The sequence below is a fragment of the Planktothricoides sp. SR001 genome (assembly GCF_001276715.1).
In the GTDB taxonomy this organism is placed as follows: Bacteria; Cyanobacteriota; Cyanobacteriia; order Cyanobacteriales; family Laspinemataceae; genus Planktothricoides; species Planktothricoides raciborskii.
Genome location: NZ_LIUQ01000050.1, coordinates 1 through 47,426, shown reverse-complemented (window position 1 = coordinate 47,426; position 47,426 = coordinate 1). Strand labels below are relative to the sequence as shown.

Here is a 47,426-nt window from a genome sequence, read left to right as displayed (position 1 = left end):
TTGCCGCGATTGCGCTGGATATCTCCCAAGACTCCCCAAGAGGATGCCATCCCCGCGCGATCGCCCAATTCGGTTTCAATTGCCAAACATTGCTGATACAGACGCTCCGCCTCATCCCAGTTGCCGCGAAATCGCTGGATATCTCCCAACACTCCCCAAACGGCTGCCATCCCGGAGCGATCGCCCAATTCGGTTCTCAAAGCCAAAGATTGCTGATACAGACGCTCCGCCTCATCCCAGTTGCCGCGATTTCGCTGGATATCTCCCAACACTCCCCAAACGGCTGCCATACCGGAGCGATCGCCCAATTCGGTTCTCAATGCCAAAGATTGCTGATACAGACGCTCCGCCTCATCCCAGTTGCCGCGATTTCGCTGGATATCTCCCAACTGTCCCCAAGAGGTTGCCATCCCGGAGCGATCGCCCAATTCGGTTCTCAATGCCAAAGATTGCTGATACAGACGCTCCGCCTCATCCCAGTTGCCCCGTTTTCGCTGGATATCTCCCAACACTCCCCAAGATTCTGCCATACCGGAGCGATCGCCCAATTCGGTTCTCAATGCCAAAGATTGCTGAAACAGACGCTCCCTCCGCCTCATCCCAGTTGCCGCGATTTCGCTGAACAGAACCTAAATATTCCCAACATAAAGCGATGTTAGCCTTATCCCCGATTGCCTCATACAATGCGAGAGACTGTTGCAAAGATTCCCAGGCTTGGGAATATTCAGAATGTTGATACTGTTGAAATCCCTGCTGCAATAGAGCATCTGCTGTCAGTTTTATTTCTAGCCGTGGCAACTCATAGTTAGCAGTTTCTATTTTTTGGGCAAAATTCCACAACCAACCGGCATTCTCGTCTAATGCACGCATCACCTGCACCAACCCCGCATCAACGAGTTCGGGGTTGGCTTGTAGGATGTCCATTTCCTCGCCACTGGGACAGCCGAGGATTGCTTGAATCAGTTGGATATAGGCGTTGAGTCGTTGTTCGTCCATATTGCCTACCGGGGGGTTGGGGGATGATGACTTATTTTAACCCGAAATCCTGTAGGGGCCAAGCATTCGCGCCGACATTTTCAGGAAAAATCGACCATCTTTGCCGCGAATGCTTTGCCCTAATTTGTGCCCCGAACCCCAGAAACCCGATTTTTTATGTAGGGGCCAAGCATTCGCGCCGACATTTTCAGGAAAAATCGACCATCTTTGCCGCGAATGCTTTGCCCTAATTTGTGCCCCGAACCCCAGAAACCCGATTTTTTATGTAGGGGCCAAGCATATAGCCTACCCTACGGGAAGCCGCTTCGCGTCTACGGCATGGCGAAAGCTTACCGCGCCGACATCTTCAGGAAAAATCGACCATCTTTGCCGCGAATGCAACGCCGCCCTGATGGGGGTTGGGGGTTTCAGAAACCGGGTTTCTGGGTTGGTGGCGGGGGCTTGAGAAACCGGGTTTCTTAATTAAGGTTATGCTTGGATACAGAGGTTAACCCAGAAACCCGGTTTCTGGCTTGGATACAAAGGTTAACCCAGAAATAGGCGGCTGTGGTTTACTCAGTAAAAAAGCGCTGTATGGGATTACTTAAGCGGATGTCAAGCATAATTATGTTAAGAAATATGTTGTTATGTTGTTAAGAAATATGTGGTTAAGAAATATGTGAGTCAACATAAGTTTCATCAAGGGGACTTAAGAATCTGTTGCACAATTAAATGAAATTGGTATAAATCAAAGATCGTGTCATTATGGATCGATGGAAGAATTCACCTTCTTTGCCGTCACAGGAAAGCTCAAGATCCCCTTATGACTTTGTATCTTTACAATACCCTGACTCGTCGCCAAGAACCTTTTGAACCCCTGGAACCGCCAAAGGTGCGGATGTATTGCTGTGGTGTCACCGTTTACGATTATTGTCACCTCGGTCATGCGCGATCTTACATTGCTTGGGACACGGTTCGCCGCTATCTGATTTGGCGCGGCTATGAGGTGCGATATGTGCAGAATTTTACCGATATTGACGATAAAATTCTGAATCGGGCTAGACAAGAGGGTTCCACAATGGAGGAAGTGGCCGATCGCTACACTCAAGCCTATTTTGAAGATATGGCCCGGTTGAATATCCTCGAAGCGGACGAATATCCCCGCGCTACTCATACCCTGGACGGGATTAAGCGCTTGATTCACGAGTTAGAACATCGCGGCTATGCTTATGCTGCCGGGGGCGATGTCTATTATAAAGTCCGCAAGTTTCAGGACTATGGTCAGTTGTCGGGTCGCAAGTTAGAAGAGATGAAGGCAGGGGCCAGCGGTCGGGTGGAGGATGACCCGGAGGCCCAAAAGAAAGAAGACCCGTTTGATTTTGCGTTGTGGAAAGAGGCAAAACCGGGCGAACCTGCTTGGGAGTCGCCGTGGGGTTCCGGTCGTCCCGGTTGGCATATCGAATGTTCGGCAATGGTGCGCGATCGCCTGGGAGAAACTATTGATATTCATGCGGGTGGGGCGGATTTGGTATTTCCCCACCATGAAAATGAGATCGCCCAATCCCAAGCGGTGACGGGTAAGCCCTTGGCGAAATATTGGATGCACAATGGGTTTGTGACTATTAATGGGGAAAAAATGTCCAAGTCTTTGGGCAATTTTACCACGATTCGCCAGTTATTAGATGAGGGAAATGTGCCGCCGATGGTGGTGCGATTGTTTGTCCTGCAAGCCCAATATCGCAAGCCGATTGATTTTACCGATGAGGCGATCGCTTCTGCTACCCAAGGGTGGAATACCCTGAAAGAAGCACTATTATTTGCCAATCAATATGGGGAAAAATTAGGCTGGGATAAAATAGAAGTCTCAGCGGCACCTTTAGCCGAATTTGTGGAACGGTTCCAAGCCGCAATGGATGATGATTTTAATACTTCCAGTGCCTTAGCAGTCTTATTTGAAATTGCCAAAGAAATTCGGCGCGATCGCAACCTTTTAGTCCATGAAGGTAAAACCGACACTGCCCCAGAATTGCTCAAACAACGGTGGCAAACCTTAGTTACTTTAGCCAATGTTCTCGGATTAGAAGCGGATGCGGATGCGGAAACCACCGAAGAACAATCTAATGGTCTGAGTGATGCAGAAATTGAAGCCTTAATCGAACAACGAAAAGCAGCCCGAAAAGCGAAAAACTTTGCGGAAGGCGATCGGATTCGTGACGAATTGCAATCCCAAGGAATTACCCTAATTGATAAACCCGGTGGCGTCACTCAATGGCATCGTAATTAATTTTGTTGGTTGTTGGTTTTTGGTTGTTCTTTGTTGTTTGTTGTTGGTTGTTGTTTGTGAAAATTCAACAATCAACCATAAACCATAGAATCCCTACCCACCAACCATCAACAATCAACCATCAACCATCAACCACAAAATAATTGACAATTGACAATGGACAATTAAATAAAATTATCAATTATCAATTATCAATTACTGCCAACCAACAACAAACAACCACCAACAAAAATATATGTCCACCCAACGTATTACAATTTCGGTTACTAACTTACTCCTGGTATTAGCTACAGCATTTCTATTAGTTTTACTCTGGCAACTGCGGAGTTTACTCATTACTGTGATGATTTCTGTTGTCCTTGCCGCATCAATTTCTCCTGCTATTGAATGGGCAGAAAAACGCCACATTCCCCGGTGGTTAGCCGCTATTTTAACCTATTTGCTTTTGATTGGCGGTTTGACTGGAGTTATGCTATTAATTGGCCCAACAGTTTTTGACCAAATTGAACTGATTATTAGTCAGTTACCTCTTTATTTAGAAACCTTACAAGATATTGCCGAACAGTTAGTTAGCCGACTGAGTGATAATAGTTCCGAGTTGGTCAGTGAATATTTTAATACTCAAGCCATCACCGGCTGGGTATTTCGTTCTAGTCAACAAGTGATTATCCGTTCTTATAGCATTACACGAGGAATTATTGGGGCAATTTTTACCCTAATATTATGTTTGTTTATTTCCGGCTATATGTTAGCGGATAGCCAGACATTAATTAAAAGTTTGGTGCAGTTATTTCCTGCCCCGTGGAATGATCGCCTAGAAGCCCAAGTTCATACGGTGACTACCCGGATGGGGGGTTATATTCGGGGACGTTTTTTGGTTTCCGCTATTTTAGGAATTGCCACTGCTGCCGGGTTATCTTTTTTAGGATTAGCAGATTTTGCCCTAGGTTTAGGGGCGATCGCTGGGGTGACGAATTTAATCCCCTTTATTGGCCCTATTCTTGGCTCTGTCCCCGCTTTAATTGTGGCGATCGTCAAAGGGAGTTGGGTCTTTCTCTGGGTTTTAATCCTGTTTGTGATTATTCAAAATATTGAAACCTATGTGTTAGACCCATTATTAGTAGGGAGTTCCGTTGGTATTCATCCTTTATATCAGTTATTAGCGGTATTAGGAGGAGTTCAACTATTGGGAATATTCGGGGCAATTTTAATTCCACCCTGGTTTGCCGGAACCGCTGCCTTAGTCGAAAATCTCTATCTCAAACCAAAGTTAGAAGCGGAGAAAAAATTGGCCAAAGAATTGGCACAAGAATAACCACTCGGATGGAATTACAGAAATCGGGTTGTCGGAAAAACGTGGGAAAACAACTAACAGGTTAATTACCCAGCCCGGTTTCTGTGCGATCGCCCGAAGACTATTGCTGAAAAATGCCGAACAACTATGATTAAATTATTTACTATGGCATCATTGTGCGAGAGAATGTGATAAAATATATGGCTATTTGCTCGCCCTCTGATATTTGATAGTTTTTGGCCATTAAAATAGGATATTTGTTGACGAAAAAAATTTATAATAAAAAATACTCATAGGAAAAAAATGTTAAATTTATAGCGGGATTTTTGACAATTTGTTGAATTAACTCATTCATGGTGAATCTCGTTGAATCAAAACGCTTGATAACTCAAGCTGAATATGCAAAGAAACTACGTCCGTTAATTCCCCCGGAAGCCTTTCTGTCTGACCAAAACTATATATGTATTTTACCGATCAATCTCAGCATACTGATTCTAGGTTGGGTAATGGCTGACTATCTCGATCGCTGGAATAGATATTTATTATGGTTGTATTTACCATTCGCATTAGTGATGGGCAATAGTGTGATTGTCTCACTTTTTAGCACTCACAATATTATGCACAGTGCGGTCCTTAAAAATCCCCGGTTAAAACAGGCGATCGGCTTATTAAGACTAACCATGTTAGGGATGCCCCAACATTATGGAAAGCCGTTCATCATCGAGAACATCGTAATAAAACTAACTCTTTACAAGACCCCGATCGCAACTACTTAGTGGAACAGCCAAACACCTAGGGCAAATGCTATCAAAACCTGTTTGTTTCTTCGGAGGAAGTTAACCCAGTATTATTGATCTTTTGCCTGGCTGACTCTTGGGGATTTCACGCTTTTCGGAATCTTAGTTCACTGTTATTGTTTAATAACGGAAAGACCAAATATCCGGTGGCTTCATTCACCGTGAGTGAATCAGACCGCAAAGCCATTGGGGTTGAACTGCTGATATTATTACCCGATGGTGCAAGAACTACTAAAAAGAACTGCTAAAAACTCACTATGGCGATCGCTTTAATTTATTAGATGCGGGGAAAGTTTGACAATTGATGTTACAAACTCCCCGGCATTACTTTGATGAAAATACTTTCACCGACAAGCGATCGCCGGGACAAGAAACCGGGTTTCTTCAGTTAACCTCTGCCTCCCCACCGGCCCCTACATAGAAACCCGGTTTCTAACCGCCCCAGGTTTCTGACCCCAGGGACAAGAAACCGGGTTTCTTCAGTTAACCTCTGCCTCCCCACCGGCCCCTACATAGAAACCCGGTTTCTAACCGCCCCAGGTTTCTGACCCCAGGGACAAGAAACCGGGTTTCTTCCGTCAACCTCTGCCTCCCCACCGGCCCCTACATAGAAACCCGGTTTCTCACCGCCCCAGGTTTCTGACCCCAGGGACAAGAAACCGGGTTTCTTCAGTTAACCTCTGCCTCCCCACCGGCCCCTACATAGAAACCCGGTTTCTAACCGCCCCAGGTTTCTCAAATTAAACCTTCTCCATGCCCAAAACTCTAATTAAAAACGCCCATTTATCTGCCACCTCTTCAATAATTTTCGTCGTCGGTTTATCAGCCCCATGTCCGGCTTTAGTTTCAATGCGAATTAATACCGGCGCCTCCCCAGCATGGGCAGCTTGCAACCCAGCAGCAAATTTAAAACTATGGGCAGGAACCACACGGTCGTCATGGTCAGCGGTGGTAATTAAAGTGGCGGGATAATGAGTCCCTGGTTTCAAATTATGTAACGGAGAATAAGCATAAAGGGCTTTAAATTCTTCGGGATTTTCTGGAGAACCGTAGTCAGAACACCAAGCCCAACCGATAGTAAACTTGTGGAAACGTAGCATATCCAAAACCCCGACCGCAGGCAAGACTGCCGCAAATAAATCCGGGCGCTGCGTCTGGCAAGCTGCTACTAATAAACCGCCATTACTACCGCCCCCGATCGCCAATTTTTCCCGGCAAGTATATTGGTTGGCAATCAACCATTCCGCTGCGGCCATGAAATCATCAAAAACATTTTGTTTGTTCAATTTTGTTCCCGCTTGATGCCATTCTTCCCCGTATTCACCGCCGCCGCGTAAGTTAGGAATGGCCAAAATTCCTCCATATTCCATCCAGACCAACTGAGACACAGAAAAACTGGGAGTTAGGGAAATATTAAAGCCCCCATAGCCATATAAATAAGTGGGGTTATTCCCATCGAGTTTAATCCCTTTTTTATGGGTGATGAACATGGGGACGCGGGTGCCGTCTTTGCTGTGGTAAAATACTTGGTGACTTTCATAGTCTCCGGGATTAAAGTCTACCTGGGGCTGCCGAAATACGCTGCTTTCTCCGGTCAGCATATTGTAACGATAAATGGTGGTGGGAGTGGTAAAACTGGTGAAGCTGTAAAAGGTTTCCGTATCGGTGCGATCGCCATCAAAACCCCCCGCCGAACCGAGTCCGGGTAAGACCATATCCCGCACCCAGGAACCATCGAAGTTAAAGACTTTAATCAGACTATGAGCATCTTTTAAATAAGATGCCACAAACTGATGATTTAGAACATTAACCCCTTGTAAAGTTTCCGCTCGTTCCGGGATAATTTCGGTTTGATTTTCATTACTAATATCAATAGCGATCGCCCGACCGCGAGGAGCATCTAAATCCGTTTCAAACCAGAAAACCGAACCATCATTATCAATAAAACTATATTGGGCTTTAAATTCGCTAATCAGTTCTACAACTTCGGCATATGGATCGGTTAAATCCTTGTAAAATAGCAAATTTTTCGGGTCAGTTCCTAGCCAAACCGAGATAATTAAATATTGGCCATCTTCACTCACAACCCCACTAAAGCCCCATTCTTTTTGATCCGGGCGGTGATAGACTAAAATATCTTGGGATTGGTCGGTGCCAATTTTGTGATAGAATAGCTTTTGATAATAGTTAACATCTTCATGCTTGGTTTGTTCGTTGGGTTCATCATAACGACTGTAGAAAAAACCTTGATGGTCGTGAGTCCAGGATGCCCCAGAAAATTTACTCCATTTAATAAGATCCGGTAAATCTTCCCCCGTTTCAATATTGCGGACGTGCCATTCTTTCCAATCAGAACCGGAATAAGACAGGGCATAAGCCATCAAATTGCCATCTTTACTAATGGCTAAACCGCTGAGAGATACGGTGCCATCTGCTGACAAAAGATTGGGGTCAATTAATACTCTAGGTTCATCGTCTAGGGAGTTGAGAACATATAAAACACTTTGGTTTTGGAGGCCATCATTTTTATAGTAAAAATAGCGATCGCCTCTTTTAAAAGGAATGCCGTATTTTTCATAGTCCCAAACTTGAGTTAAACGGGTCTTAATCTCTTCCCGTTGGGGAATTTGACCCAAGTAGCTAAACGTCACCTTATTTTGGTCTTCCACCCAGGCTTTCGTGTCTGCGGAGTCCGGGTCTTCTAACCAGCGATAAGGGTCAGCAACTTCGACCCCATGATAAATATCAATTTGATTGACTTGTTGAGTTTCTGGGTAGTTGAGAGATGTCATTTTGGGATTCTGAGATTAATGATTAGCTTCTATTGTAGCTTCTATTGTAGCTTTTATTGTAGCTTTTATTAGACAATTCTGGCAAAATTCCAGATCGATTCCCCCAAATCCCCTTACAGCGTTTTTCGTATCCATAGAATCAGTAAGGACGAAGCATGACCGGATTAAATGTCTGCTTTTAACCAGAAATACCTGCGGTCATGCTTCGTCCCTACGAAAATTTGTGGTTTAGTAGATAGGTAGGGTGGGCATTGCCCACCCTACTTTTATCATATATAGCGTTTTATCTCTAAATTATGGTTGCTGTTGGTTACGGTTAAAGATAAAAAAGCTTGTTGGGCAGCCGCTTGTTCGGCAGCTTTTTTCGATCGCCCTTTTCCCGTCCCTTGTCGCTTTCCTTGTATCCAAACTTCGGCGGTAAACCGTTCTTCTGGAAGTAAAATATGACAGTCAACTAGAGGAGTTTCTCGGACGCGATATTCCGGTAAAGATTTATAATGAGTTTGAGTCCAACCTTGCAGCGCGTGTTTATAATTCTGTCGGGCTGGATCTTGGCTAATTTTAACCGCAAATGGTTTAAAATGTGTATCCAACCAAGGACGAATAAATTCTAAAGTATGGGTAGACAAATATAAAGCACCCATGACCGCTTCCAAGGCATCAGCCAACCGGGACTGACGCCCAAGAATATCCCTTTTAGTGCTCGCAGACATGAGTAAATAATCTTCTAATCCATAACAATCCGCAATTTCTGCTAAGGTGCGATCGCTGACTAATTCTGACCGAATAGCGGCAAATTCTCCTACTGCCGAATCTGGATAAGTTTCTAACAGTAATTCCGCCGCAGCCAAACGCACCACCGCATCCCCAACAAACTCTAATTGTTGATAGTTGCGATCGACGGAACTGGTGGGGTGAGTTAAGGCTAAATCTAAAAGTTGCCATTGCAGAGGTAATTCACTAGAAAGCCCTAACTTTTCCACTAAATTTTCTAATTCCCGTTGTCGCGGTGGATATTTAACTTTCAGAGAAACTTTCATAGAAACTTTCATAGAAATCGATGATGTATCGCTATGCATAAACCTTGATAATCAATAATTAACAATTGATAATTAACAATTGATAATTAATATCTAATAATATCTACAATTTATCAACTACAAACTATCAATTATTAATTGTTAACTATCAATCATCAAATATCAATTGTTTCCTCTTCCCTGTTGCCTCTTGCCTCAAAAAAAAGGGGGGGAAAGAGTAAGTCATAAGCCGGGTTCTGTTCTCCAAAAGTGCCAAGCACTTTCGAGGGCGGTTATCTATCTGGGACGCTTGTCACCAAACGCCTCTTGCGGTTCCTCATATCGGAACTGGTAAAAGACCAACCATAGTTCCATCCACCTTGCTCCCAACCGGGGTTTACCTAGCCAGCGCCTCTCGACGCTGCTGGTGCGCTCTTACCGCACCGTTGCACCCTTACCAATTAGTAATCAGTTATCAGCCCAAGGCTAAAAGCTAATTGCTAATTGGCGGTATCTTTCTGTGGCACTATCCTCACGGTCGCCCGCACTGGGCGTTACCCAGCAAGTTTGGTCTTTCGGGAGCCCGGACTTTCCTCAGACAGGAAACCTGTCCGCAACCGCCTACCCTTACTCTTTCCCGGCTTCTATTGTACTCCTAGATGGGAATATCGGGGCAGGTTTTGAGGAGCGGAGGAGCGGAGGGGCCGCCAATCGAGCGGGGGAGCGGGGGAGCGGGGGAGCGGGGGAGCGGGGGAGCAGGGGAGCCGCCAATCGAGCGGGGGAAAGTCGTAGGGGCGAATGGCCATTCGCCCCTACAAAAGTCGTAGGGGCGAATGGCCATTCGCCCGTACAAGTGAAAAGTTAACAGTTAACAGTTAACAGTTAACAAAATATCACTATTCACTATTCACTATTCATTCTCTCCTCTGCACCTCTGCACCTCTGCTCCTCTGCTCCTCCGCTCCCCCACACCTCTTTCCCCTCTGCTCCCCCGCTCCTTATCTCATCTTTTCGCTTCTTGAGCATATTTAAGCAATTCTTGGGCTTCCTTAGAAACCGTGGTTCCGGCGGGAATACTTTGCAATTCATTAATAATTTGCTGTAAAATGCTCGCCACTTCCCCTTGGCTATAGGAACTATCGTCAGTATTTAAGCGCTGCCATTGAGCAATTAAATCTTTGGCTCGTTTCATCGCGTTTACTGACTGTTTTTCCGCATCAATTCTAATTTTAACTGCGGCTAAATTAGCCTGATATTCCGCTAATTTTTGTTGGGCTTCGGGATAAGTCGGTTCATCAACCCGCACTTGTTCTAATTGATCCATCGCTTTTTCCCATAATTGAGCAACTTGTTCCCATTTGGCGGCAGAATGAGGCGGATTTTGACTCATAATCGCCGCTTGCATTCCAAAGGCTTTGGCCGCTTCAATTAAATTACTGCTGCGTTCAAATGTTGCCGAGAACCCAGAAATTTTTTCAAAATCTCTTTGGGCTGCCGTCAGTTTTGGTTCTGCTATTTTCGCCGCTAAAGTATTGGGATAAATTTGCTCCATCAGGTCGATCGCACTTTGCCAAGCCGCGATCGCCTGTTGTTTTTCCTTAGCATTAGCTGTGGCATATTGTTGTTGAGCAGCAGTTAAAGCAACTTCTGCATTAACAAGCTGATTTTGGGCATTTTGTTCTTGAAATATCTGGGCTTCCATCCGACCAATCAACTTTCTAGCTGATTCAAATTCATCATAAGTAAACCGCCAAGTACAGTTAGAAAATCGACAATAAATTTGGGGTTCATAGCCTAAAAACCACACCGGCAATTTGTCTAAATTTGCTTGGGCTTGTTTAACTTTACTCGCTCCTAATTCTATATCTGCCGTACTGGTAGAATTATTAATCAATTGGTCGGCTTGTTCTACATAAGCGATCGCTTCTCGGTAATTGCGATCCATACTCATATAACTAGGCAACAATAAAATCGGGGCAACTTTAGCCACAGGTCGGCGAATCATCGGATAAGGTAAATTAACCAAAGCAACCAAACCAGTCACCCCTAAACCCGCTGCCATCATTAAAAAAATCAGCTTGGTAAAATTAAATAAATTCGCAAATCCCTGAGATGAATTTGATGAATTTGATGAACTGTGATTCGCCTTTGCCGCCTCCTGCAATACCCCTTGACTAAATTGGGGATAAGTAGTAATGACAATCTTTTTTAATTCTGCCAAACTAGCCGGGTTTCCTTCTTGTATTCGCAAATTTTGCAACTGTTCCAAAACCAATTGTTTCTCCAATATTTTCATCGGATCGTTCCCGGTCAACTTTTCAATTTCCCCTTGCAAAATTTGATAAGCGCGTGGATTTAGACGAGCCATAATCTCATTCCTTCTTCCTCGATGAGAGGTGAATTAATTGTTAGGTAGAAGGTGCTCACTTATCCTGGTTGATTTTATTGGTTTTATGAATAAATCAGTCAGGCAAAGTCATCTATATATTTAATATTGGATTTAAGGTTGAACATCCCCAGCGGAAATTTAATCCTGGAGACTATCCCGGAGACTGCGATCGGGCATGATTGCCCCGTGCAGATTAGCCAATTCCCAGTCGATTTCAGTTAATTCTGCATTCCGCAAATCCGACTGACAAAAACTACTGTATGCCACCTTAGTTTCGCGTAAAATTGCTCTTTGTAGATTAGCACTGAGTAGCGACGCATAACGCAAATCCGCTTCCACCAACCCCGACTCACATAAAATTGCCCAACTTAAGCAAGTTTCTCGCAAATCTGCCTCATGCAAATCCGCCTTGCTTAAGTCAGCCCTGGTTAAATCCGCTCGGTAAAAATCCGCCTCTCGAAACGAACCCCCGCTTAAATTCGCGTCCTGAAGATTAGCCCCAGCCAAATTTGCCCGATTCATCTGGGCGCCACTCAAATTAGCGCCGACCAAATTTGCCCCGCGCAGGTCTGCTTCAATTAAATAGCAATCACTTAAATTCGCACCCGTCAAAGAACATCGCGATAAATCAATATCTCCTAAATCCGCACCACTGAGATCCACTTGGTTAAAATTACGTTCCCCTTTTTGGTAGCGGTGTTTGAGTTCAGCAGCTTCCATCAATCTCTCCTCGGATAGCTTTAGGCATGATGAGAATATTGTACCGGGCAGAGAATAAACAAGACAAGAAACCGGGTTTCTTTGTCCCATTCCTCAGTTAACGGCGATCGCCAGAAAAGCCCGGTTTCTGGGTTTTCTACCCAAGACAAGAAACCGGGTTTCTTTCTCCCATTCCTCAGTTAACGGCGATCGCCAGAAAAGAAACCCGGTTTCTGGGTTCTCTATTGCCCCATCTATTAACCCATCCGTTCCCCATCAATTTTGACTAATTCTGCCATCGGGCATAGTCGCACCAGTTAAATTAGCATCAACTAAATTGGTTTCTCGGAAGATAGCAAATTGTAAATTTGCTTCGGTTAAATCCACTTGATTAAAATTAGTTTTGAATAAATTTGTACCCCGCAAATCTGCATAACGCAGGATTGCCCCTTTTAGGTTTGCCCCGCGCAGATCCGCTTCAAATAGGTTGGCAGAATCTAATCGAGTGGGTTTATTATTATTCTGAATTAGAGTTAAATCCGCCCCGCGTAAGCTGCTGCGTTGTAGATTTGCTTCCATTAATGAGGCACCACTCAGGTCAGCAAAACTTAGGTCGGCGCCACTTAAGTCCGATTTGTCAAAGTTCGCGGTACTGAGTTTCGCCCCGCGTAGGTTCGCCCCGACTAAACGCGCCATTCTCACATTAGCTCTGGCTAAATTAGCGTTACTTAAGTTACTGTTACTTAAGTTAGCACCAACTAGGTTCACGCCTGTGAGAATAGCTTGGGAAAGATTAGCCTCGGATAGGTTGGCGTCTCTTAAGTCTCCAGCAGTTAAGTGAGAAACAACTAAAGGCGGGTTGACGTTGGTAATTACATTTATGCCAGCGCTATTGGGATGAGGTTGGGCGAGGTTTGCCTCACTTAAATTAGCCCCAGAAAGGTCAGCCCAGCGAATAATGGCACCAGATAAGTCCGCCTGGGATAGGTTGGCGCCGGTGAGGTTGGCGCCCCGCAAGTCTGCGCCCATGAGTTTTGCTCCCGCTAGGTTCGCCCTAGTGAGGTCTGCCCCCACTAGGTCGCATCCCATGCATTCATTTCTGGTTAGTAATCTGTTTACATGGTCAGCGTTGGCAGCGATCGCACTCTGGCTGAATCCTAGAGGAGTGATTACCGTGGCAGCGATCGCCGCGATCGCCTGCCAGAAATTTGCCCCCGTCCCTGGTAGGCGGTTGTTTTGGCGTAATTTGCCGAAAAAATTCATGGGGATATTCATGGGGATATTCATGGGGATATTCATAGCATTAGGTGAAAATTTTTCTGGAATTAATCACTAGGTTAAAAGATTTCTCGCCGGCGATCGCCAAACCCATCCTACTTGTGGGGCGATCGCCCATCTCCTACCGATCGCCAAAATTTTATACTGGTAAATAACGTGAAATATTTGACTGAGGTCAAGATATGGCTCCCAATCCCACGATTATGCAAGCCGTGGAACAGCTAGATTACCGCGTCACCATTGGGGACGTGGCAGCAAAAGCGGGCTTAGATGTCAAAATCGCCGAACGAGAACTGTTAGTCCTGGCATCCGATGCGGGGGGACATTTACAGGTAGCAGATACGGGGGATTTAGTCTATCTGTTTCCCAAAGATTTTCGGGCGATTTTACGCAATAAGTTCTGGAAACTGCAACTCCAAGAATGGTGGGAAAAAATCTGGCGGGTTTTATTTTACCTAATCCGCATTTCCTTTGGCATTGTTCTAATTGTTTCGATTATCCTGATTTTTGCCGCCATCTTTATTATCGTCACCGCATCCAATCGGGACAACGAAAGTGGTGGAGGACGCAGCCGTTCTGGGGGTGGCGGCATGATTTTTATGCCTAACTTTTGGTATTGGGGGGATTTATTCTGGTTTTTCGACCCAGACTATCGCCGCAGTCACCAACGGCGCCAAGAACGACGCGATCGCCGCGAAGCCGAGAAAGAACCGGGGATGAATTTCCTAGAGGCGGTGTTTTCCTTCTTATTTGGCGATGGCAACCCCAATGCCGACTTAGAAGAAAAACGTTTTTCGGCGATCGCCACAGTGATTCGCAACAATGGCGGCGCCGTGACTGGGGAACAAATCGCCCCATACCTGGACCAAGCGATCGATGACTATGAAGAATATATGCTGCCCGTACTCACCCGGTTTAATGGTCTGCCTCAAGTCAGTCCCGACGGGGAAATTGTCTATCATTTCCCAGAATTACAAATTACGGCGACCAAAACCCACCGGCAATCGGTTCCTGCCTATTTAGAAGAAATCCCCTGGCAGTTTAGTCAAGCCAGCAGCGCCCAAAAAATCCTTTCTGCGGGATTGGGTGGCTTGAACTTGGTCGGGGCGCTGATGCTGGGTTCCCTGCTGCAAGACGACGAAATCGCCGAGGTCGTCAAAGAACTCGGTGGTTTAGTCGCCCTTGTGGATTCGATTTATTGGCTGTTATTGGCTTATGGCGCCGCTTTTTTAATCATTCCTCTGGTGCGTTATTTCTGGATTCAATGGCGCAATGGTAAGATTTTGGCGAACAATCAACAACGCCAAGAACGGGCGATCGCCTTGGAACAAGCGGATGACCAACTCCAGAAAAAACTCGCCTACGCCAGCCAGTTTGCTGCCCAAAATGTCATCAGCACTGCGGACTTAGCCTACACCACGGAAACCGATTTAATCGAACAAGAATTTCAGCGATCGGCCCAACTGGACGCCGAATGGCAGCGTAAATTAGACGGAAATTAACTAATTTTCAAACTTTCGAGACTGCCGGACAATTGGCGATCGGACCTGCCAGCGCCAAGGCAACTCAGTCCCCACAGATAAACCAATGCGGGTGGTTTGCACCAGGGAATCATTATTAAGCTGTTGGGCAAAATCTGCGGTACGATGTTCTAGCCATAAGGAGCCATTGGCATCAAGCAGTTGACCATTTAAACTCAGGTCAATTTGTAAAGCCCGACAGAGTTTACAAATTGACCTGCGGCGAGCCGATGCAGTTTATCTCGGGACTGAAGATGGGCAGGTCTTGACTCCAACTGCAAAGCGCGAATTAAGACCGCACTGGCAGTCGGCACTAACAAGGGCGGCGCGATCGCTGGAAATGTTTAAACAGTGGTACATCCCATAGATTAAATAAACATAGATAGTTCCGGGAGTACCAAACATCGCCGAGTTCCGAGGAGTCCGCTGACGATAACCATGACAAGCCGGATCTTCTGCGGTATAGGCTTCGGTTTTCACAATCATGCCCCGAATCATTTGCCCATCAGCCAGTCGTCTCACCAAATGACAGCCAATCAAATCCCGTGCGACCTCCAGACATGGACGGGTCAGCCATTCAGAATCTACAATATTGGCGGAAAATACATTCATCAAAAACCAAGGGGTATTATGGATATCAAGTTAGTAATTTCGATCTTGACTGTACTTTTCATCGTTTCCTGCCTGTTTTTTGGCACCCAAAACGGATTTTACGATACCGATAATTATCACGGCAACGGTTCAGCCCACTAATTCGCCCATAACTTACCCATAACTTATTTTTATCCCCGGACACCAATAACAGGTGTCTTTTTTTTCTTCACCGGATTTATTAAGTTTTAATTAAATTTAGCCCGAAGCTGATTGACATTTATTCCCATAATTGTAACAATAAATACAGACAAAGCAACGTTCATCTCGGATAAAGACCTCCTGGAGAATTTTCCCGGAGTCATCAGGTAGAGACGGAAGTAGGGATGATCCCGAAGGAACGCGCCTCATTCAAAACGAACAAATTTTAAGAGGCGAAAACTATGAAACTCTGTTATCGCGGCGTTAGTTATGAATATACTCCCCCCACTTTAAAAATCACACTGGGGGAAGTGGTGGGAAAATATCGCGGTCTAGATGTGCGATTCGCGAAAGCGATCCGCTTTGCGGAATCGCGCACTCTAGCCACCATGCCTATGGAGCAACCAAGCTTTGAGTTGCAATATCGGGGAGTTCCCTATACAAGTGGCAGCAAAGTGGCGGCAACACAACCGGCACAGGTTGCCGCATCAGAACCCGTCAGCCTCCCAGCTTTGGATACCACAGAAAAAGCTCGTACCCTCATGGTGAAACAGTCGCGAGGAATTAAAAAGCGTCAACAGGCAATGCTCAGTCGTTTAGCGATGGAAGTCGGTTTAGGTAGTAATGTGGCGGATTATTGGAATCGCATCCAAGGCAAAATTCATCCGACTTTTCGGATCAGCTATGACCGGAGTCATGTTGCTTTTAGTTAAGATTTCTGGCCATGATTTTGCAGATTCATAGGCAATCACCTAGCATTTCTAAACATAAAAACCCTATCTAACCGGGAAGTTTGAAGTTTATTTCCTGGGATTGCTTTTCTGCTATAACAGAGCGCTCTTCTGTGCGCGAATGCGAAAAACGCCTCTCTCATGGGAGGTGTTTTTATTTGCTGATTCTTTGAAGATAAATTTTTTCAGCTATCCGTAGGGTGTGAAAGCGCAAAGCGTAACGCACCAATACCCGATATATAGATTCGTTGCTTAAGTATTACTGAAAATAAATTTTGTCAGGATATTTTTTCAAGATATTGATAGCGGATTGTGGCGATCGCCCCAAAAACAAGCGCCAAAAAGATCGCGGGATTTAATCGGATAAGCTAAAGTTAAAATAATTTACAGAGAGCCTACAGGGAGAGGTTGACTGTGGCTACAATCGCTCAACCGATATCAAAACTTAAAATTACCTGGCCACTGTTGCCAGATGACTTTCTCTTACCCGATGACCCCGTAGAAAATACAGACCAACCTTTAATCGCGGCTGCTTTGCGTGAGCTTTTGTTAGACCAACCGGAATTAATCGAGGATGCACTGGTGGTTTCCAACTTTGCCCTCTGTGCCGGGATGGGCGATCGCATCATATCCAAAGCCCCTGACTGGATGTACCTAAAACCTGTAGAACCCTAGCCCCATCGTTACCCACGCCGCAGCTACACTCCCCACAAAGAAGGCGGAGTGCCCCAAGTAGTGATGGAATTTCTTTCCGCCAACTATGGCGAAGAATACTCCGTGGAATATCGAGAAAGTGTGGGTAAGTGGTTTTTTTACGAGCAGGTGATCCAGGTTCCCTGCTATACGATCTTCCGACCAGAGACAGGACACATAGAAGTCTATGCTCTCGAAGCTGGCAAGTATCAAGAACAAACTGCCGATGCCGCAGGACGTTTTTGGATTCCCGGACTAAACCTATTTCTCGGAGTTTGGCACGGAACCCATTCCGCCCGAAACGGCTATTGGTTACGCTGGTGGAATGCTCAAGGCGAACTTCTGTTATGGCCAGAAGAACGGGCCGAAGCCGAACACCAACGGGCTGAAGCCGAACGCCAACGGGCCGAAGCCGAACGCCAGGAAAAAGAACAATTACAAGCGGCACTCGAACAACAACAACAGCGAATGCAAGAGTTATTAGCTCGATGTGCTGCCTTGGGAATTGATCCCGAAGAGTGGAGCTAAGAAACCGGGTTTCTGCTGTTTGATCCAGAAACCCGGTTTCGGCTATTTGTTGCCAAAATTGTAGGATTTACCAGAAAAGAAACCCGGTTTCTCGTTTCTGCTGTTTGATCCAGAAACCGGGTTTCTGCCGTTTCTTGCCAAAATTGTCTGATTTACCCTCAAAGAAACCCGGTTTCTTTAGAAAAAATCCGGTTTTTCCGTGGTTAAAAACTCAATTTTTGGTAATAACGGGTCTTGGACAATTCCCATGCCATTAAATCCCCAACGATCTAAAAGATTTTTCAGCCCCGACTGAGTAATTGACTCGACAGCAAAGCGATCGCGCATATCCCCCGCATACTTATTCAGATAACTCAGGGCATCAAAATTTTCTGGAAACATCAGTAGATATCCCTTCTGAGCCTTTCCATCGGCATCGTTCACTTTTGGATGCGCCGCTAGATAACTGCCGTCAATTTTAGAACGAATTAAATAATAAATTTGAGTCATTTTTTTTAATCATCAGCCCCCAATTTAATCCGAGGATCGACCGCTTTTAGGAGTAAATCCGCTAACAAATTTCCGAGGATCAACATCACCGCACCCATCATCAAACTGCCCATCACTAAATACAAATCCTGAGACTGGACTGCTTGCAAAATCAGCCGCCCCAACCCAGGCCAATTAAAGAAGGTTTCCGCAATAAAGGCTCCTCCCAATAAACTGGAAAACTCAAACCCTAAAATCGTGATTAATGGGTTGATGGCATTTCGCAAAGCATGAACATAAATCACGCGATTTTCCGGCAAACCCTTGGCGCGAGCGGTTTGGATATAATCTTGCCGCAGGACATCCAATAATTGACCGCGAGTAATCCGTTGTAACCCGGCAAAACTGGTGATACTCAGGGCTAAAGTGGGTAAAATCATATGCCAACCAATATCGATCATTTTGCCAAAGGGGGTGAGTTGATCGTGATAGATACTGGTCATGCCCCCCACCGGGAATACAGGAGAGGTAATTTGGGCGACAAATAATAGCAATAAGGCAGTAATCAGACTGGGAAATCCTTGCCCGGTGTAGCTGATCACTTGTAACACCCGATCCACTGTGCCATTTTGCTTCAGGGCGCCCAAAATCCCCAGGGGAATGGCGATCGCCCAAGTAATCACCAACGAAGCGATCGACAACAACAAAGTATTGGGGATCCTTTCCCACAACAAATCTGCCACTTTTCGGTTGTAAACAAAACTTTGGCCAAAATCCCCCTGGCTTAAAATCTGCCATAACCACCGCGAATATTGTTCAATGGGATGCCGATCCAAACCAAACTGTTGATTATATTGCTCCAGTGTCTCTTGAGAAATGGCGGGATTTTGCCGCAAAGCATCCAGGTAATCCCCTGGGGCAAGTTGAATAATCGCAAAACTAAGCATCGATGCCAATAATAAAGTGAGCACCGCTTGTAAGAGGCGCTTCACCACATAGAAAAACGTATCGCTGGCAAAAAAGGCGATCGCCGCATCCTTCAATGCCGTGATGGGCTGCCCAGAGGAAACCTTAAAAGAAGTCATAGTCAATTGGGGAATGAGAAACCGTGAAACAGACAGGAGAGATCAACCATATTTTAATCATGCAATCAATTAATTACCTTAATCTCTCACCGACAGCCGTACCAAAACTGACCAAGTATTTTTTTTATGAGCTTTACTTAGGCGTGAATGAAACGGCATGAGTTGATTGGAGCCGCTTTCCCGGTTCTCGGAGCCAGGAGACTATCGACTAAATACATCCCACCTCCAGGGTCAACCGGCGATCCCTATCGGCAAAAAACCGGCTTTAGACCAGATTTCAGCCGGATCCTAGCGCCCAGCGATCAATTTATTCGGGGGAAGATCACCCTGAATTTACAACCTCTGGGTAAATTTTAAAAAAAATTTCCAAAATGTTCATAGATTTCAATGATAGAATCACTGATAACTGAACGTGCTTCGAGGCTTTCCTGTGATCCGTTCTGCTGCTTTAACTCTCCCAACTTCTTTGGGTAACATTTCCGATCACAGCCGCCTACGGCTGTTTTCAGGTTCTTCAAATGTCCCTTTATCTCAGGAAGTAGCTCACTACCTGGGAATCGACTTAGGGCCAATGGTACGCAAGCGGTTTGCCGATGGAGAACTGTACATTCAAATTCAGGAATCTATCCGAGGCTGTGATGTTTATCTGATTCAGCCAACCTGCTACCCAGTAAACAATAACCTGATGGAACTGCTGATTATGATTGATGCTTGCCGTCGAGCATCAGCCAGACAAATTACCGCAGTCATTCCTTACTATGGTTATGCTAGGGCAGATCGGAAAACGGCGGGACGTGAGTCGATTACCGCCAAATTGGTTGCCAATTTGATCACCGAAGCGGGAGCAACTCGTATGGTGGCAATGGATTTGCACTCAGGGCAAATCCAGGGCTATTTTGATATCCCGTTTGATCATGTTTACTCTTCGCCGGTTTTGCTAGATTATTTAGCTCACAAAAATCTGCCGGATCTGGTGGTCGTTTCCCCAGATGTCGGCGGGGTGGCAAGAGCGAGAGCTTTTGCGAAAAAACTCAATGATGCGCCCTTAGCCATTATTGATAAACGTCGCCAAGCCCATAATGTGGCGGAAGTGATGAATCTAATTGGTGACGTTAAAGGCAAAACAGCGGTCTTAGTCGATGACATGATTGATACCGCTGGCACGATTACTGAGGGCGCCCGGTTACTGCGTCGTGAAGGAGCCAGACAAGTTTATGCTTGTGCCACCCATGCAGTCTTTTCTCCTCCTGCGGTGGAGCGTTTGTCATCGGGAGTCTTTGAAGAGGTGATTGTAACGAATACTATCCCTGTTGCTGAAGAACTCCGCTTCGATCAGTTACGTATCCTATCAGTGGCCAATTTGCTGGGTGAAACTATCTGGCGTGTCCATGAAGATAGTTCGGTAAGTAGTATGTTCCGCTAAATCTATCGCTATCTCAATCACTATCCCAATATTAATGGTTCTTAGTGGCTGCTGGATTGCCGATGAAAATTTATTGATGCTGTGGTTCCCGCTTGAATCAGTATTTTCTGTGATCTTTTGGGCTACCGATCCAGTTCGGGATATTTTGATTTTCTCTCTATCGTGCCAATGCTCAAACTAAACAGGGTTTTGGCCTGGTAGTCTGCCTCCGTTGATGCGGGGGTTTTTTGTGTTCTGGGGAGAATTCTCCACTACCAGGATTGGGTTATGTTCATTACAAACAGAAATCTTTGACTCTTTGAGCTTATGGTTGTACTGCATGATGCCTGATGAATTCCTCATATTTAGATAATTCCTGTTTGATTCGGCTTTTAGATTTGACCTGGTGAGTGACCTGGTGAGTGGTGTTTGGTGAATATTTCACCCTCTGTCAATCATGTTAATGGATCATGTTAACGGATATGTTTGATTCAATTGGTGATCTAATTAACAAATTAACCTAGTTAAGCTTTTATACTTGGTCAAAAAAACTTAACTTTTCTAAATATTTATTAAATAAAATTCATAATATATATATTGTTCAGATGACTTTTTAGCTAAATGTCAAGCTTTACAGACATAAAGATTTGCCAGTCACTTTGGAGAATTTGGATAATTATCCCTGGTGGGCAAGAGAGAGGCAGGGCTGAGGCTCTAGGCTCAGAAAATCAGCAATTTTACGGATCTCAAGTTACCTAATTATACTGATGGCAACTTTAATCATTTATTGATAAGGTTGAAATTAAGAACTTAAATCATATAAATGAGAGATACTTATGCTAAGTAAATATACGGCAGGCGGTTCGGTGAAGTACCGTGATTTAATTAAAGATATCCGCAGAAAGAGCGATCGCAGTTTAGAAATTCGCCATCAAGAAATGGAGAGTCATCACCAGACCTTAGTCAAGGGGAGAGTAGATGCGGCTGCAACCAACACAGCCCAGACTTTAGCCGCAAAAATAAAAACCTTTTTAGAAGGCAAAAGAAAGTTTATAAATTTTAACGATCCCATTAACGATAGGGAAAATATGAATATTCTGGAGAATAAGGATAGATATTTGGCATTAGAACTCAATGGTTCTCCAGAGCAACATTCAAATTTAATGAATGATGAAAAAGTATTTGTTCTGAACGAAGGATTGTGCAAACAAAAGTCTCCCGGACGCTGGTCAGGCAAAAAAAATGGGCAAAATCCAGAATTTAGGACAAATGCCGAGAGGCAAATTATGACTGAAAAGATAAGGGGAAAAAACCCAAGCCATGATATTTCTATATCGCCGAATATATTCGGCGATCGCCATCTAATTGAGGCGGCTCTCTGGGAGAGTGAAATTAAAAATCGGAGTTTATTAAATGCGATTCCTGACTTGGTGTTTCGGCTAAATCAGCAAGGAATTTTTCTCGATTATTTTCCGGCAAAAGATGATCTGAACGCCCCGGAACCAGAACACTTTATCGGCAAAAGTATTGATGAAGCTCTCTCAGAAGATTTAGCCCTCTGGACTCGCTGTTATTTAGAGAAAACTTTGGCCACGGGACAACCCCAAGTTGGCGAATATAATCTGCGAGAAAATAATACATGGAAACATTATGAAGCGCGATATGTCCCCTTTGGCAGCACTGAGGTAATTGCCATTATCCGGGATATTACCATCCGCAAACAGATGGAAGCAGACTTGCGCTTGTCCCAAGTGCGGGAACGCGATCGCGCTCGACAAGTGGAACAAACTTTACAGCAGTTACAGCAAACTCAATCCCAATTGATTCAAGCGGAAAAAATGTCCGCCCTGGGGAGTATGGTGGCCGGAATTGCCCATGAAATTAACAATCCCATTAGCTTTATCTATGGCAATGTAGCTCCAGCCATTGAATATATTCAAGATTTGCTAGAGTTGGTGATGCTTTATCAGCAACACCATAATCCACCTGATTTGGCAATTCAAAAGCATCTAGAAAATATCGAGCTGGATTTTCTCATTGAAGACCTGCCTAAATTACTTTCCAGTATGAAAATGGGGGCGGAACGGATTAAAGAAATCGTCAAATCTCTCCGCAATTTTTCCCGCTTAGATGAAGGGGAGAAAAAACCCGTCGATATTCACGAAGGCATTGATAATACTCTGCTGATTCTCCAACATCGACTCAAAGCCCAGAGCGCTCGCCAGGCGATTACCGTAGAAAAAAACTATGGTGCAATTCCTAAAATTGAATGTTATGCAGGATTAATGAATCAAGTGTTTATGAACATTCTCAGCAATGCGATCGATGCCTTAGAATATTGTCATATCAACCAAAATTACGACAGCAGTAAAGCACTAGGAATTCAGATTAGCAGCAAAATTTCTCCAGACAATTTTTTGGTAATTAGCATTGCTGATAATGGACCGGGGATTCCCGAAGAAATTAAAACAAGATTGTTCGATCCATTTTTTACCACTAAACCTGTAGGCAAGGGTACGGGCTTGGGGTTGTCAATTTCTTACTCCATTGTTGAAAAGCATGGTGGTCAATTGCAATGTATTTCAGAAGTCGGCAAAGGAACAAAATTTATCATTCAGATTCCTTTACAACTTTCTGATGCTTAATTTGATCTATTAACTTTAAATCAATATAAAATTTTTACAAAAAAATTGCCAAAAAAATTATAAAAATTCAGTTTATTTATAATAAATTTTAATCTGACTGATAATCGTTAGTTAATAGCCAAGGTAAAAAAACGGAAAATTCAGTTTTTTCAAAAAAAAATCTTAATTTAACATTATGAATTAAGCTGAATATTTAAATTTTAGCTTCAGCAAATTTTTTTCAAAAAATAAATCACGTTATTCTGGCCAGCAAAAGTACCTCATAGGGGTTAGTAAAGCCATCGACTCTATCAGCGGCCGTCTGGTCTAAAACTTTACTAACTGCACCTAATACCGTTTCCAATTAAGAATGCAACTTCTTTGGGCGCGGCGGCTTGCGGCCAAATTAACCTAGTAACTGTAGCAAGAATTTTTGAAATTGGTATAAATATCAGGATTTGACAGTGATGGATTGCCAAGTCATGGCAGCAACAGTCCCTTGACAATGGCGAGGGAGATTCCGATTAAAAATTACCCCTGGTAATTTCAACCTAAAGCCGAAAAAAGTCTTAAAGATTAAGCGAGGTCAGTTCGTCTAAACTTAATCACTTTCCGTGAGATGTCCAGTCCTGGATCGCCAGATTTTCCCGAAAAAAAATAGCCGCCACGGCGATCGCCCGTCTGGACAGCCAAAAAATTCTCTGAAGCGATCGCCAAAAGCCCCTCGAACTATTGTAGAATTCTGGCTACTGTGGTGAGTTAAATCTGAATCCCTCACCTTCAGGTAAATTTAATGATTTGTTAATGATTGGAGTTTCACGAGTTTTTGTTAGTAAGATCATGTAGCTTCATTCTCAGTAAGATGTCCATTACTAAAATCCATCCAGCAATGAGGAATTGTTATGCCTGACGAGTATCGTTTTGAAACGCTTCAAATTCATGCCGGTCAAGAACCCGCCCCGGGAACCAATGCCCGGGCAGTGCCGATCTACCAAACCACTTCCTATGTCTTCAATGACGCGGATCACGGGGCGCGATTGTTTGCCCTGCAAGAATTTGGCAACATCTACACCCGACTGATGAATCCCACCACCGATGTCTTTGAAAAGCGAATTGCCGCTTTAGAAGGTGGGGTGGCGGCTTTGGCGACTTCCAGCGGACAAGCAGCCCAATTTATCGCGATCAATAATATTGCGGAAGCCGGAGACAACATTGTCTCTACCAGTTTTCTCTATGGTGGCACCTACAACCAATTCAAGGTCAGCCTACCTCGCATGGGCATTAACGTTAAATTCGTAGACGGAGATAATCCCAAGGATTTTGCTAAAGCCATTGACGATCGCACCAAAGCTTTATATGTAGAAACCATTGGCAATCCTGGGTTTAACATTCCTGACTTTGCCGCCTTAGCGGACGTGGCCCATAAAAATGGCATTCCCCTGATTGTCGATAATACCTTTGGTTGTGGTGGCTATTTATGCCGTCCCATTGAACACGGTGCTGATATTGTGGTGGAATCTGCTACCAAATGGATTGGCGGTCATGGCACTTCCATTGGTGGCGTGATTGTGGATTCCGGTAAATTTAACTGGGGGAATGGTAAATTTCCCGTGTTTACCGACCCAGCCCCCGGTTATCATGGCTTGAAGTTCCAAGAAGTTTTTGGCCCCGATGGTCCGTTTGGTAATATTGCGTTTATTATTCGGGCTCGCGTGGAAGGCTTGCGGGACTTAGGTCCTTGTCTGAGTCCTTTTAATGCATTTTTACTGCTGCAAGGACTGGAAACTTTATCTTTACGGGTCGATCGCCATACCAGTAATGCGTTGGCGTTGGCAAAATGGTTAGAGTCCCATGAGCAAGTCGAATGGGTGAGTTATCCCGGATTATCGAGTCATCCTTCCCACAAGCGGGCCAAGAAATACCTCAAACATGGCTTTGGCTGTGTTTTGACCTTTGGGATTAAAGGCGGACGCGAAGCTGGACGTTCCTTTATCGATCATGTCAAGTTAGCCTCTCACTTAGCCAATGTGGGAGATGCGAAGACTTTGGTGATTCATCCGGCTTCCACCACTCACCAACAATTGACTGACGAGGAACAACTATCCGCTGGTGTCACCCCTTCATCCATTCGCGTGTCCGTCGGTTTGGAACATATCGACGACATTAAAGCAGACTTTGAGCAAGCTTTTGCTCAAGTCAAGACTTAATTTTTTCCGGTCACATCTACTATGAATTACCAGCACTTCGTCTCACCAGATACCGCGTTTCATAGCCTGTCTACCCCCTTCCCCTTAGAGTCTGGGGAGCAATTGTTTGGGGTGCAGGTGGCTTATCGCACTTGGGGAAGTTTAAATGCTGCCCGGGATAACGCGGTTCTGATCTGTCATGCGTTTACGGGTTCTGCCGATGCAGATTACTGGTGGGCGCCCTTATTTGGACCGGGAAAAGCCCTAGACCCTGACCGTGATTTTATTATTTGTAGCAATATCCTCGGTAGTTGTTATGGCACCACCGGGCCGACTTCTATTAATCCCAAAACTGGTGAAATGTATGGCGCCAATTTTCCCCAAATTACGGTGCGGGATATGGTGCATTTACAAGCACGGTTTTTGGAGGAGTTGGGAGTGCAATCGCTCAATTTGGTGATTGGCGGTTCTCTGGGAGGGATGCAAGTGCTGGAATGGGCGGTACTCTACCCAGAACGGGTGAGAGCGATCGCCCCCATTGCCATATCCGGCAGACATTCTGCCTGGTGTATTGCTTGGAGTGAAGCCCAACGGCAAGCGATTTATGCGGATCCCAACTGGAATGGGGGGCATTATTCTGACGACCAACCCCCGATCCAAGGACTCGCGATCGCCCGCATGATTGCCATGAGCACCTACCGTTCTTGGGAAAACTTTGAGCAGCGCTTTGGTCGCCAACTCCAACAGAGCAAAGCCAAAGAACAGTTTGCCATCTCCAGCTATTTGCAATACCAAGGAGAAAAACTGATCGAACGGTTTGATGCCAACACCTACGTTATCCTCACTCATGCAATGGACAGCCACGATCTCAGCCGTCCCGATCGCGATTATGAATCGGTACTCCGCAATATTCCTCATCCCACCTTGGTGGTCGGAATTACTACCGATGTCCTCTATCCTCCTGCTGAACAAGAAGAACTGGCGAATTTAATTCCCCAGGCAAAACTTTTCTGGTTAAACTCTCCCCACGGCCATGATGCTTTTTTAATTGAGATGGACAAGCTCAATGATTTCGTAGTGGAATTTCGCCAGGAATTTAAGTTATAAGTTGTTATTGGTTGGTTGTTGTTGGTTGTTGGTTGTTTGTTGTTTGTTGTTGGTTATTAGAGGGAACGGGCATCAGGGTGTAGGGTAAGAGGTGTAGCCCTTCGGCAGGCTCAGGGTAAGAGGTGTGGGGAAGAGTGAATAGTGAAGAGTGAATAGTGAATAGTGAATAGTGAATAGTGAATAGTGAATAGTGATATTTTTTTGTACGGGTGTCCTTGCGAAGCATAATCCGTCAGGCCTTATGGCCATTCGCCCCTACGACTTTTCAATGCATCACTTTTCACTTTCCCCCCGATGGCGGCCGATGGCGGCCGATGGCAGCCCCACACCCTTTCTTTCCCCCGCACCATCCGCTCCCCCGCACCATCCGCTCCCCCGCTCCCCACACCCCAACCAACAACCATCAATCATTTTCCCGCCACCCAGACAGGGGACAAACCCAATCACTTGGTAAAGTAGAAGGCCAACCTTGGGCTAAGGCTTCGGGACAAATAACGTGCAGAGTCATCTGACAATCCAGCATCTCGTATTTAGAAGCTTGTGCTTGCTTGCGACAAATTTTTAATACCGCTTCATTGGTAAACTCAACGGTTTTATAGCATTGAACACAGACTAGATGGTGATGATGTTGCGGGGCAGGGGGGTTGATTTCATAGTGTTTATGTCCTTCGGCCAGTTCCAGTTCTCGCAAAATTCCCATCCGAGCCATTAACTTCAGGGTGCGGTAAATTGTGGCGAGGCTAATTTTCTCTTGTTTGAGTTCCAGTAATTTTTGTAGTTCTTCCGCACTGAGATGTTTACCCTGGGGAAGAGTTTGAAAAATGTTGAGAATTGTCTGTCGCTGTGGCGTCAGTCTAAATCCCTGCTGTTTGAGTTCAGCTTTGAGTGAGTCGTTTGTGTAAAATGCCATTTGCTGTCATGTCACCAAATAATCATATTAGTTATTAGTTATTGGTTATGGGTTATTTGGTAAAAGCGATGCCATGATTCAAATAACCCATAACCAATAACCTGTGCCGCAAGAAATGTCTCAAACTAATCTAATCTTATTGATAAGACTTGTCAATACGTGCCAGGAATATTTAATCAGAAACCGGGCTGCCTGAAGACATAAACCCGGTTTCTTGAAGAAACCGGGTTTTTATTTCCCCCAGTCGCTCCACCCGAATATCTGGGGTAAATATTTGCCAAATATTGATAAATATAGGTTTTAGCCGTTATTTAGCTCAACGCAGATCCCTGAACCAACGGCGCCACACGGCGACACAATTTTGGTAAACCGGCTAGAGAAATCTAGAGAAATTTACATTATTTCTCAATAATTTCTGAGGATTTGCGGGGAAAAGACAAACCACCCCAGAGGCGATCGCCGATCGCTTCTGGGGTGGTGGTTGTGTTCTCATCAAAAGGAAAAACAGCGGCGGATTAGTCCGCTGTCTATACAGACTTATTCGATACTAGCGTATTCAGTAATCTTTGTGGCGGTTAATTCCCCTTTCTCATTAAATCAGGCTTATTGCATCCGAGATTACCATGATTTTTTGATGAACGATAATAGCTGGGCAACCTCAGAGTAGATTATTAGCGCATCAACGGGGAATACCGCTTAAAAAGCAGATTTTTGCTCGGTTAACCCAGAATTTGCTTAAATATGCCACAAAACCCAGTTGAGCCAATTCTAAAAAAAAATTTTTGGCAATAATCTTGAGAATTCTTCGCACTTAGGGTATGCTCAAACACAGGGGAAAAGTTCCGGTTATTCCGCCGGGAAGCTTAAATTTCCCTCAAGCATGATTAAGAATTACTTGCAATACAGGAGCCTGATGAATCCATCAGAACTAGAATCAGAAGTCAGCCATATCCTACATATCCCAAATAGTCCAACGGAAGCATTACAGATTCATCGTGTCTTGCAGCAATTAAAAGCATCTCGTCCAGACTTGGTGCAATGGTTGAGTCATTGCTGGCATACGGAATAATCATTCATCGGTCAATTTCTTTAAGACAATATTCGCTTCACATCTACCAGCTTCTTACAAAAAATACTGAAAAATTGCAATAAATTAATCTAATCCCAATGAGCAAATCACACAAAATCGTCTCCGAGTTTAATCTAGCCGGTCAGTTCTTCGGTTTTATCCTCAAAGATGGTTATCAACCGAAAATGCTGCGACTGAATACCAACAGTGGGGAATATTGGATTAAAGTTCCGAAAGAATTACGCGGGGATCTGGTGCGGGCTGAACTTTATAATCAGTTAAAACCAGGCGATCGCATCCAAGTGAATGGGCAAAGTATTCGATCGATGAAAAACGGCACTATTAAGTTGGTGGCCGATCGCGTGCAATTGCCGACAAATCATTTTTCTCCCATTTATCCCACCAGTCAGCCCAGCGCACCCCCGACTATGCCTTGCACCGTTGCGGCAACCTGTAACCAACAGAGTCCCCAACAGAAAAAATGCAGTATTTTAGTGTGTGGTAAGTCCGATTGCCGCAAACGTGGGGGGGAAGAAATTGCGATCGCTCTTGAGGAACAATTGCAAGAACTGGGACTGGGCGATCGAGTCCAAATTAAAAAAACCGGCTGTATGAGTCGCTGCAAACAAGCGCCCAATGTGGTGGTGATGCCGGATAAAACTCGCTACAGCGGCCTTGATGTGGCAGAAATTCCCGAATTAATTGAAAAACATTTTCCCGTCACGGCGATGACTTAAATAGTAGGGTGGGCAAAATTTGCCCACCCTACGGGAAACCCTTGTATCACAAGAACTTTGCCGCAAAAATCATTCCTTTGGCTGTGTCAGTAAAAATTTTTAATGAGAATTATTGACAATAAGCCAGAAAACCCCTATAGTCATAAGGCTGTAAATTTTTATTGCAAATATTTATCAAGAAGTATTGGCAGCGATCGCCCACCAGGGAAATAACCCCTAACAACCAATTCTTTCACGCGATCGCTTCTGCGAAAATCCTGCTTCTTCTGTTTGATTTCCCATCACGGAAATGAGCCACCACAGAAACAAACTTGGCATTCTATCAACAACCAATAAAAGAGCAACCAATAAAGGAGCCAATTATGAAAATTAATCGCACATATATCGCCCTCGGTGTTTTAGCATTAGCCGCAAGTATTGGCGTGGCTAAACTGGTCTTTGCCCAACCAAAAACCCTGACCATTTATTCGGGGCGAAATGAACGATTAATCGGGCCTTTAGTAGAAAAGGCTAAACAAGATTTAGGGATCAATATCGAGGTTCGCTATGGGGATACTTCCGAATTGGCGATCGCTATTTTAGAAGAAGGAAACAATAGCCCTGCGGATGTCTATTTTGGTCAAGATGCGGGGGCATTAGGGGCATTAGCGAAAGCGGGCAGAACGGAAGCAATTCCCTCTAACTTATTGGAAAAAGTAGATGGAAAATTTCGCGATCAAAATGGACAATGGGTAGGGATTTCTGGACGGGCTCGTGTCCTAGATTACAACACTAATGAAGTTTCCAGCAATGAATTACCCCGTTCAGTTTGGGAACTAACTCAACCGAAATGGCAGGGAAAAGTTGGCTGGGCTCCTACTAACGGTTCCTTTCAATCATTTGTCACCGCCATGCGTCTGACTGCTGGGAATGAAAAAACCTTAGAATGGCTTAAGGCAATGAAAGCCAATGGCACTAAAGTTTATCCCAAAAATACGGCAATTGTTGAAGCTTTAGGCCGGGGTGAAATTCATTTAGGCTTAGTCAATAACTACTATCTCTATCAGTTTAATGCAGATAATCCTAATTTCCCCGTCAAGCATCACTATATGCCGGGAGATGTAGGCTCAATGGTTAACGTTGCTGGGGTTGCTATTGTGAATACCACTGACCAAAAAGCTGATGCCCAAAAATTCGTTGACTATTTGCTGAAGAATGAGTCCCAAAATTACTTTGCCCAAGAAACTAAGGAATATCCTTTAGTTTCGGGAATTGCCGCACCGAAAGGACAAATCTCGATCGCTCAGATTAACCCGCCCAACATTGATTTAAGCAATTTATCGGATTTGGAAGGGACTTTGGAACTTTTGCAACAAGCGGGATTATTGTAAGTTGATAGTTATTGGTTATTAGTTATTTGTTGTTCGGTCTTCTGACCAATATAGCGGTTATTGTCGTTCGGGAAGTACAGAGGTTTTCTGGATTCCCGCCTGCGCGGGAATGACAAATTTTTTTGTACTTCATAACTATGACAGACAATCGCTATAACAAATAACTAACAACCAATAACGAATAACGAATAACAATATCGATGAAAATCCCCAAGACAGTTCTTAGCCCATTTGCCGGTAGTCTTTCCTTTGTCAGTGGAGCCCGTCCACCGTGGTTTCTGGTGGTGGCTGCCGGAATTACCGCGATCGCCATTTCCTGCCCCCTGATTTATCTATTTGTTCGCGCTGGGGGCGCTGGATTGGATCAAGTGTGGCTGATGCTTTCCCGTCCGCGAACTTTGGCAGTCTTACGAGACAGTGCAGGGTTGGCAGGGGTGGTGACGCTATTTTCTGCATTGATTTCCCTGCCTTTAGCCTTTTTAACGGAAAGAACGGATTTACCAGGCCGAAAATTTTGGGCGATCGCCACCACTTTACCCCTAGCGGTTCCCAGTTATGTGGGCAGTTTTGCCATCATTGCCTCTTTTGGCACTAAAGGCAGTTGGTTGCAACTGCTGCTAGAACCGTTTGGGGTGCAAGAGTTGCCCTCAATTTACGGTTGGCCCGGGGCGATTTTGTCCCTGACCTTATTTACTTATCCTTATTTACTAATTAGCATTCGGTCTGGGTTACAAGGCATTGACCCTTCCTTAGAAGAAGCCTCGCGAAATCTGGGACAGAATAGCTGGTCAACGTTTTGGCGGGTTACATTTCCCCAACTGCGCCCTTCCCTGGTGGCTGGGGGCTTGTTAGTGGCTTTATATTCTTTGCGAGATTTTGGCACCCCAAGCTTGATGCAGTTTGACTCGTTCACCCGCGTCATTTTCATTCAATATAAAAGCAGTTTTAACCGCAACTCTGCCGCTGTCTTGGCTTTAGTCTTGGTGGCTTTGGTGTGGTTAATTTTATGGTTGGAATATCGGGCCAGAACTGGGGCGGCTTATTACAGTAGCCACTCAGGGGTGGGTCGTCCCCAGGGTCAATTCCAGCAAGTGTCTTTGGGTCTGTGGAAATGGCCAGCGATCGCCTTTTGTAGCCTAATTACCTTCCTGGGGTTAGTGCTACCCATTGCCATATCTGGGCTCTGGCTGTGGCGCGGACTCAATGCTGGGAATATGCCTCCCAATTTTTTCCCGGCGGCGGGAAACTCTTTGCTGGCGGCAAGTTTGGCGGCGATCGCTGCCACCTTATTTGCCCTACCCGTAGCTATTTTATCGGTACGGTTTCCAGGGGCTTTGGCAACTTTAATTGAACGTTGTACCTATATTGGCTTTGGCTTACCGGGCATCGTCGTCGCCTTATCCCTAGTCTTTCTCGGTGCCAAATATCTACCGGGTTTATATCAAACTTTGCCTATGTTAATCTTTGCTTACTTAATTTTATTTTTACCGCAATCCGTAGGGACGATTCGCAGCAGCTTATTACAAATTAACCCTGGACTCGAAGAGTCAGCCCGGATTTTGGGGCGCAGTCCTTGGCAGACCATTCAAGAAATTACCATTCCCTTGGTCAGTCCGGGAGTTGTCGGGGGTGGGTTATTAGTTTTTCTCACCGCCATTAAAGAACTGCCCGCCACTATGTTATTAGCGCCGATTGGTTTTCGCACCTTAGCCACAGAAATTTGGAATGCCACCGAGGATGTTGCCTTTGCGGATGCTGCCGCCGCATCCTTAAGTTTGCTAATGGTTTCCACTGTTTCTACTTTGGTACTTTTAAAACAGAAAAAATAAATTTGTTGGTTGTTGGTTGTTGTATTAACTATTAAAAAAATGACTGAATCTACGATTCTTTCCCTAAACGGAATTAAAAAACAATTTCCTAACTCAACTACCGCAGCAGTTGCCGATATTTCTCTGGAGGTAAAACAGGGAGAAATTATCTCTTTACTCGGCCCGTCCGGTTGTGGCAAAACTACTCTATTACGACTGATTGCGGGGTTTGAACGTCCCGATGCCGGGGCGATAGCCATTGCGGGGCAAACCGTCGCCAGTGAATCGGTCTGGGTCAACCCAGAAAATCGTCATTTAGGCATGGTGTTCCAAGAATATGCCTTATTTCCCCATTTAACTGTGGCGGATAATATTGCCTTTGGATTGCAAAAGCGTCGGGGGGAAAAATTCTCTCTTAAAGTTTGGCAAAAATCTGTCACCGATGCCAAAGCTATTCGGAATCGCGTGAAAGAATTACTGGAATTAGTCGGATTACAAGGACTCGATCGCCGTTATCCCCACGAGTTATCGGGAGGACAACGGCAACGGGTGGCTTTAGCGAGGGCATTAGCCCCCAGTCCCGAAATTGTCTTGTTGGATGAACCGTTGAGTAATTTGGATTTGCAAGTGCGTTTATACTTGCGCGAAGAAGTGCGTAAGATTCTGAAAAATACTGGGACGACGGCGATTTTTGTCACCCACGATCGCGAGGAAGCTTTGGTTATTTCTGACCGAGTGGCGGTGATGCGGTCTGGGGCGATCGAACAAATCGGCACCCCAGAAGAAATTTATCAAGCACCGACTTCTCGGTTTGTGGCTGGATTTGTCACCGAAGCCAATTTTTTAACCGCCCGACGGATTGGTCAAAAGTGGGAAACTGAAGTGGGTTGTTTTGAGATTTTAGACTCAGGTTTAGACTCGGCGATAAATTCACAATTACTCCAAGATGGGGATATGGCTGAGTTGATGATTCGGGAAGAAGATATTATGTTGCACCCGAATGAAAAAGCGCCAGTGGTGATTTGCGATCGGCAATTTTTAGGCAGAGAACACCGCTACTGCTTAATCACCCCTTCCGGTAAAGAAATTCATGCCCGGACAACGGTCAATTCCTTATTGCCCGTCGGTACGCGAGTCTCTGTCGGCGCCGTCACGGAAGCCTTACGGATTTATCCTACGCAAAGATAATCGTAACCAATCAGCAATCACTGTCAAGTTATCAAGGGTGAAAATTACACCGCCATCACAAGCGCTATCCATATCGTGGCGATCGCGATGGCGGTGATTGTTATGTGGTGACTTTTTTTGTCTCATCCCTGAGCTAGTTTATACTTAATGGAGAATGCTTTCCGCCGCCATTGTTGGCTTTTTCCCTATACCAGGGACATGATGGAGCGATCGATCTAATCGGATACCACCAAATCTAAGTTAAATTAGATGGCTCAAGCAACTAGGTAAACAAGTACACAGATTCACGTTAATCAGTAAATTATGATCACCTCCTTGGAATATCCTACGGGTCTGGTTGCGATCAAGTAGCCATTTTATGTTCCTCGTCCACCCGTGGAAGAGCAAGCTTATCAAGAAATTACTAAACCGGGCTGCTTAATTAGAATTAAAGCCCGAAAAGAAATGGGAAAATCTTCCTTAATGTTGCGGATTAACCACAATGCCAAAAGCTTGGGCTACTACCCCGCTACGGTAGACTTGCAAAAAATTGATACCGCTGATTTCCAGAATATAGATCGATTTCTGCGAGTGTTTTGCACGCAAATTAGCTATGCCTTAAATCTTAAACCTAATTTAGATGATTATTGGGATGAAGACCTGGGGAGTAAAGTCAATTGCACTCTTTATTTTCAGTGGTACTTGCTGGAAGCAATTCACCGTCCTTTGGTTTTATGTATTAATGAGTTATCGCTGATTTTTGAATATCCCCAATTAGCTCAAGAGTTTTTGCCTTTGTTGCGATCGCGAAGCGTTGCGGATGCAACATCGTGGTTTGAAGAAGCGAAACAGGTGCAGCCTTGGAGTAAACTGCGCTTATTGGTGGTTTACTCGACAGAAGTGTATGTGCCACTGAGAATTAATCAATCTCCTTTTAATATTGGCTTACCCCTGACTTTACCCGAATTTACCCGTGGACAAGTGCAGCAGTTAGCCCGATTACATGACCTCCCTTGGGACGAGAGAAAAACGGATAAATTAATGGCAATGGTGGGGGGACATCCGCTGTTAATTCGGTTGGCATTGTATAATTTATGTCATAATTCAGAATTTAGTTTAGAGCAACTTTTAGCAACAGCGGCAAGGGATACGGGAATTTATCGGGAACATTTGCGGCGTCATTTAGCAACTTTACAAGCTGATGAGCAAATTGCCACGGTTTTTCTGCAAATTATCACTGGAAATTACTCAGGCAATCACTCAGCCAATCACTCATAAAATGTTAATACGATTCTGATTTATAAATTAGAAAGTTTAGGCTTGATCAAATTTGTTCAGGGTGAACTAAGAGTTCGCTGTGATTTATACAGAATCTATTTGGGCAGATTTTTAAATAATAGCAATTTCGTCGATATTGACACGCAAAATAAAATTTTGTGCGATCGCCTCTTGTAATTAGAAAAAGCCAAACAAGAATTGGAAAAACTCTCCCATATCGATCCTCTAACCCAGGTAGCAAATAGGCGATATTTTCAAGAATACTTAGACCAACAATGGCAAAAAATAGCCGCCACGGGAAAGCCATTGTCGATTATTTTCTGTGACTTAGATAATTTCAAATTATATAATGATTTCTCAGGAAATCAATTGGGAGACAATTGCTTAAAGCAAATTGCTAATATTTTAGTAATATTGCCAAAAAAGATCATTTAGTCGCTCGCTATGGAGGAGATGAGTTTGTCATAATTTTACCGGATACTGACGCCAAAGAAGCAGTAAAAATTGCCAAGATTATCAGAAATAATGTGGAAAAATTAAAAATAATCATTTGGCAAACTACCCCAGCAGAAAATATCCCGCGAACTCAAGTAACCGTCAGTTTAGGGGTAGCCACTACCATTCCTGATGCCAGTAAGTTTGCCGAAATTTTAATTGCCGCAGCGGATCAAGCCCTGTATGACTGTAAGAAGGCTGGACGCAATGGGGTTTCCCTCAGTAAAATTCTCAATTTTGGGGCAGAAATGAATGGGGATATTTATAATGAATAGCCCCATTCATTAATGATTCGTTAATTAATCGTCACTAATCGTCACTAAGAATCTTGGGCACTTTGAAAAAGTCCCCATCTACTTCAGGGGCGATCGCTAGAATTGACTCTCGCTCAGAAAAGGGGTGCAATTCATCCAAACGAGTGACATTTGTCACCTCGATCGCCCTGGTGGTGGGTTTGACTTTACTGGTGTCCAGTTCACTCAATTGTTCAAAATAATCTAAGATACTGCCAAGTTGAGTGGTAAACTCGACCTCTTCCTGTTCTGTGAGTTCTAACCGAGCTAAATGAGCTACTTTATGAACTTGTTCGCGGGAAATCATCGTTTCAAGTTAATCTTGGTTTTAGGTTAATCGTTAATTGTTAACGGGAAATTGTCAGCCGTGGATTTGGGCAAAATAGACAAGGATAAATTTCCGGTGATGTCACTCACCCTAAAAAAAGATATCCATCTTAGAACGTCCGGTAATCTTCAGCCAGTTTTGCGCTTCGATGTAGTTATTGGGAGCCATACGAATCGCTTGTTTCCAGTATTCTGCCGCCTTATCATACATGGCTTCGGATTCTTCTTCGTTTCCCGCAGCTTTCGCTTTTTCTCCTTTGTAGTGATAAATCACCGCAATGTTATTTAAGGCTTGGGGCATCCGAGGATTTAGGTCAATCGCTTTTTGATAGTTTTCCAACGCCAGATCGTGTTCCCCATTGCTGGTGTGAATCAAGGCTATATTGTAAAGAATATAGCTGCGATCGTTATCATCCGGTTCCAGCTTGAGGGCTTCATAGTAATTTTCTAAGGCTTCCGCGTATTCGCCATCTGCTTGGGCGGACATTCCGTCGCGGTAATAGGCGAAAGCTTCTTTAGACTCTCTATTGGTCGGCAGAATCTTTAAAATGATATCCGCCATGACCGTGAAGCTTTTATCGATGAAGTTATCGTTGCGTTGAGTTCTTGGCATTTTATGGCTCTTGGAGTTATGACTAACCGGGGCAAAGGTTATTTTAATCTTTTATTGTAGACCTAGATGCGATCGCCTGAATCAAATATTTGTTATTTGTGGTTTGTTATTTGTGGTTTGTTATTTGTGGTTTGTTATTTGTGGTTTGTTGTTGGTTATTTGTTCACTGTTGAAGTTTCACGGTTCATCCACACCTGAGAAAGCGGGGGCAGGCTGCGGACAAACAACAACCACCAACCAACAGAGCGTCTTGTGCGGGGGAGCGGAGGGGCAGAGGATAGAGAGGCATAGAATTTTCCTCTTTCCTATGCATCCTCTTTCCTATGCATCCTCTTTCCCCCAACCAGCAACAAATAACAAAGAACCAAGAACCAAGAACAAATAACAAATAACAACTCTGTATGTGATAATTTCCTTGTAAGATTATTTTGTGTCTTGGATCACAATTAAGCAAACAAACCATCGCTGGGAGGCAGAGTTGATGCAGCAATTGCTGGCGGCGCATCAAATCCCTAGTCGAATTCTGGATTTGGGAATTGCACCCTGTTTGGGGAGTGGTTCTCCAGCCGCTTTACAAGTGCGGTCAGTGGATCGTTGGACGGCATTGCTTTTACTCAGTCCGTTAGAGGACGAGTTGACTGAATCATCGGAGTAACTGAGTCGGGCAGATGTTTTATTGAGGTGGAAATTTCACTATATCTAACAAGATTCGGGAAAATTGATCTAATCAGGGGCGTGAAGCTTGCGCCCCAAAGCGCTACTCGAATCCCTCCTGAATGAATCACCCCGTTAATCATGGCGACATGGCGGAAATGTAGGCCAACACGGAAAGGGTAAAAGAAAAAAGGATTTATTGTTTTTATGTCTTTATTTGACTGGTTTGCGAATCGAAAAAAAACTGGGTCAATGGCCCAAGAACGCCAAGAACGGGATATTGCCGAAGGACTCTGGACAAAATGTCCAGAGTGTGGGGTTTTAACTTATACCAAAGACCTTCTCAGCAACCAACTGGTATGCATCGAATGCGGACATCATATGCGGGTGGATAGTGATGAACGGATCCGTCAACTGATTGATGCCAAAACTTGGATGCCAATGGATGAGCATCTGGCACCCGTGGATGCCCTGAAGTTTCGCGATCGCAAACCATATAGCGATCGCCTGCGTGAATACCAAGAAAAAACCGGGTTTGCCGACGCGGTACAAACAGGACTGGGTAAAATGGATGGGCTGCCCGTCGCATTAGGGGTGATGGACTTTCAGTTCATGGGGGGCAGCATGGGTTCCGTAGTCGGAGAAAAACTCACTCGTTTAGCGGAAAAAGCCACCCGCGAACGCTTACCCTTGGTAATTATCTGTGCCTCTGGGGGCGCCCGGATGCAAGAAGGAATGCTCAGTCTGATGCAAATGGCGAAAATTTCTGGCGCCCTGGAACGCCATCGCCAAGAGAGATTACTATATATTCCCGTATTAACTCATCCCACCACTGGGGGAGTCACCGCCAGTTTCGCCATGCTAGGGGATTTAATTATCTCTGAACCCAACGCCACCATTGGCTTTGCCGGACGGCGAGTCATCGAACAAACCTTGCGGGAAAAATTACCCGAAGAATTCCAAACAGCGGAAGATTTGCAGTCTCATGGTTTTGTCGATTTAATTGTCCCGCGCACCCAACTCAAGAAAACCTTAGCACAACTCATTTGCCTGCATCAGCCTCAGTCTCCCTTATCTCACCGACTCTCATTGCCGCAAATGGAGTTGAGTAATATGGTTTCTCAGTGAGTTACTACTTTTGCGGTGGTGACACTTGAAGCCTAACCCCAGCAACCTCGCTCCCAGGAATAATTCCCCGGAGCGAATTTTACTTGAATTTTACTTTTTTAGCCTTAATTACCCTCTATCCTCTATTCTCTATCCTACGAACCTCTTCCCCTGAGTCAAGGCCACAGATATTCTTGCTAAAGATATTTTGGGAAAAATCCCGTCCAGTGGCATGATATTGATATTGGATGAGAGCAATCACCAATTGCGGAAACCGATTGTTATGGGTTTTGCTTCCTTATCCCTTGCAAAGATTGCCAAGACTATCAAATCCCTGGGGAGCAAGTCTTGAGTCGGTGCGATCGTGGGAAGCGTCAACATTCGTCACCATAAAATGGGGTTCAGACCCGTCTGGGTTGGCAAGATGCTAAGGCAATTATGTCTCAAACCATCCGCCAGAAGGAAGTGGGTTCTCTTCCCAAAGTTGAGTGACTTCGGTTGGTCAAGGGCATTTTTCGGGGAATCTACCCCCTGAATCTGTTTTCTGCCGATAATCCTTTGGCGGCGAATGTTTCCTTGACCAACTTAAACTTAGCCGCACGATTTATGGTTCACTTTGTTAATCCTGCCAAAAACGTTGATCTTGAGGAAAACTATGGTAAAAAGATGTATCATGGTGGCTGTTGCCACGGTATTTTTCGCTTTTCAAGTGTTTGTCAATAGTGCTTCTGCGGTGCAACTGTCCACAGAAGTGCGGACTTTGCCACTGAATGCCACCGGGGATACGGTTGTGGTGACAGAGAAAGAAGTTGAGAAAGGCAAACGTCTATTTATTAATGTCTGCTCTCAATGCCACCTTGAGGGAGTGACTAAGACAGACTTTAACGTGGGTCTCGATCCTGAATCTTTAGCCCTAGCGACCCCCCCTCGCAATAATATTGAATCGTTGATCGATTATATGAAAAATCCCACCAGCTATGATGGGGAGTATGATATTTCTGAAATCCACCCCAGTATGAAGAGTGCGGATATTTTCGCGGAAATGAGAAATCTGACTGAAGATGATCTCTATGCGATCGCCAGTTTCATGCTTGTAGAACCCAAAGTCAACGTCAAGTGGGGCGGTGGTAAAACCGTGCGTTAATTAGGCAGGTTATTCGGAGATTCCGTAACTGGTCATGGGTAATTATTAATGGCCGATGAGAGATTAAAAATTTTTACCTCTGGGGAAAATGTTTGATTCTTTATGGTGGTTAATAATTACCCAATTCACAGATAAAAACTCATTACAGATTTGAAAGTAATAAAAAATGTGGCGGATATATCAGTCTTTCTTCATGCGTAATTTTCTGATCCTTTTGGTAGCAATTTTAGGGGTAATGATCTGGATTCAGCCCGCCGAGGCTGATCCGATTGAACCTTATCTGCGTCGATACTTGCAAGTCACCGAACCTGTACCCTTAAAATTGAATGAAGCAGGGGAAACTCGCTTATTTTCTCCTGACCAAATTTCCGAAGGAAAAAGTCTGTTTTTACAAAATTGTATGAATTGTCACGTGGGTGGTTCTAATTTACCTGTTCCCTCGGTGACATTATCGATGGAAAACCTCAAAGGGGCAACACCTCCACGGGATAATATCAATGCTTTAGTAGCCTATTTACGCCATCCCACCACTTACGATGGTATGGGGGAAAACTTCTGGTGTCGAGAAGTACCGGACACCTGGCTTTCTACAGAAAAGGTGGAAAATTTATCGGCTTTTCTGCTCCGTTCCGCCGAAAAAGCTCCCGGATGGGGTTCTGACACTTTTGGCCTCTAAATTTCCGGTCAATCTAAGATAAATCTGACCAAATCACAATGATTTTAAGTTGACAAAAATCATCGAGCAATAGATTTTCCTAAAGATTCACCAATATGCTTAATTGGTGAATTTTTTTCTGGAGCTAAAAAATTACCGAAAAAATTAAAATATGAGAAAATTAGGATTAGACTGGATTGGTGTTGATTAATAGTTCGGCTTCGGGTGAAAAGCGCAGACAATTCCGACCATTATGTTTGGCTTGATAAAGGGCTAAGTCAGCTTGGTGCAATAAATCGTGAGCTTTAAACGAATGAGTCTCGCTGGCGATCGCCCCTCCCAGACTAATGGTAATCCCAAGCTGTAAATCCCCAGAGACTTTAAACGGATGATCGGCGATCGCCTTGCGTAAAGATTCTCCATAATCTCTCATCTTTTTGGGGTGAATCCCCTGGGTGACACAAACAATTTCTTCTCCACCGTAACGATATACGGAACTATTAGGACGGACATTCGCCTGTAATCGTTGCGCCAAAATTTTTAACACATTGTCGCCAATTTTGTGGCCATAATTGTCATTCACCTGTTTAAAATAATCCACATCAATCATAAAAATACAGAGATATCGATAGTGAATCTCAGTCCCATCTCGTTTGCCCACTTGCGCTAATAAATGAGGTAAACTTTGATCCAAGGCGCGACGGTTGAGTAACCCGGTCATGGCATCAGTCATGGAGAGAGATTCCAAGAGTTCATTTCTAACTTTTAACTGTTTATTCACCTGACTTAATTCTTCGTTGGTTGCTTTTAATTGCTGGTTTAATCGAGAGATTCTTAATCCAGCACGCACCCGGGCTTTGAGTTCATTGAGATCAATGGGTTTACAGAGAAATTCATCGGCTCCGCTGTCCAGTCCTTTGACGCGATCGCTGACTTGCTCTCGTCCGGTTAGCAAAATAAAAAATGTCGCATATAACTGGGTATTTGCCTTGATTTGTTGACAAACCTCTAACCCATCTAACACCGGCATCATCCAGTCACAAATAATCAAATCAGGACAAAACTCTTCGGCAATCATTAAGCCTTCTTTTCCATTGGTGGCGACTTTGACCTGGTATTGTTCATCCTGCAAATTTTTTTGTAAAATTAATCGAGTGGTTAACTCATCATCAATGAGGAGAATTTTGCCGATTGGCTCGGAAGCTTGCTCCGTTAGCATATCAATATTCAGGATTCAATCCAAAAATTAAAGGTAAAAAATAAAAAGAATATGATCAATGATAGAGTTAATCGCTCAATCAACGATGATTTTTCTAGAAATTTTAATGGTTCTCTATCTTTATAACAAATTGACAGAGAAATAAATGTCTAAAGACTGACCAGGGCGATCGCACTGAGCAACCACGGGGGAATTGCCCCTACCATTTGCGCCATGATTTCCCGTCATCAACCATATTGCCGCCGTTCCTGTGGTTGCTGTGTGTTTTGTTTTATGGTAGCCTATTGCCCGTCAGGAACAGAAAATAATTCGCGATCGATCGCGAAATCGCCTACTTGCCAAAAGTCCGATTCTCAAAATCGTGTCCTGGGCAAGAGATGATTCAGCCTTCCAAGGGATTCCAAAGAGTTGCGCCAGAAACTTGCTGGAGATACCCCGAAGATTTTAATCACGGGTCTAAGTTGTTGTCACCCTGACGATATACAATACGATTTGACAGATTTGTCTGTATTTATGAAGAGGAGAGCCACTTTGAAGAAACTATTATCAATTTTCTTGGTTGCGATCGCCGTCCTGACTGTGGCGTTCGTTCCTCCAGCCCAAGCTGGAGATGCTGCCGCTGGCGCCAAAATCTTTACCGCCAACTGCACTGCTTGCCACATGAATGGTAACAATGTGGTCATGGCCCCCAAAACCCTGAAAAAAGATGCTTTAGAAACTTACGGAATGTATTCCAAAGAAGCCATCATTACCCAGGTGACAAAAGGTAAAGGTGCTATGCCCGCATTTGGTGGTCGTTTGAGCGATGCTGATATTGAAAACGTCGCTACCTACGTCCTCGAACAAGCTGATAAAGGCTGGTAAACTAAAAAACTCGGCGTCGCCATCACTCAAATCCTTTGAGCGGCTACTGCCTCAATGAATAAATCTGGAGAACACCTCTAGACTCTTCACCGAGTCTAGAGGTGTTTTTATGACCGCAAATTGCCGATATTCCCCCTACTACAGGAAAGGAATTCACATTAGCGCCAGCAAGACATCCGAGAATCAAATAGGCTATCGTAAACAAAAAGCTTTCAGTAAAGAGGAAAAACCGCCGTGGTTCCCCTAAGAGATGAAAATCCAACAACTATTACACCGTATATAACCTACGCACTAATTATTATTAATATATTGGTGTTTATCTTAGAAGTGAGTTTACAACAACAGGGTCAGTTAGAAGAATTTTTCCAAGCTTGGGCGGTGGTGCCGGAACAGTTGACCGCCAAACCTCAAGGAGAGTGGATTACTTTATTTTCTTCTCAATTTCTCCACGGAGGCTGGCTACACCTCGGCGGAAATATGCTGTTTTTGTGGATTTTTGGCAATAATGTCGAAGATTGTTTGGGTCATATTAAATATTTGCTGTTTTATTTAGTTTGTGGTGCTTTGGCCGCATTAGCCCACTGGTTTTTTTCTATGGATTCTGCGATTCCTTCTTTGGGTGCTTCAGGGGCGATCGCTGGAGTGATGGGTGCTTATATTATCAGATATCCTAAAGCTAAAATAGTCACCTTAATTCCGTTATATTTTATCTTTACAACCGTCAGAATTCCTGCTTTTTTATTCCTGGGACTTTGGTTTATTCAACAAGCTTTTTATAGCATTGCCAGCTTGCCTCAAACCAGTATTAGCGCCCCAGGAGGTGTGGCTTACTGGGCTCATGCCGGTGGCTTTGTTTTTGGGGCTATCTTAGGCCCTTTGATGGGTTTATTCCGCGATGATAAATAAACTAAGCTGAAAGTGAAATCAGTAATCAAATCGGTGAGCAAATAAGCAAAAATTGAGGCTAATCTCTTAATTATTACATAGCTGTAAACGAATGCTGGTGAGAATTGTCTAATCCAAGGTTCTACGGAGCAAAACCGCTTGAATGCCTCTCTGGATGAGGCTGCCAGCTATTTGTTGGTTGGGATATAATCATCAACAAGAATTACCAGAAAGTGGGGAACCGAAAATGTCAGTAGAACTCACTGCCCAGACTTGCCCCGAAACCGTCGTGGAGCCGGACTGGGAACCCCCCATGCCGCCGACGGATTTGATTTTTGATGATGGAGAACCCTTGGAGACTAACCGCCACCGCATTGCCATGAACGTCCTGATTCGGTCATTGCAACAAGCTTGGAGCGATCGCAATGATTTCTATACGGGCGGCAATATGTTTATTTACTACAGCAGCGAACAAGTTAGAAACAAAGATTTTCGCGGCCCTGATTTCTTTGCGGTCTTAGATGTAGATGGCACAAAGGAACGACAGGGTTGGGTGATCTGGTTTGAAGGGGGTCGCTACCCAGATGTAATTGTCGAGTTCATGTCCCCCAGTACCGCGAGAGTAGATAAAGGAATCAAAAAGGATATTTATCAGCAGGTTTTCCGCACCCCTGATTATTTTGTCTTTGACCCGTTTGAGCCAAATTCCTTACAGGGATGGCATTTGCAAGGTTCCCAGGGTTATCAGACCTTGGTGCCAAATGACCGAGGTTGGCTCTGGTGTGAGAGTTTAGGCTTTTGGCTGGGAACTTGGTCGGGTACTATCGACCGAGAGGAGGCCGTTTGGTTACGGTTTTACGATACCGAAGGCAATTTGGTGTTGCTACCGGAAGAGGCAGAACACCTTCATGCTGAGGCAGAACGCCAAAACGCTGAGGCTGAACGCCAAAAGGCTGAGGCAGAACGCCAAAAGGCTGAGGAGGAACGCCAAAAGGCTGAAGCGGAACGCCAACGGGCACAACAAGCTCAACAACTAGCTGAAGCGGAACGCCAAAAGGCGGAACAAGCTCAACAACTAGCTGAAGCGGAACGCCAACGGGCACAACAAGCTCAACAACTAGCTGAAGCGGAACGCCAACGGGCAGAACGTCTCGCCGAACGGTTGCGGGCGATCGGGTTAGATCCCGATAACCTTTAAGGGAATTAGAAACCGGGTTTCCGATCCAAATATGATAGTTAATTTGCCAAAATTCTCGCAGAAACCCGGTTTCTTTTTTGGTTAGAGATAGGGGCGATCGCTTTCCCAAACCGCCGATAAATTGCTTAAAAAAACAGAAACCGGGTTTTTCCAAAAAAACCCGGTTTCTTGTCTGCTCTGCTTGGGCAATTTTTTGTCAGCGATCGCCCGAATTTGAGAATTAAATCAAGAATGCGATCGGTTTGCACATATCCTCAATTCCCTGTCCTCTAACCTATGGCATTGGTGACAAATAAAGTCACGCACAATATCCGCGTTATACACTATTTTTTATTTGTTCATCTAATTCATTCACCGCAGACATCACACCCAATTCACGATCCTTTAAAAGAGTATTTTTGAGTTCATGTATAGATTCAACTAAATCCTCACGCAAACGCGGCTTATTTTGTGCAACTCCATTACGATAATCCCAATAATCCCAGGCAAGTAATCCAAGAGCAACGACAGGATCGATCATACTTGCTATTTTACTAGCAGCCAATGCAGCGATAGCTTCACCACTAGCCATAGCTCCTAATGTAACTACAGCTTTAGTTGTGGCATAACCACCGATAATTTTGAGTGGCAATGATTGCTCTCCTTGTTCATCTGCTAATCTGGCTTTGATTGTCTCTAAATATTGCTGCCAGTCTGCCTCAGCAATTTTATACTTTTTGGGAACATTTTTTAGTTCAGCCGATAGCTTTTCTACATACAACTCAGTGGTATCAATCACGATTGTCTTAAATTTACTTTCGGCAGATTTTGAACTAACAACGCGACGAGCAAATTCTCTTTGAAGATTATCATTTACGCTATTTTTGATTTGTTCGTTAACTCTGGACTGATTGAATCCATTTATAATATTTTGGCCGGCAAATTGAAAAAGAACGTCAAATTCTTGTTTTTTCTGATTAAAGTAACTAAAATACCAGTTCAGAAAATCCGTATCTATGCGGTTAATTAATTCAGTTTCCCATTTATCTAATTCCTGTTTGGCATATTGTTGAGCCTCTTTATAGGCTGTCTGACGAGCTTGATCAAAAACTTTCTTGTCCCCTGACCCCCCAAATGCTACCATATTTTGTGTAATTTCCAAAGAAGGAGGAGGATTTAATTCAGCAGCTAAAGCTTGAGTCATAATCAAGCGTCCCAGTAATGGGATTAACACCAGAAAAATCACCGTAGTCCAAATGATGATACTCGCTATCTTAATCGCTTTGACGACGATGGATGTTTGTTTTAACTCAACCAGACTGAAATCGCGATCGCCCAAAAACTGACTTAATTTTTTATTCAGCTTTTTGGCAACGATCTGCCGTCCTGAAGGAACACCACTGGGCAGATAAATTAAATGGTTATTTTCGTCCAAAAATACGAGGGCTAAAAAAGTGCCTTCGGGATGTTCTTGGCGAACGATCGCTGCTTGTGTTAGATTGGGATTATCGGGGCGATCGCTTTTCAAATAACTCACTACCTTATCAAAGCTGATTTTCTCTAAGATTTCAGGGTTTCCAGGAAGAGATGGTAATGACTTCTTGCACTCCCCAACTATCCGCACCATATCTTCATCGGTAATTGTCTTGGTTTCTTGAAATGTTTTTTTAGCAAACAAGTTAAACAATGGCATAATTGTTCTTGATGATTATACAACTAAACTTCTGTTTTTTTGTGTATTTTTAATAGTTATTTTTAATAATTTTATATATAAAATTATTAGTATAATTAAAATTATGCTCCGATTATGATATAATCAGCATGACAATCGAAGCAAAATTTTAATTTATGGCTAAATACTTAGATTCAAGGGATTAAACTATTCGTCCCAACATCTTTTTTGACCATCAACGTATCGGCAAACCATCTTTTCAACAATTAAATGTTTTTGAATTTGCTCGGACTGTGAATTGGCTGTATATGCCTGACTGATAGAAACATTATCTATTGGGTTAAAAGATGAACTAGCCCATACAGGGACAACATTACTGAAAAACAACACAACCATTAATATTGATGCCGAAAAAAATCTCATCATTTTTTGCATAGTTATTCTCCAATGTAATCAAAAAATTTTTTTCATTATCTAAGATAATTCTGGATTTTACAACCCTCAAAAAGTACGATAAAGTAAGGACTTTTGTAAAGTTTTTTATCAATTTATCTAGGCTCTCCTTGCCAAAGTACGGAAAAGTACGAAAAAGTATGATAAATTAAGAAAAGCTTAAACCAAGACTTCAACCCTAAAGAAATCTATGACTACTGAGGAACTGCTACAGTGGGCAGATGGCATTGTATTTGCGAAAACAGAGAAACACCTCGATTCTGTGCAAACGGCTATCCTAGAAGGGGCTTGGCAAGGGTTAAAATATGAAGACATTGCTAAAAAGTGCCATCGCAGTAAGTCTCATATTAAAAATATTGCTGGGGAATTATGGCAGACTCTATCGGCACTATTGGGAGAAGAGATTCATAAGGCAAATTCTCGCTCTGTTTTAGAACGAAAAGCAGTATCTAGTATTTACAATTATGGTAATTCTTCACAGATTGTTAATAGTAAAATTAATAGAAGTCATATAAATATCTGTGGAGAAAGCAGGCAATATGAAGAAAATCCGAAACAGCGATCGCCCTCCGATCTCTCTTCTTCTCACTCTTCCCCCACCCAAAATTACTCACCCATTATCGACCTAATCGACGCCCCAGACCTCAGCGACTTTTACAACCGCAACACCGAACTAAATACCCTCAAACAGTGGATCTTACAAGACCAGATCCGCTTAATTACCATCTATGGACTCAGTGGCATTGGCAAAAGCGTACTAACCAGGCAACTCATAGAACAAATCAAGCCTGAATTTGACTATATTATTTGGAAAAGTCTCACAGAAACTCCCACCCTTTCCTCTCTAAAAAACCAACTGCAACAAT

At 44.1% G+C, this 47,426-nt stretch carries 41 protein-coding genes, 1 other RNA gene, 5 pseudogenes and 1 riboswitch; of the genes and pseudogenes, 29 read left to right on the top strand and 18 right to left on the bottom strand.

All coding sequences use genetic code 11. The features are described 5' to 3' along the window. A pseudogene (locus tag AM228_RS30140) lies at positions 1-996 on the bottom strand (tetratricopeptide repeat protein); the annotation flags it as partial. A 23-nt stretch (positions 997-1,019) separates the two neighbouring features. On the opposite strand from AM228_RS30140, the gene AM228_RS33355 reads away from it, so the two are divergent. The 5 genes from AM228_RS33355 (at position 1,020) to AM228_RS22735 (ending at position 5,329) form a co-directional block, all read left to right on the top strand. Beyond that, on the top strand, positions 1,020-1,226 hold the full coding sequence (locus tag AM228_RS33355; RefSeq protein ID WP_156331984.1) for a hypothetical protein: 207 nt from the start codon (positions 1,020-1,022) through the stop codon (positions 1,224-1,226). An 88-nt stretch (positions 1,227-1,314) separates the two neighbouring features. Further along, positions 1,315-1,458, top strand: coding sequence for a hypothetical protein (locus AM228_RS35630; protein ID WP_156331983.1), 144 nt, complete (start codon positions 1,315-1,317; stop codon positions 1,456-1,458). A gap of 340 nt (positions 1,459-1,798) precedes the next feature. Next, on the top strand, positions 1,799-3,259 hold the full coding sequence (gene cysS / locus AM228_RS22745) for a cysteine--tRNA ligase (protein WP_054469229.1): 1,461 nt from the start codon (positions 1,799-1,801) through the stop codon (positions 3,257-3,259). Between the two features lie 235 nt (positions 3,260-3,494). Further along, positions 3,495-4,574, top strand: coding sequence for an AI-2E family transporter (locus AM228_RS22740; RefSeq protein ID WP_054469228.1), 1,080 nt, complete (start codon positions 3,495-3,497; stop codon positions 4,572-4,574). Positions 4,575-4,906: 332 nt separating this feature from the next. Further along, positions 4,907-5,329: a hypothetical protein gene (locus AM228_RS22735; RefSeq protein ID WP_054469227.1), complete on the top strand. Its 423-nt coding sequence runs from the start codon at positions 4,907-4,909 to the stop codon at positions 5,327-5,329. A gap of 761 nt (positions 5,330-6,090) precedes the next feature. On the opposite strand, the gene AM228_RS22730 is transcribed toward AM228_RS22735, so the two are convergent. The 7 genes from AM228_RS22730 to AM228_RS22705 all read right to left on the bottom strand — a co-directional run bounded on the left by AM228_RS22730 (position 6,091) and on the right by AM228_RS22705 (position 13,548). Beyond that, on the bottom strand, positions 6,091-8,142 hold the full coding sequence (locus AM228_RS22730) for a prolyl oligopeptidase family protein (protein ID WP_054469226.1): 2,052 nt from the start codon (positions 8,140-8,142) through the stop codon (positions 6,091-6,093). A gap of 269 nt (positions 8,143-8,411) precedes the next feature. Beyond that, positions 8,412-9,194, bottom strand: coding sequence for a ribonuclease III (gene rnc, locus AM228_RS22725; RefSeq protein WP_231636914.1), 783 nt, complete (start codon positions 9,192-9,194; stop codon positions 8,412-8,414). Between the two features lie 198 nt (positions 9,195-9,392). Then, positions 9,393-9,795: RNase P RNA component class A (rnpB, locus tag AM228_RS22760), an RNA gene on the bottom strand. A gap of 369 nt (positions 9,796-10,164) precedes the next feature. Beyond that, positions 10,165-11,529, bottom strand: a complete 1,365-nt coding sequence (locus AM228_RS22715; RefSeq protein ID WP_054469224.1) for a hypothetical protein — start codon at positions 11,527-11,529, stop codon at positions 10,165-10,167. A 159-nt stretch (positions 11,530-11,688) separates the two neighbouring features. After that, entirely contained in the window at positions 11,689-12,270 is a 582-nt protein-coding gene (locus AM228_RS22710) for a pentapeptide repeat-containing protein (protein WP_054469223.1), read from the bottom strand. 20 nt (positions 12,271-12,290) lie between these two features. After that, positions 12,291-12,419, bottom strand: coding sequence for a hypothetical protein (locus tag AM228_RS36385; RefSeq protein WP_255353253.1), 129 nt, complete (start codon positions 12,417-12,419; stop codon positions 12,291-12,293). Between the two features lie 106 nt (positions 12,420-12,525). Next, positions 12,526-13,548 (bottom strand): pentapeptide repeat-containing protein, encoded by a 1,023-nt coding sequence (locus AM228_RS22705; RefSeq protein ID WP_082349018.1) that lies wholly within the window; start codon positions 13,546-13,548, stop codon positions 12,526-12,528. An 8-nt stretch (positions 13,549-13,556) separates the two neighbouring features. On the opposite strand from AM228_RS22705, the gene AM228_RS36380 reads away from it, so the two are divergent. Both AM228_RS36380 and AM228_RS22695 read left to right on the top strand, forming a co-directional pair. After that, positions 13,557-13,682 (top strand): hypothetical protein, encoded by a 126-nt coding sequence (locus AM228_RS36380; protein WP_255353252.1) that lies wholly within the window; start codon positions 13,557-13,559, stop codon positions 13,680-13,682. A gap of 27 nt (positions 13,683-13,709) precedes the next feature. Beyond that, positions 13,710-15,029 (top strand): hypothetical protein, encoded by a 1,320-nt coding sequence (locus AM228_RS22695; RefSeq protein ID WP_054469220.1) that lies wholly within the window; start codon positions 13,710-13,712, stop codon positions 15,027-15,029. Here the strand turns inward: AM228_RS22695 and AM228_RS22690 are convergent. Then, positions 15,030-15,659: pseudogene (locus AM228_RS22690) on the bottom strand (DNA-3-methyladenine glycosylase). A 296-nt stretch (positions 15,660-15,955) separates the two neighbouring features. Beyond that, positions 15,956-16,045, top strand: a riboswitch (Glutamine riboswitch). A 36-nt stretch (positions 16,046-16,081) separates the two neighbouring features. Here AM228_RS22690 and AM228_RS36970 point away from each other — a divergent pair. The 3 genes and pseudogenes from AM228_RS36970 to AM228_RS36960 all read left to right on the top strand — a co-directional run. After that, a complete protein-coding gene (locus tag AM228_RS36970) occupies positions 16,082-16,552 on the top strand; it encodes a DUF4278 domain-containing protein (protein ID WP_054469219.1) in 471 nt (156 codons plus the stop codon). A 432-nt stretch (positions 16,553-16,984) separates the two neighbouring features. Then, positions 16,985-17,245 carry a hypothetical protein gene (locus AM228_RS36965; RefSeq protein ID WP_313890691.1) on the top strand — a complete coding sequence of 87 codons (261 nt, stop codon included), beginning with the start codon at positions 16,985-16,987 and terminating at the stop codon, positions 17,243-17,245. A 30-nt stretch (positions 17,246-17,275) separates the two neighbouring features. Then, a pseudogene (locus tag AM228_RS36960) lies at positions 17,276-17,791 on the top strand (Uma2 family endonuclease); the annotation flags it as partial. A 177-nt stretch (positions 17,792-17,968) separates the two neighbouring features. Here AM228_RS36960 and AM228_RS22675 read toward each other — a convergent pair. Both AM228_RS22675 and AM228_RS22670 read right to left on the bottom strand, forming a co-directional pair. Then, positions 17,969-18,280: a hypothetical protein gene (locus AM228_RS22675; protein WP_054469218.1), complete on the bottom strand. Its 312-nt coding sequence runs from the start codon at positions 18,278-18,280 to the stop codon at positions 17,969-17,971. 5 nt (positions 18,281-18,285) lie between these two features. Beyond that, positions 18,286-19,344, bottom strand: a complete 1,059-nt coding sequence (locus AM228_RS22670) for an ABC transporter permease (RefSeq protein WP_054469217.1) — start codon at positions 19,342-19,344, stop codon at positions 18,286-18,288. 430 nt (positions 19,345-19,774) lie between these two features. Here AM228_RS22670 and AM228_RS22660 point away from each other — a divergent pair, with 430 nt between their 5' ends. Next, a complete protein-coding gene (locus AM228_RS22660) occupies positions 19,775-20,767 on the top strand; it encodes a ribose-phosphate pyrophosphokinase (RefSeq protein WP_197285374.1) in 993 nt (330 codons plus the stop codon). Between the two features lie 815 nt (positions 20,768-21,582). Continuing rightward, positions 21,583-23,391, top strand: a complete 1,809-nt coding sequence (locus AM228_RS22655; protein WP_054469214.1) for an ATP-binding protein — start codon at positions 21,583-21,585, stop codon at positions 23,389-23,391. A 555-nt stretch (positions 23,392-23,946) separates the two neighbouring features. On the opposite strand, the gene AM228_RS33345 is transcribed toward AM228_RS22655, so the two are convergent. Further along, positions 23,947-24,087 (bottom strand): hypothetical protein, encoded by a 141-nt coding sequence (locus AM228_RS33345; protein ID WP_156331982.1) that lies wholly within the window; start codon positions 24,085-24,087, stop codon positions 23,947-23,949. 185 nt (positions 24,088-24,272) lie between these two features. Here AM228_RS33345 and AM228_RS22650 point away from each other — a divergent pair, with 185 nt between their 5' ends. Beyond that, a complete protein-coding gene (locus tag AM228_RS22650) occupies positions 24,273-25,577 on the top strand; it encodes an O-acetylhomoserine aminocarboxypropyltransferase/cysteine synthase family protein (protein ID WP_054469213.1) in 1,305 nt (434 codons plus the stop codon). Positions 25,578-25,598: 21 nt separating this feature from the next. After that, positions 25,599-26,663 (top strand): homoserine O-acetyltransferase, encoded by a 1,065-nt coding sequence (gene metX / locus AM228_RS22645; protein WP_054469212.1) that lies wholly within the window; start codon positions 25,599-25,601, stop codon positions 26,661-26,663. 403 nt (positions 26,664-27,066) lie between these two features. Here the strand turns inward: metX and AM228_RS22640 are convergent, their stop codons facing one another. Further along, entirely contained in the window at positions 27,067-27,573 is a 507-nt protein-coding gene (locus AM228_RS22640; RefSeq protein WP_054469211.1) for a Fur family transcriptional regulator, read from the bottom strand. 913 nt (positions 27,574-28,486) lie between these two features. On the opposite strand from AM228_RS22640, the gene AM228_RS33340 reads away from it, so the two are divergent. The 7 genes and pseudogenes from AM228_RS33340 to AM228_RS36585 form a co-directional block, all read left to right on the top strand. Next, positions 28,487-28,642, top strand: coding sequence for a hypothetical protein (locus AM228_RS33340; protein ID WP_156331981.1), 156 nt, complete (start codon positions 28,487-28,489; stop codon positions 28,640-28,642). 98 nt (positions 28,643-28,740) lie between these two features. Further along, entirely contained in the window at positions 28,741-29,379 is a 639-nt protein-coding gene (locus AM228_RS22635; RefSeq protein ID WP_054469210.1) for a (2Fe-2S) ferredoxin domain-containing protein, read from the top strand. A 362-nt stretch (positions 29,380-29,741) separates the two neighbouring features. Beyond that, on the top strand, positions 29,742-30,749 hold the full coding sequence (locus tag AM228_RS22630; RefSeq protein WP_054469209.1) for an iron ABC transporter substrate-binding protein: 1,008 nt from the start codon (positions 29,742-29,744) through the stop codon (positions 30,747-30,749). A gap of 200 nt (positions 30,750-30,949) precedes the next feature. Further along, positions 30,950-32,578: an iron ABC transporter permease gene (locus AM228_RS22625; RefSeq protein ID WP_082349017.1), complete on the top strand. Its 1,629-nt coding sequence runs from the start codon at positions 30,950-30,952 to the stop codon at positions 32,576-32,578. 39 nt (positions 32,579-32,617) lie between these two features. Next, the gene (locus tag AM228_RS22620; protein WP_054469208.1) at positions 32,618-33,745 is read left to right on the top strand and encodes an ABC transporter ATP-binding protein; all 1,128 of its coding nucleotides are present in this window, start codon (positions 32,618-32,620) and stop codon (positions 33,743-33,745) included. A gap of 363 nt (positions 33,746-34,108) precedes the next feature. Further along, a pseudogene (locus tag AM228_RS22615) lies at positions 34,109-35,002 on the top strand (AAA-like domain-containing protein); the annotation flags it as partial. Positions 35,003-35,199: 197 nt separating this feature from the next. Further along, positions 35,200-35,769: pseudogene (locus AM228_RS36585) on the top strand (diguanylate cyclase domain-containing protein); the annotation flags it as partial. Between the two features lie 37 nt (positions 35,770-35,806). Here the strand turns inward: AM228_RS36585 and gatC are convergent. After that, on the bottom strand, positions 35,807-36,097 hold the full coding sequence (gene gatC, locus AM228_RS22600) for an Asp-tRNA(Asn)/Glu-tRNA(Gln) amidotransferase subunit GatC (protein ID WP_054469204.1): 291 nt from the start codon (positions 36,095-36,097) through the stop codon (positions 35,807-35,809). Positions 36,098-36,208: 111 nt separating this feature from the next. After that, entirely contained in the window at positions 36,209-36,730 is a 522-nt protein-coding gene (locus AM228_RS22595) for a photosystem I assembly protein Ycf3 (protein ID WP_054469203.1), read from the bottom strand. 430 nt (positions 36,731-37,160) lie between these two features. Here AM228_RS22595 and AM228_RS22590 point away from each other — a divergent pair, with 430 nt between their 5' ends. The 4 genes from AM228_RS22590 to psbV2 all read left to right on the top strand — a co-directional run bounded on the left by AM228_RS22590 (position 37,161) and on the right by psbV2 (position 40,311). Beyond that, on the top strand, positions 37,161-37,385 hold the full coding sequence (locus AM228_RS22590; RefSeq protein WP_054469202.1) for a hypothetical protein: 225 nt from the start codon (positions 37,161-37,163) through the stop codon (positions 37,383-37,385). 206 nt (positions 37,386-37,591) lie between these two features. Continuing rightward, positions 37,592-38,512: an acetyl-CoA carboxylase, carboxyltransferase subunit beta gene (gene accD, locus AM228_RS22585; protein WP_054469201.1), complete on the top strand. Its 921-nt coding sequence runs from the start codon at positions 37,592-37,594 to the stop codon at positions 38,510-38,512. A 634-nt stretch (positions 38,513-39,146) separates the two neighbouring features. Further along, complete coding sequence (psbV, locus tag AM228_RS22580; RefSeq protein ID WP_054469200.1) at positions 39,147-39,635, top strand: photosystem II cytochrome c-550; 489 nt, start codon at positions 39,147-39,149, stop codon at positions 39,633-39,635. A gap of 166 nt (positions 39,636-39,801) precedes the next feature. After that, positions 39,802-40,311, top strand: a complete 510-nt coding sequence (psbV2, locus tag AM228_RS22575) for a photosystem II cytochrome PsbV2 (protein ID WP_054469199.1) — start codon at positions 39,802-39,804, stop codon at positions 40,309-40,311. Between the two features lie 166 nt (positions 40,312-40,477). Here the strand turns inward: psbV2 and AM228_RS22570 are convergent, their stop codons facing one another. Then, positions 40,478-41,509, bottom strand: a complete 1,032-nt coding sequence (locus tag AM228_RS22570; protein WP_054469198.1) for a diguanylate cyclase — start codon at positions 41,507-41,509, stop codon at positions 40,478-40,480. A 531-nt stretch (positions 41,510-42,040) separates the two neighbouring features. Here AM228_RS22570 and petJ point away from each other — a divergent pair. The 3 genes from petJ (at position 42,041) to AM228_RS22555 (ending at position 44,456) form a co-directional block, all read left to right on the top strand. Then, positions 42,041-42,373, top strand: coding sequence for a cytochrome c6 PetJ (gene petJ, locus AM228_RS22565; protein WP_054469197.1), 333 nt, complete (start codon positions 42,041-42,043; stop codon positions 42,371-42,373). 234 nt (positions 42,374-42,607) lie between these two features. Next, positions 42,608-43,279 carry a rhomboid family intramembrane serine protease gene (locus AM228_RS22560; RefSeq protein ID WP_054469196.1) on the top strand — a complete coding sequence of 224 codons (672 nt, stop codon included), beginning with the start codon at positions 42,608-42,610 and terminating at the stop codon, positions 43,277-43,279. A 226-nt stretch (positions 43,280-43,505) separates the two neighbouring features. Continuing rightward, on the top strand, positions 43,506-44,456 hold the full coding sequence (locus AM228_RS22555; RefSeq protein ID WP_054469231.1) for a Uma2 family endonuclease: 951 nt from the start codon (positions 43,506-43,508) through the stop codon (positions 44,454-44,456). Between the two features lie 316 nt (positions 44,457-44,772). On the opposite strand, the gene AM228_RS22550 is transcribed toward AM228_RS22555, so the two are convergent. Together AM228_RS22550 and AM228_RS22545 are read right to left on the bottom strand one after the other, a co-directional pair. Then, the gene (locus AM228_RS22550; RefSeq protein WP_054469195.1) at positions 44,773-46,128 is read right to left on the bottom strand and encodes a hypothetical protein; all 1,356 of its coding nucleotides are present in this window, start codon (positions 46,126-46,128) and stop codon (positions 44,773-44,775) included. A gap of 186 nt (positions 46,129-46,314) precedes the next feature. After that, entirely contained in the window at positions 46,315-46,542 is a 228-nt protein-coding gene (locus tag AM228_RS22545; RefSeq protein ID WP_054469194.1) for a hypothetical protein, read from the bottom strand. A gap of 208 nt (positions 46,543-46,750) precedes the next feature. Between AM228_RS22545 and AM228_RS22540 the strand changes: the two genes are divergently transcribed. After that, positions 46,751-47,426, top strand: a 676-nt coding sequence (locus AM228_RS22540; RefSeq protein WP_231636913.1) for an ATP-binding protein, incomplete at its 3' end; no start/stop codon positions are given.

What these genes read in the sequence shown, in the direction of transcription:
- AM228_RS33355 (WP_156331984.1), top strand. Translation starts at nt 1,020, where the DNA reads ATGATGACTTATTTTAACCCGAAATCCTGTAGGGGCCAAGCATTCGCG.
- AM228_RS35630 (WP_156331983.1), top strand. Translation starts at nt 1,315, where the DNA reads ATGGCGAAAGCTTACCGCGCCGACATCTTCAGGAAAAATCGACCATCT.
- cysS (WP_054469229.1), top strand. Translation starts at nt 1,799, where the DNA reads ATGACTTTGTATCTTTACAATACCCTGACTCGTCGCCAAGAACCTTTT.
- AM228_RS22740 (WP_054469228.1), top strand. Translation starts at nt 3,495, where the DNA reads ATGTCCACCCAACGTATTACAATTTCGGTTACTAACTTACTCCTGGTA.
- AM228_RS22735 (WP_054469227.1), top strand. Translation starts at nt 4,907, where the DNA reads ATGGTGAATCTCGTTGAATCAAAACGCTTGATAACTCAAGCTGAATAT.
- AM228_RS22730 (WP_054469226.1), bottom strand. Translation starts at nt 8,142, where the DNA reads ATGACATCTCTCAACTACCCAGAAACTCAACAAGTCAATCAAATTGAT.
- rnc (WP_231636914.1), bottom strand. Translation starts at nt 9,194, where the DNA reads ATGAAAGTTTCTATGAAAGTTTCTCTGAAAGTTAAATATCCACCGCGA.
- AM228_RS22715 (WP_054469224.1), bottom strand. Translation starts at nt 11,529, where the DNA reads ATGGCTCGTCTAAATCCACGCGCTTATCAAATTTTGCAAGGGGAAATT.
- AM228_RS22710 (WP_054469223.1), bottom strand. Translation starts at nt 12,270, where the DNA reads ATGGAAGCTGCTGAACTCAAACACCGCTACCAAAAAGGGGAACGTAAT.
- AM228_RS22705 (WP_082349018.1), bottom strand. Translation starts at nt 13,548, where the DNA reads ATGAATATCCCCATGAATATCCCCATGAATATCCCCATGAATTTTTTC.
- AM228_RS22695 (WP_054469220.1), top strand. Translation starts at nt 13,710, where the DNA reads ATGGCTCCCAATCCCACGATTATGCAAGCCGTGGAACAGCTAGATTAC.
- AM228_RS36970 (WP_054469219.1), top strand. Translation starts at nt 16,082, where the DNA reads ATGAAACTCTGTTATCGCGGCGTTAGTTATGAATATACTCCCCCCACT.
- AM228_RS22675 (WP_054469218.1), bottom strand. Translation starts at nt 18,280, where the DNA reads ATGACTCAAATTTATTATTTAATTCGTTCTAAAATTGACGGCAGTTAT.
- AM228_RS22670 (WP_054469217.1), bottom strand. Translation starts at nt 19,344, where the DNA reads ATGACTTCTTTTAAGGTTTCCTCTGGGCAGCCCATCACGGCATTGAAG.
- AM228_RS22655 (WP_054469214.1), top strand. Translation starts at nt 21,583, where the DNA reads ATGCTAAGTAAATATACGGCAGGCGGTTCGGTGAAGTACCGTGATTTA.
- AM228_RS22650 (WP_054469213.1), top strand. Translation starts at nt 24,273, where the DNA reads ATGCCTGACGAGTATCGTTTTGAAACGCTTCAAATTCATGCCGGTCAA.
- metX (WP_054469212.1), top strand. Translation starts at nt 25,599, where the DNA reads ATGAATTACCAGCACTTCGTCTCACCAGATACCGCGTTTCATAGCCTG.
- AM228_RS22640 (WP_054469211.1), bottom strand. Translation starts at nt 27,573, where the DNA reads ATGGCATTTTACACAAACGACTCACTCAAAGCTGAACTCAAACAGCAG.
- AM228_RS33340 (WP_156331981.1), top strand. Translation starts at nt 28,487, where the DNA reads ATGAATCCATCAGAACTAGAATCAGAAGTCAGCCATATCCTACATATC.
- AM228_RS22635 (WP_054469210.1), top strand. Translation starts at nt 28,741, where the DNA reads ATGAGCAAATCACACAAAATCGTCTCCGAGTTTAATCTAGCCGGTCAG.
- AM228_RS22630 (WP_054469209.1), top strand. Translation starts at nt 29,742, where the DNA reads ATGAAAATTAATCGCACATATATCGCCCTCGGTGTTTTAGCATTAGCC.
- AM228_RS22625 (WP_082349017.1), top strand. Translation starts at nt 30,950, where the DNA reads ATGAAAATCCCCAAGACAGTTCTTAGCCCATTTGCCGGTAGTCTTTCC.
- AM228_RS22620 (WP_054469208.1), top strand. Translation starts at nt 32,618, where the DNA reads ATGACTGAATCTACGATTCTTTCCCTAAACGGAATTAAAAAACAATTT.
- gatC (WP_054469204.1), bottom strand. Translation starts at nt 36,097, where the DNA reads ATGATTTCCCGCGAACAAGTTCATAAAGTAGCTCATTTAGCTCGGTTA.
- AM228_RS22595 (WP_054469203.1), bottom strand. Translation starts at nt 36,730, where the DNA reads ATGCCAAGAACTCAACGCAACGATAACTTCATCGATAAAAGCTTCACG.
- accD (WP_054469201.1), top strand. Translation starts at nt 37,592, where the DNA reads ATGTCTTTATTTGACTGGTTTGCGAATCGAAAAAAAACTGGGTCAATG.
- psbV (WP_054469200.1), top strand. Translation starts at nt 39,147, where the DNA reads ATGGTAAAAAGATGTATCATGGTGGCTGTTGCCACGGTATTTTTCGCT.
- psbV2 (WP_054469199.1), top strand. Translation starts at nt 39,802, where the DNA reads ATGTGGCGGATATATCAGTCTTTCTTCATGCGTAATTTTCTGATCCTT.
- AM228_RS22570 (WP_054469198.1), bottom strand. Translation starts at nt 41,509, where the DNA reads ATGCTAACGGAGCAAGCTTCCGAGCCAATCGGCAAAATTCTCCTCATT.
- AM228_RS22555 (WP_054469231.1), top strand. Translation starts at nt 43,506, where the DNA reads ATGTCAGTAGAACTCACTGCCCAGACTTGCCCCGAAACCGTCGTGGAG.
- AM228_RS22550 (WP_054469195.1), bottom strand. Translation starts at nt 46,128, where the DNA reads ATGCCATTGTTTAACTTGTTTGCTAAAAAAACATTTCAAGAAACCAAG.
- AM228_RS22545 (WP_054469194.1), bottom strand. Translation starts at nt 46,542, where the DNA reads ATGCAAAAAATGATGAGATTTTTTTCGGCATCAATATTAATGGTTGTG.